Below are 55,467 nucleotides of genomic sequence, written 5' to 3'. Positions count from 1 at the left end.
TATTTCATTCTCTCAATGAGAACAAAGAGGGAACATTCTGCGATTGGGGAGTCAAGCAACCCGGCCGTGTACCGGCGGCTTCTGCCCGGAGAAAGTCGGGCTTGTCGCGTACGGGCGCTCTTGGTGGATCCGTTGCGATCTGCTGCGCTCCCTGGCTGGTGCGCCAGCATTCCGCGCATTCGCGTGGCGCCCACGCCCACGCGCTAGTGATGGCTGGAGCCATCGTAGGGCGCCTCCCGAATGCTCTTCAGTTCGGTCGCGACGATATCCGGTGAGGCGCTGCTCTCGGTCTTGAAGGCCCGCCGCAGCCAGCCATTGGCGTCGATCAGAACCTGCGCGGGCGGCGGCCCGCCGCCGGTCAGTTCCGCGAGCGCGGCGGCCAGGGGCTCCGGGTCCTCGACCGGACAGCGGGCGACCGCGCCGTCAGCCTGGACCTGCGCGGTCGTGCCCTCGATCCACAGGCGCAGAACCCGGCCGTTGCCCGGTGCCAGGATGCCGCCCTCCGGGCAGCCGGCGACGAAACCCGGCATGCGGGCGGCCCCGGCAAAGCGCATCTCGGAGCGGTCATATATGCGTGCGCCGGCGCGCAGCCGGATGAAATCGATCAAGGCCCAGATCTCGGCATCGCCGAGGCCGGTCGCCGCCGGCATCGGCCCGACGCCGTGGCGGATCGACCAGAACAGCTCCCCGCCCGGGCGGCCCGCGATCAGCGGCGCCGAGAGGTCCGGAGGCCAGACCGCGTGGGCGACCGCGACCGGCCCGCGGCCGCGTGCGTCGAGGCCATGGCAGCTCGCGCAGTCGCGCTGGAACAGCGCGCGACTGGCCGCTATCGAGCGCGCGGAATAGCCGGTCGGTGAGAGCTGAAAGCTTGTCGGCACCGCGGCGACGACATAGGGGCGCCATGGCGGCACCTGGACATAGACCAGCGCTGCGGCTCCAGCCGCGAGCGCCGGCCAGCGCAGCTTGCGCAGCACGACGGCTAGGATGAAGAGCGCGGCCGTGATGGCGATCGGGCCGAGCAGGCGCAGGAGCCCGTCGCGCAGATAGGCATCGTCCCACAGGCCCGGAATAGGTCGCAGCGGCAAGGGCCAATCCGGCTGTTCGTGGATACCCGGCGGCTGGCTTGCGAGCGCGGCGGCAGCCGCGACCATGGCAAGCCCGACCCCCGCCTCAAGGGCGAGAGAGCGACGCAACCCGCGTATCGACCCGCCGGCCTCCGCCTGCGGTACGAAACGGAAGCGGTTGGCGCTCGCGATCCCGAGCAGAACCGCGAACAGGACGAGCTTGAGCAAGGCGAGCCGCCCGTAGTTCGTGCCGAGCGTCGCCGCCAGCGTGCCGAGAAGCGCCTGCACCTGCATCAGCGAGGTGAGGGCGAGCGTCAGCACGCAGGCGAGGCCGAGTGGCGTGAAGCGGCGTGCGATGGCAGCCGCCTGCGAGGGCAGGAGAAAACACGTCGCGAGCAGCGGCAGCAGCGCGCCGAGCCAGAGCCCGGCAGCCACGACATGCAGGCCAAGGGCGATCGTGACCCAGCCCTCAGTCGCTGCGCCATGGCCGAGCCCGCCTTGCAGGAAGGCGGCGGCAGCGAGAAGGGGCAGGGCGAGCCAGCGGCCGCGTCCCTCGCTGTGCAGCATCCACAGCGAGACGACCAGCAGGGCGAGGCGCAGCAGCAAGGTCCCGCCGAAGAGGGTCTGGAGGATGGCGAGCGCCGCCTCCCGGCTCGCGACGGCGTTCCCCAGCATGGCGCTGCCCTGGAACCAGAGCCAGGCGCCGCCGCTGACAAGGGACAGCACGACGCCGGCCCGGCTGAACCGGGCCAGCCTTCGCAGCAACGAGGTAGCCTCGGGCGCGGCGCCCAGTCGTCCCCACGCCAGCAGGCGAAAGGCTTCGGTGCCGAGGCTGGACAGCAAGGCGGCGAGATGGAGCCAGCGGATCGCCGGCAGTGCCGCCTCGATGAAGGCAGTCACATCAGGGCCTGACGGTGAACCGGTACTGCCCGGCGACGCGATGGGTATCGACGGAGGTCGCCGCCCATTCGACCGTGTACGGGCCCGGCGCCGTCGCCTTCAGGCGGATTTTCAACGCCTTGCCGTCGCCCGCCACGGCTTCCGCCGGCGCGAGCTGGACCTCGTGGCCCTGCGCGTCGCGCACGGTGATGCTGCTGAGCTTGATCTCGAGGGCCTCGGTGAAGCCGAGCACGATCTCGGCCGGGGCGGCGACCGTCGCGCCCTCGGCCGGCGAGGCGGTCCTGAGATGGGCATGGGCGAAGGCTGGCGAGGCGGCGAAGGTCGAGGCCGCAAGAGAGAGGGCGAGCGTGAGCCCGGTGACGCGAGACATGAACAGGGTCCTGTGATGGAGAGAGGGAACGTCGAGGTCGATATCGTCGAGCACCGGCAGCGGCCGGCCTTCGAGATCGAAGGCATGCGAGACACCGGCGATCGCGAGATCGGCTCCCCGCGCGGTCGGCGCGGTGCGATCGGCAGCGAACGTGAGCGAAGCGGCTACCATTTCACCACGTCCTTCTGCCAGCCGAGCAGCCGGTCACGCGCGGCGAAGAGCAGCGTGATCAGGCTCGAGAAAATCAGCGCCATGACGATCAGCGCGCCATACATGTTGGCATAGGCGGCCCAGCCCTGGGCCCATTGCAGGTAGTAGCCGAGGCCCGATTTGACGCCCATCATCTCGGCCGCCACCAGCACCGAGAAGGAGGCGCCCAGCCCCATGAACAGGCCGACGAAGACATGCGGCAGGGCGGCCGGGATCGCGACCTTGAAGATCAGGAACGAGCGGCGGGCGCCGAGCGTGCGGGCGACGTCGTAATAGGCCTTGTCGACGCTGGCGACGCCGGACCAGGTCAGCACCGTGACCGGGAACCAGGTGGCGAGCGCGATCAGGAAGATCGCCGCCGAAAAGCTCGAGGGAAAGAAGAAGAAGGACATCGGCAAGAGCGCGGTCGACGGGATCGGCCCGAGGAAGCGCAGCACGGGGTGGACCCAATAGCCGAGCCCGCGCGACCAGCCGATCGCGACGCCGGTGACGAAGCCGGAGAGCGTGCCGAACGCGAAGCCGAGCGCGAGCAGCCGCAGCGAATGCAGCACGCTTTCGCCCAGACGCGGCCAGTCCTCGGCATAGACCTCGACCAGCGCGGAGGGCGGCGCGAAGAAGGGCACCGGAAGCAGGCCGAGCTTGGCCGTCAGCAGGTCCCAGATTCCGACGAAGAGCGCGAGCACGACGAGCCAGGGCGCGGCCCGGCCGAGCCGCGCGCCGAGCGGCGGCCAGACGGCGCCGATCGTCGTGGCGATCGCCAGCAGGACCGCCCATGCGACGAGGCCGAGATTGGTCTGGTCGACATAGAGCGGTTCGGCGAAGCCGACCTTCCTGTTCGCGAGCAGGGTGACGGACGCGGCGACCGCGGTCCAGGCCAGCGTGGCAAGGGCGCCCCGTGTCAGCGCCCAGCCATCGACCTGCAGGGGCGGCCGGTCGAAGGCTGCCGCGGAGCCTGTCTGTTCAAACGGCGACATTGGGCACGATCTTCTGCGCGAAGGCCTTGGCGTCGGTGCTCTTGCGGATCACGTTGACGAGCTTCAGCTGTTCGGTGAACAGGGCGACGTCGTCGCGCAGCGCCGCTCCGGTGGAGTGGTGGTCGTGGGTGTGGCTGCGCAGGATCGCGGCCACCGTCTCGGGCGTCACCTTCGCCGGGACGAAGGGGGCGAAGATCTCGGCCGTCTTATCGGGGTTGGCCGCGGTCCAGGCCTGGGCCTCGACGATGGCGCGGGAGACCGCAGCTGCGACCTGGGGCTGGTCGCGGATCAGGGCGCCGCGCAGGCCGAGCACGCAGCAGGTCGACTTGGCGTATTGGCCCTCGAGATTGGTGGCGAGTTCGACGAGCTTGTCGCGCTCGCGGATGAGATAGAGATGCGGGTCGTCGCCGGCCAGCGCCTGGACCTCGCCCTTTTTCAGCGCTTCGCCGAACAGGTCCTGCGGGTACTGCACCCAGCTGACATCCTTCTCCGGATCGAGGCCGATCTCGGCGAGACGGATGGCGAAGAAGTTGCGTACCGGGCTCGCCGGGTCGGTGACGGCGACGGATTTGCCCTTCAGGTCCTTCAGGCTGCCGATGCCGGCATTCTCGGCGACGAGCAGTCGCATGCAGCCGCCATGGGTGCCGACGGTCAGGCCGACATCGAAACCTTGTTCGAGGGGCTTCAGCCAGCGTAGCGCCATGCCGATGCCGCCATCGGCATGGCCGGTGGCGATCGCCTGGAGCAGCGCATCTGTCGGCCCGCTGAAATTCACCGGCTCGACCGCGATGTTGTATTTCTCGAACAGGCCCTGCTTCAGAGCGACCGAGATCGGCGACTGGCAGACGGCCGTCTGGCCCCAGGCGAGCTTGATCGTCTGGCGCTGCGCCAGCGGTGCGGCCTGGGCGAAGGCGTGATGCCCGGCGAGACCGGCGAGCGGCGCGGCGGCGAGTGCGGCGGCTCCGCGCAGGAGCGCGCGGCGGGTGGGCTGGCTGGTGAAAAGGCTCATGTTTGCTCCTTTGCCGCTGCGGTGAGCGGCCACGTGCAGGGGAGTGAGAAGATCAGGCGGCGGCGCGGCTGGCCGGGATGCGTTCGACGGTTCCACGCACCTCCGTGCCGCGTCGGAGCAGGTTCAGGATCGGGCAGAAGCGTTCGACTGCGGCGTTGAGGGCGTCCAGATCGGTCGCATCGGTGGTCAGCCGCACCGTGTAGGAGAGGTCGTGGGGGTAAACTGGCACCGTCTCGAAACCGGGCGTGCCGGCGCGGGGATCGAGCTGGCCCTGCACCTCGACGGAAACATCCCGCAGATCGATCTGCTGGTCGGCCGCCTGGATCAGGTAGGTGTGCGTCAGGCAGCTGGACAGCGCGCCGAGCAGCAGCTCCGGCGAGCTAGGGCCGAGATCATAGCCCGCAAAATCCGGCGGGCTGTCGCTGACGACCTGGAAGTCGCGGATCTGGATGCGGCGGACGCCGCTGCGCCCTTCGGCCGTGGCCCGGGCTTGCAGGCGCTGCGGTCGGGCCTCCGGCGTGCGGGCATGAGCCTTGCGGCGCAACACGGCGTCGCGCTTCTGGGCGAGATATTCGGTGAGGTCGGACATGGTTGGCGGCTCGCGGATGGGAGAGGGCTAGGGAGGGGGGCTTGCCTCGATTTCGCGCGTTCGCCCGGCCGCTGCGCCGCTGGAGAACGGCGCATCGGAGACATCACGAAATCCAGGGGGGAGGTCGTCCGGGCAGCGGCAAGACCGCGTCCCGCTTCAAGGGCCGATGCATCGGGAGACCGCTGTCGCGGTTCTGTCCGCGGCAGCGACGAGCGCCCGCCTAAAATTCCGAAATCATAGCCTTCGACGGCAAGGGGGCTGCCGGCCGATCGTTGTCAGTTCAAGCGGGAAGGGCATTCGCGTCTCCAAAGCAAGAGAGGAGCCCACGAGCGATCGTGGTGCTTTTAGCGTTGTTGACGCGGCGCAAGCTACTCCAGCAAATCCCGCGGTGAAGACGTTAGGATTACTCTTCACGTTCAAGATTATTGCTCAGATGATTATTTGTATCAATGAAACAAACTGTGCGTTTTGATTGCGGAAAGGCGATGATTTGTTCCTGTTCGGGGCTGTGGCGACGAAAATCAGGTTCCTCAAATCCCGCCGCCCCGAATCCTAGTAGGCTGCAGCGGCGACCGGGAGCGAGGGCGGGCTCGCCGTTTCCGTCTGCGCGACGGTGGGGCCGAGCTTGGGCGGGCTGAGATAGCGTTCGCCGCTATCGGCAACGATGGCGACGATCGTCTTGCCGGCGTTTTCGGGGCGCCGGCCGAGTGTGGCGGCGGCAAACAGCACCGCTCCCGACGACGTGCCCGCCAGGATGCCTTCCTCCTGTGCCAGCGCCCGGGCGAACGCGCGGGCCTGCGCCGTGTCGGTCACGATGGCCTCGTCGACGACGGCAGCGTCAAAATTCTCGGGCAGGTACGCGACCTCGACATCGGTCACCTTATGGACGCCCTCGATGCTGTCGGGGTAGGGCGTCTCCGCCGAGGGGATCGAGGCCGCGCCGGGCTCGACGACGACGACCTTCACGCCGGGCTTCTGCGCCTTCAGGAAGCGGCCGGTACCGGAGATCGTGCCGCCGGTACCGACCGCGGCCACGAAGATGTCGACCTCGCCCTTGGTCTCGCGCCAGATCTCCGGCCCGGTGGTTTCGAAGTGAACGCGAGGGTTTGCCGGGTTTCCCCGTTGGTTGGTGTAATACGCATCGGGATTCTCGCGGCGGACGCGGTCGATGATCGCGTGGATAGCGCCGGTTTCCAGGAATACGCTGTTGTCGATCAGGACGGTTTCGGCGCCATATTGGTGAAGCAGCCTGATCTTGTCCTCGCTGATCGTGTTGCGAAGGTAGAATTTCGAGCGGTAGCCGCGCGCCGCTGCCAAGGCGGCGAGGCCGATGCCGGTGTTGCCGCTGGTGAGATCGACGATGAGCTGTCCGGGCTTCAGCGCCCCCTTCTCCTCGGCCTCGCGAATGATGCCCCAGGCCGTGCGGTCTTTGATGCTGCCGGCCGGGTTCAGATACTCGATCTTCGCGAAGACGCGGGAGGCGATCTCCAGCCTTTCGGCCAAGCGGCGCAGCTCCAGCAGCGGCGTGTTGCCGACCAGCGCTGCAAAGTGGTCGTTCTGCGTTCCCATGATGCTCTCACTCCCAGGAGAGGTGGCGCATGCCACCGAAGACCGGCGGGGTGGCCGGTCGCCTATGTTCGGCAGCCGCTTGCCCCTCATTGGCAGGCGCTGCGGCGTGCAGCGTCATGCTGCCGGCGAGACTGCGTCTGCGCCGCTCAAGCCGCTGCTACCTGTGTCGTCGCCGCGCGATGAGCCGCCAGCCTGGCCGCAATCTTCGCCTCCTGCTCGGCCTTGACGATGGCGACGCGGGCCGTCGCGTCGTCGAGCGATGCGGCCGGGGGATAGATCGCTGTGCTGCCGGCGGTGCCGGCCTTCGCCCCGATATGTTTTTCAAAGGGCAGGGAGCGATAGAGCGTCGGGTCGACTGTCGTGTCGAAGAGCGGCCGATAGCCGAGCGACAGATACAGGCCCGTCGCTTCCGGCTGCCGGAACCCGGTGGTGAGATAGGCCCGGGTGTAGCCGATCTCGGCCGCCGCCTCTTCGAGCGCGAGCACGATCTGCCGTGCCAGCCCCTGCCGCCGCAGATCGTCCCGCGTCCAGATGCGCTTGAGCTCGGCTGTCTCGTCGTCATGGCTCATGAAGGCGCCGCCCGCGATGGTCTCGTCGCCGCGCCGCAGGAGCAGGAAATCTCCCAAAGGCGGGGCGAAGGCCTCTGGGGGGTAGCGCAGGATCTCGGTGCGCGCGCCGCCTGGCCTGCTATTGGCCCCGTATCGGCCGTCGTACTCGGCAACAAGCCCTTCGATCAAAACCTCTGCTTTCCCATCGAAGGGAGAAGATCGCACGATCAAGTCAGTCATGGCACGGTTCCGGAATTTGTCGTTGAGCGGGAATAAGCGCCCATGGCATTCGTATCCGAACCGGTTGCGCAATCAATACTGTCAGTACAATAAGTATATTTGGCTATGCTGAGGGTTATTTGGAGATCTATAGTTCCACAGTCGGCGGGCGAGACGGAAGGAATTTATCCGCCTCGCGATCAGTGCGCCTCGGAGCCAGCAGCTCAGTTCGTGAACGCAGCGAGCCGGGGGAGGTCGAGGCCAAAGCGCTCGCGCAGGCTGGCTTCCTCGTAATGTCGGCGGAACAATCCCCGTTCCTGCAGGACCGGGATCACCAGATCGACGAAATCGTCGAGCCCGTCGGGCATCGAAGCCGGGATCAGGTTGAAGCCGTCTGCAGCGCCCTGCTCGAACCATGATTGCAGGTCGTCGGCGATCGTCCGGGGCGAGCCGATGATGATGCGATGGCCATGGGAGGCGATGGCGAGCGCTGCGAGTTCGCGTAGCGTGTAGTTCTCGGCGCGCGCCTTGTTCAGGAGCAGGCGCACCCGGCTCTCGCCATGGATGCGTTCGCCCGGCTCCGGCACGGGCCCGTCGAGCGGATGGCCGGACAGGTCATAACCCCAGCGCCCCGACAGCTGCCGGATGCCGGCGGCGATGTCGGTATGCTCCTGCATCGCCGCGAATTTCTCGCGCGCCTCGGCATCGGTCCGCCCGACGATCGGCATGATTCCGGGTAGGATCGGGAGGCTGGGTGCCTTGCGTCCGGCGGCTTTCGCTGCCTCGCTCAGCGCCTCGCGATAGACGTGGGAGTCGGCGATCGTGTCCTGCGCCGTGAAGGCGAGATCCGCCTCGGCGGCCGCGAGCCCGATGCCGTCGCGCGAGGAGCCGGCCTGGATGATGACGGGGTGGCCCTGTGGCGGCCGCGAGATGTTGAGCGGCCCGCGGACGGAAAAATGCGCGCCCTTATGCGCAAGCAGGCGCACCCGCTGCGTATCGAGGAACGTGCCGGATTTCCGGTCCATGATGAGGGCATCATTGGCCCAGCTGTCCCAGAGGCCGCGTACGACCTGCACGAACTCCCCTGCGCGCTCATAGCGGGCGGCGTGATCGGGCAGGGCAGTGAGGCTGAAATTCTCGGCCGCCCGGTCCGATTGGGTGGTGACGACGTTCCAGCCGGCGCGGCCATGGCTGATATGGTCGAGCGATGCGAGCTGCCGCGCCACGTTGTAAGGCTCAGCGAAGCTGGTCGAAATCGTGCCGACGAGGCCGATCTTCGAGGTCGCAACCGCCAGCGCCGAGAGAAGGGTCAGGGGCTCGAGCCCACCGGCCTTGCCCTGCGCACCGGGCTCCGGGCCAGCCAGGTTGTCCGCCACGAAGAACATGTCGAACAGTCCTTCCTCGGCCTTGCGGGCGATCCGGATCGCCCAGTCGATATCCTCTGGATGGCCCTGCGCGGTGTCTTGCCGCCACGCCGCCGGATGCCGGCCGATCGGCTGGTGGAACAGGCCGAGATGGAGCCTGCGGGGCTTGCGTGCGTTCTGGGCGACGATGGTCATGGAATTCTCTGGCAAAGTGAATAGAGGGGGCTGCGCTCAATCGAGGCGCGGATCGAGATGATCGCGCAGCCAGTCGCCGAGCAGGATGACGCCGAGCACGGTCAGCGTGATCGCGATGCCGGGGAAGGTCGCAACCCACCAGCTGGTCGCCAGGTACTGGCGTCCCTCGCTCAGCATCTGCCCCCAGGAGATCTCGGGCGGCTGGATGCCGAAGCCGAGGAAGCTGAGGGAGGATTCCGCCAGGATGACGGTGCCGACATTCATGGTCGAGACGACCACGAAGGAGGACAGGATATTGGGCAGGATGTGCCGCAGGATCAGGCCGAGCGGGCGCGCGCCGATCGACCGCGCCGCCGCGACATAGTCCATTTCCTTCACGCTGAGCACATCGGCCCTGACGATCCGCGCGCAGCCGACCCAATTGGTCGCGGCGATGACGACGACGAGCGGGACGAGCCCGGTTCCCGCGACGAGGGCGACGACAAGCATGAACAGCATCGTCGGGATCGCCAGCATCGCGTCGATCACGCGCATGACCAGCGCATCGACCCTGCCGCCCGCCATGCCCGCGAGCAGGCCGAGCGAAAGGCCGATCAGGCTGGAGAGGGCGACGGCGGCAAGGCCGACCGTCAGCGAGGTGCGCGCCCCGAAGATGATGCGGCTGAGCAGGTCCCGCCCCTGGCTGTCGGTACCCAGCAGATGTCGCGGATTGCCGCCCTCGAGCCAGGCCGGCGGGAGCAGCTTCAGCGAAAGGTTCCGCCGCAGCGGGTCGAGCGGCGCGAGATGGTCGGCGAGCAGCGCGGTGACGGCGATCGCGGCGACGATGGCAAGGCCGGCGAGGCCCGCCTTGTTCGACAGAAGCGAGCGCAGCACGCGCGGCAGGCGCGGGATACGGGGAAGCGGGAGGGATATCTGCATCGTTTTCATCTCGGGTCGATCAATGCCGCAGGCGGGGATCGATCAGCCGGTAGAGGGCGTCCGTCGTCAGGTTGATCGTCAGAGCCATGATGGTGATGACGAACACGGCGATCTGGATGACCGCCATGTCCTTGGTGTAGACCGCCTGCACGACGAGCTGGCCGAGACCCGGCCAGGAGAACACCGTCTCCGTGACCAGAGCCCCGCCAAGCAGCGCGATGGCATGGAGGGAGGTCATGGTCAGGGCCGGGATCAGCGCATTGCGCAGGCCATGGCGGAGGATGATGAGGATCTCCGGCACGCCCTTGGCCCGGGCGGTCCGGATATAGTCCTGGCCCATGACCTCCAGCAGGCTGGACCGGATCAGTTTGGTCAGCTCGGCGGCAAAGCCGGTGCCCAGCGTCAGCGCCGGCAGGATCAGATGCGCGAAGCTGCCGCTGCCGGAGACCGGAACCAGCCGGAGCCAGACGCCGAAGACGAGGATCAGCATGATGCCGACCCAGAAATTCGGCATCGCCTTGCCGAGGATCGTCACGGCGGAGATCGCGAAATCCGGCATGCTGTTGCGCTTGAGCGCAGCGAAGATGCCGGTCGGCAGGGCGATGAGGATCGCGACGACGAGGCCGCCCGCCGTCAGCGTCAGGGTTGCCGGAATGCGTTCGAGCACGACCGGCAGGGCATCGGTGCCGTAGCGATAGGAGACGCCGAAATCCCCGGTCAGGATATTGCCCATGTAGCGGAGATATTGGACATACCAGGGCCGATCGAGCCCCCACGCCGCGACCAGCGTGAGGCGATCGTCTTCGCTTGCATCCTCCGGGATCAGCAGCGCCGAAGGATCGCCTGTCAGATAGACCAGCACGAAGACGATCAGCGAGACGATGTAGAGCACCGGCACGAATTGCAGCAGCGCCTTGAGGGGAGAGCGTCCGCTCATGGGCGCGAGACGTCCTCGGCCGCGATCATTTCGTCGAAGCGCCCGGTATAGATGATGCGATCGCTGACGCCGTAGATCGATTGCGGGAAGAGCAGGCCGATGCGGACGCGCTGTTCGGCGACGATCTGCTGGCCCTGCTGCGAGATGGCGATGCGGTCGGCCTCGCTCTTCGCCTGGCGAACGGAGGCGGCGAGCTTCTCGAAACTCTCGTCCGACCAGTCGTAGTGACGCTTGAAATTGTCGACGAAGAGGGTCGAGGCGTCGGTGTAGGAGCCCATGCCCCAGAGATAGAGCTCGCCAAAACCGTCGCCGACGACCTTGTTATTGTAGACGGTCCAGTCGAGCACCTCGACCTGTGCGCGGAAGCCGGCATCCTCGAGATAGCCGGCGACCGCCTCGACGATCTCGCGATCCTTCACATAGCGGCCGCTCGGCGTGCTGATCTTGATGGGGGGACGCTTGCGGTCGCTGTAGCCCGCCTCGCGCAGCAGCGCCTTCGCGCGTTCCGGATCGAAGCGGATGTCGCGGCTCAGCTCCGGGGCGAAGCCCGGGATCGCCGGCGGGAAGAAGCCGCGCGTCGCCCCGCCATGCCCTTCCAGCACCTGCTGCACGATGGCATTGCGGTCGATGGCGAGGTCGATCGCCTCGCGGACGCGCGGATCGCCCGTGACGCGGTCCTTGCCGGTGCGGACATGCAAAGCGAGGTTGCGCGCGATGTCGAAGGTGATGGCGCGCGTGCCCTTGTTGTCATTCAGGCGCGCGATGTCTTCCGGCGGAACGTTCACGGCGATATCGACGCCGCCGGTCAGGAGCTCGGCCACGCGCGTCGTGGTTTCCGGAATCGAGCGGATGAGGACGCCATCCCATTTCGGCGTGCCGCCCCACCAGCGCGGGTTCTTCGCCAGGACGACGCGGTCGGATTTGACCCATTGCTTGAAGACATAGGGCCCGGTGCCGACCGGCTGCTTGAAGAACTCGTCCTTGCCCGCCTTCTCGAACGCCGCCTTGGGCAGGATGCCGGCGCCGTTGCCGACGAAGGCGTGCAGCAGCAGCGTATCGGGCCCGTCGGTTTCGATCCGCAGGGTCGTGTCGTCGGGGGCTTCGACCGCTTTGATCCGGCGGAACTTGCCGGAACTGATCAGCTTCTTGTCCTGCTGCGACCGCTCGATTGTGAACTTGACGTCCTGCGCGGTGAATTTGTCGCCGTTGTGCCAGTAGACGTCGTCGCGCAGCTTCACCGTCCAATGGATATTGTCATCGCTGCTCCAGGAGATGGCGAGACGCGGGGTGAAGCGCAGTTGTCCCTGGCTGAAATCCTTGTTGACCAGGTAATCGTAGATGTTCACCAGCGCCGACTCGGTGCTGTTATTGCCGTGATTGGCCGGGTCGAGCGAAAGGATGTCGTTTCCTTGCGCGATGGTCAGCGTCTCGGCTGCGGCTGATTTCTGAGGACCTGCAAAGATCAACGCTGCCGACATGGCCAGGACCGGCCAGCGGATCAAAGCGAACAGACTCATGGAAGCAACGCCTTTGCCTTCGAGAACATTGGGATTGGCGCCAAATTAGCGTGCGCTATCCGGAAAAGGTCTTCAAATGCACGGCGATATCGACAGAGATCCTCTCCGATTATCGGATGGCGCAGAAGTTTTGTTGTCGGCACGGTGTCCTGCGCGCTGCCGGGACGCGCGGAGAATCCAACGACCGAATCCAGGCAAGCGAGGCTGCGGTCGACAGGTTTGAAGCGGCGCGGATGCGCTCGGCCGGGAGGGGGACCCGGCTATAATCTGCACCTGAAGCTCATGCTCGTCAGCCGCTGCGGATGGTCGCGCTGGGGCAGGCGCTCAAACTCCGCAGATGTGAAAGCGGCCGGGTTCCGACCGGCCTTCGTTCCGCGGGGCGTCAGCGCTTCCGTGCCACGAGGAACGGCCGGGCATCCCGGCCGCGCGAGGCGTGGTGCTCGCGCCCGATCATCTCGAACCCCGCGGCCGCGATCTCGCGTTCGAGCTCGTCCGTGCTGAGAAAGCTGACTGAGGGCGCCTTGCCGAGGCGCTGCATCAGGGTTGGAGATGAAGATCCCGCCCGGCTTCAGCAGCCGATGGACGCCGGCCAGGGCCGCCTCCCGCGCCGTGATCAGATGCAGCACATTGAACCCCAGCGCGACGTCGAATGTCGCGTCAGGCTCCGAGATCGCAGCCGGCGTCGCGACCTCGAACGCGACATTGCCGCAAGCTGCGGCCTCGGCCTTGCCCCGGGCGATCGCGATCATCTCGCTGGAGATATCCGTCGCCACGATGCGCCCGACATGAGGCGCGAGCCTCAGCGCCGTGGTGCCGGTGCCGCAGCCGAATTCGAGGACCGTATCGCTGCCCCCAAGATAATGCCGCGTGCGCTCCAGCGTGCGCTCGTAGCCTGCCATGTCCGCGATCGGACCGGCGGCGTATTTCCGCGCGGCCCGGTCCCAAAAGCGCGTGTCATTCGCAATCTGTGCCATGGCCGCCCCCCCAATGCCGCTCTCTAGCACGGGATCAGGCCGTCTGGCCTGTCGCCTGTCGGCACGATCGTATCGTCGGTCACTCCGCCGCCAGCGAAGGATGGCGGCGGCGCAGTTCCGGATGCTCCGAAAAGGGCTGCAACGGCGTCATCCAGCGCCGAAGCGTGTCGGCGGCATCGAGTTTCGCGACGAAGGGGTCATTGCCATGGACCGTCCAGTCGATCGTCGCGCCGAGCTCCAGCAGCCCCCAGGCGCCCGCTGGCTGCGGCATGGTGGTGAAGCTCTCGGTCAGCGATTGCAGCGTCAGATGCGGGATGCCGTCGACGATCGTCAGCGTGTTCCAGTGGACATGCCCGGCGAGGCAGAGGACCGGAACCCGGGCCTGACGCAGCACGGCGCGTGCGCGCTCGGCACCGGGATAGGTCGAGAATTCGGGATTGCGCTCGAAATAGTAGTTGCCGGTCTGGGCGTGGCCGGAAAGCGGGACATGGCTCATGATCGCGAGCGGGCGATCGGCGGCGTTGACCGTCGCGGCGAGCCAGAGCAGGTCGGCCTCGGTCAGGATGAAGCCGCCCGGGCGGTGGATCCGTGAATCCGCCGCCCAGAGCACGAGGCGCCAATCGCCCAGATCGATGGTCCGATGGCCGAGCGGCTGGCGCAGGATGGCCTCGTTCTCGGCGACGCTCAGGTGATCGCGGTCATGATTGCCGCAGAGATGGAAGCGCGGCGCGGCGATGGCAGAAAATGCATCCGCCACCTCCTGCTCCAGTCGCAGGTCGGTCGCATGGTCGCGGTCCGAGATGCGGTCGCCGAGATCGATGACGGCATCGGGCTTCGCGTCCTCAACGAAGCGGCGGAACTCGGCCATGAGCGGCAGGGCCTGGCTGCCCATCTTGGTGAAGCTGTTCTCACCGTGATGGATATCGGCGACGATTGCGAGGCGAAGGGAGGCGGGGCGAAGAGGCTTGGCCATGGCTGGGCTCACGATGCGAAGGACGAGGGCGAAAACGGAGGGGCCGGCCCGGGCCGACCCCTCCCGGTTGGTTCAGCGGGCGGCGAGCGTCACGCGGCCGGCACGGAAGTCGAGGACATAGGGGATGTGCCCGGGCAGGGGCCGCCAGGCGAGCGAGCGCTTCATGCCGTATGACTCGTAGGGCTGATAGAGTGGCAGCACCGGCGGGTCGTTCTTGATCGCCTGCATCAGATCGGCATAGGCCTTCTTGCGCTCGCCGAGGTCGGTCGAGAAGCGGAAGCGCTCCCACAGCGCGATATAGGCGTCGTCAGCCTTGAAGCGACCTTCCGAGGCGGAATTGCCGGTCGGAGCCCACATGATGCCGAAGGCGCCCGCGGGATCCGGGAAATACATCGGGTTCGACCAGGCGCGCGCCATCATGGTCGGATCGGAGCCGGTCCATTGCTCGGTGACGTTGAGCTGGGTCTTGACGCCGATGGCGGCCCACATCTCCTGGATCGCCTGCGCGGCGAGCAGGCCATTGGTGTAGTAGGCGGCCTGAACGTCGTAGCGGATCGGGGTGCCGTCATAGCCGGCTTCCTTGAGCAGGGCCTTGGCCTTGGCCGGATCGTACTCGAAGGTGGCGAGCTCGGGCATGTAGAGCTGGCCGAACTGCTGGAAGCTATGGCTCGTCGGCACCTTCGCCTTGCCGAACCAGAGCGCCTCGTTCAGCGTCTTGCGGTCGATGGCGTAGGAGAGCGCCTGGCGCAGCTTCGGATGGGCCATCTTCGGGTTCTGCGTATTGAAGATGACGACGTGAAAGAGCGGCGTCTGCATGCCCTCGACCTTGAGCTTCGCGTCCGAGGCGATCGGCTCGAGCTGGTCCGGCGGGACATTGGTGATCAGGTCGACCTCGGCATTCTTCAAGGCCGTCAACCGGCCCGAGAGTTCCGGGATGCGTTGCACCGTGACCTTCTGGAACGGCGCCTTCTCGCCCCAGAAGCCGTCGAAGCGCTCATAGACGAGGCGCTGGTTCGGCACGAATTCGGTGATCTTGTAGGGGCCGGTGCCGACGGGCTTCAGCGCGAAGGCCTCGAAATCGGCCGGCTCGGCGACGTTCGGATCGCCCGTCAGGGCCATGATGTATTTCTTAGGTACGATCATGCCCTGCTGCACATTGAGCAGGGTGTCGAACAGCGGTTCGGGCTTCGTCGCGGTGATCCGCACGGTCTCGGCATCGACCGCCTCGACCTTGGCCATGTTGGGCAGCGTGTCGCGCTTGCGCACGCTATAGGGCGCAAAACTCGCGTTGATGATGCGGTCGAAGGAGAAGACCACATCCTCGACCGTCATCGGAGCGCCGTTGTGGAAGGTCACGCCCTGGCGGATCTTGAGTTCGATCTCGGTCGGAGAAACCTGCTTCCAGCTCGTGGCGATGCCCGGCTGCCAGACGCTCTCGGCGCGGGTGGCGTCCTTGCCGATCAGCGGGTCGAAGGCGTTGAAATAGAACTGCGAGCCGACATTGGAGAAATCGCGGCCGGGATCGAGCCAGGGCGCCATGTTCTGCACGCCGACCTTGAGCTCCTGGGCGCGAGCAAGCCCGGTCAGGGCGGTTGTCGCGAGCGCGGCGGCGAGCGCGGTCTTCAGCAAGGTCTTGAGCATCAGTTCAGCCCTTTCGGTTGGAGCGAAGGTGGTTCGGCAGGCAAGGTGGAGGCGGCGCGTCAGCGTTCGCGCAGGCGCACGTCGAAATGGTCGCGCAGGAAATCGCCGAGCAGCATGGCGGCGAGGCTCACGAGCACGATCGCCGCAGCCGGCACCACCACGATCCAGGGTGCGGAGGCCATGTAGTCGCGCCCCTGGCCGACCATGGAGCCGAGCGTGGCAGTGGGGGGCTGGACGCCGAGCCCGAGGAAGGAGAGGGCGGATTCCAGCAGGATCAGGTTCGAGAAGTTCAGGCTCGCCATCACCACGACCGGCGAGACGATATTGGGGATCATGTGGACGGTCGCGATGTGCCAGCGGGTCGCTCCGGCGGCTCGGGCCGCCTCGATGAAGGGCAGTTCCCGCAGGCCGAGGACCTGGGCGCGCACAAGCCTGGTGAAATGGGCCCAATAGGCGATGCCCAGCACGCCGATCAGCACCGCGACATCGGTTCCCGCCAGCGCAACCACGAGCAGCGCGACGAGCGTGAAGGGCAGTGACAGCTTGATGTCGACGAGCCCCATGACCAGCGCATCGACCCGGCCTCCGAGTTGCCCGGCGACGAGCCCGAGCGCGACGCCGATGACGAGCCCGATCAGCGTTCCAAACAGCGCGAGCGCCAGCGTCAGCCTGAGGCCGTACAGACAGCGCGAGAGCAGATCGCGGCCGAGTTGATCGGTGCCGAGCCAATGCGCCGGATTGGCGCGCTCGAAACCGAGCGGGGGCCGCAGCCGCGCCAGCAGTTTCTGCTGGTCGGGGTCGAAGGGCGCAAGCACGGGCGCGAGCACCGCCAGGAGGACGAGCACGAGCGCCAGAAGCGCGGCCGCGACGACCAGGGCGTTCATGCCGGCCGGACGCGCGAAGCGCCGGCGCGGCTTGTGCTGCGGGGCAAGCACGATCTTGGCACCTGCAATTTTGGCGTCGAGGGTATCGGTCATGACCGCTCAGGCTCCAGCCAGGCGCACGCGCGGATCGACCAGCGCATAGGCGAGATCGACCAGTAGGTTGACGACGATGACGGCGGAGGCGACGACGAGGACGCCGAATTGCAGGACGGGATAGTCGCGGCGCAGCGTCGCTCCGACCAGCAGGTCGCCGACGCCGTTCCAGGCGAAGACGGTCTCGACCACCACCGCTCCCGAGACGAGCGTGGTGATTTGCAGGCCGAGCACCGTGATGACCGGGATCAACGCGTTGCGCAGGCCGTGATGGAGAATGATGCTGCTCTCGGCGAGCCCCTTGGCCCGGGCCGTGCGCATATAGTCCTGCGAGAGGACGTCGAGCATGGCGTTGCGAGTGTAGCGGACCAGCGCCGCGACGAAATAGGCCGAGAGCGCGACCGTCGGCATGACGTAATGCGCGAGTGTGGCCGAGCCGGCGCTGGGCAGCCAGTGCAGCGTGTAGGAGAAGACCAGCAGCAGCAGGATGGCGAGCACGAAATTCGGGATGGCGTAGCAGAAAAAGGCCGTGAAGAGCACGGCGCTGCCGCGCCCCTGGCCGCGCCAGACGGCAGCCAGGATACCGGCCGGCACGCCGATGCAGATCGTCAGCGCCAGGGTCGCGACCAGGAGCGAGGCGCTCTGCCAGAGCCGTTCGGTGAAGATCGTCGCGACCGGCCGGCGCTCCATCAATCCCAGGCCGAAATCGCCTGAAAGAAGCGAGCGCCAGAACAGCCAGTACTGCTCGGCGACGGAACGATCGAGCCCCCAATAGGCAATCATCTCGCGGCGCGAGGCGGCATCCAGCCCTTCCGGCATCAGGAAGTCGATCGGGTTGCCCGTCAGGCGCGTGGCGAGGAAGACGACCGAGGCGATCACCCAAAGCGTGATGCCCATGCGCAGCAGCCGGCCTACGAGGAATTCAAGCATGTCTTCCTCCTGCCTGGAGCCGCCGGACGTCGCCCTGCATGCCCGGCCTCAGTCGTGGCCCGTGCTGCGACGGGCTCGTTCTTGGCCGCGCTTCACGACAGGATGATGAAATAATCTCATTCGATATTGAATTTGACACTGAGTTTATCTCAGTTCATGGACGAGCCTCACTTGCTGACAGGGTTTGGATTCGCGCGATGGGGTCGTTTCACGGCATTCAGGGGTGTCTCGTCGATCTCGACGGCACCCTGGTGCGCGGCCGGCAGATGCTTCCCGGCGCCAATGCCTTTCTCGAAAGCCTGGACGGCCGTTTCGTCATCGTCTCCAACGATGCCGAGCATACGCCGCTCGAATTGTCGCGTGCCCTGAAGCGTCTTGGCCTGGTCATCGCGCCGCGCCGGATCGTTCTTGCCGGCTCGACCGCGCTCGACGAAATCGCGCGCCGGCAGCCCCGAGCCCGCATCTCCATGATGGCCAGCAAGAGCCTGATGATCCATGCCCGCGACCGCGGCCTTGTCCCGGTGCAGGAGCGGCCGGACATCGTCTTTCTCGGACGCGACCGGCATTTTTCCTATGAACGCCTGATGCTTGCAGCCAATGCGGTACGCAGCGGCGCCGAGCTCGTCGCTGCCAATCCCGATCTCGTCCATCCCGGCCCGGATGGCGCGGTGGTGCCGGAGACCGGCGCATTGCTGGCGGCGCTGCTCGCCTGCACTGGCCCCGTGCCGTACCGCATCATCGGCAAGCCGGAACCCGCCTTGTTCGAGGCCGGCCTGGCGCTGCTCGGGCTGTCCAGGAATGCGGTGCTGATGGTTGGGGACAACCCGGCGACCGATGGTGAGGGCGCACGGCGCCTTGGCCTGCGCTATTTCGAGCTTCGCGACGGGGTCTTCCCCGCCATCGCGGCGAATGCGCCTTGTCGTGACCCGGCCGGCATGCTGGCCTTCCCGGCATGACGGCGTCGAATCGCAATCCCGGATCGGCCGAGGCCGCCCCCGGCGAACCAGGCACCGAAAGGCGCAAGGGCACCGGCACGCCCGGTCTCGAGGGGGCACTCGAACGCCTGCAGGCGCTGCGCGCCAACCTGCCGCCCAAAGCTGCCCGCATCGCCGATTTCTTCATGACCCATGCCGCCGAGGTGGTGCATATGTCGGTCACCGAAGTGGCCGAGCGCACCGGCGCGAGCGAGGGCAGCGTCATCTCGCTCTGCCAGCAGCTCGGCGCGCGGGGCTTCCAGCAGGTCAAGATCGCGCTGGCGCGCGATCTGGTGCAACCGGTTCAGTTCATCCACGAGGATCTGGCCCGTTCCGACGACACCGGTGCGGTGATCGAAAAGATCTTCCGCAGCGATCTCCAGGCCCTGCACGACACGATGAAGGTGCTCGACACCACGGCGATGGAGGCCGCGGTCGCCGCGATCCTGAAGGCGCGCCGCGTCGAGCTCTACGGCATCGGCAGCGCGGCCCCGATCGCCGAGGATGCCAATTACCGCCTGCTGCGCATCGGCATCGAGGCGAAGGTCGTGGTCGATTCCCATGTCCAGGCGATCAGCGCCTCGTTGACCGGGCCTGACGTGGCGGTGATCACCATCTCCCATTCCGGCAGCACGCTCGAGACGGTTGCAGCCACGAAACTTGCCAAGGAAGCCGGCGCGACGACGATCTGCATCACCAATTTCGGCAAGTCGCCGCTGCTCGCCCATGCCGATATCGTGCTGCACACGATGGCGCGCGAAACGCAGTTCCGCACCGAGGCGATGACTAGCCGGATCGCACAACTTGCCATCATCGACGCGCTGATCGCCTGTGTATCGCTCGCCGATTACGACAAGGCCCTGGCGACGATCGGCAAGACCTTCGACGTCCTGTCGAGCAAGCGCTTCTGAGCCGGGGGCAGGGGAACCTCATCCCACGGGCGGACCTATCGCGTTTGCCGCGACAGCCTGCCCTCATAGGGCACACCCAGCCCTTGCGGTTGAAGCTGCAATGTTGTGCTGGATGTCCAGACTTCGAAGCAGTCCTCGCCCCGCGCTGATTGCCAGCAGAGCGCGTCGCCCTTGGCGAACCAGCGGAGATCCTGCCGGCGGCTCATCGCATATTCCGTGAGGTTGCCGCCGGGCTGGAAGCTGTAACGCCAGTGCACGCCGTCACTGAATTCCTTCCCCGACATCAAGCGATCGATCGCTGTGCCGTGAATGCGCCTGAAGCCTTTCAGCTCGGGGCGATGCTGCGCCCATGTCGTCGAGATCTGTCCGGCTGCTGCCAGTGCGAACAGGGGGAGGGCCCATCTTCTCATGCGCATCAAGATCTCCGGTGGCGCGTGAGCCGCCGGCCGCCAGCAGCCCTGGCTCCAAACGCCAGGACCGCGTCGGCTGCGAACAGGTGCGTGGCCGGCCGCTAGATCGATCCCGTGACGAATCCAAAGAGGACCCCAAGGACGGAGCATGCCGCCAGCACCCCGATCATGCCGACCTTGAAGCGAAACACCGCCAACAGCGCGCCAATTGTCAGGATCAGAGACGGGATGTTGACGGAGCTGAGCTCAGGCACGTCGACTGTCACGCCAAACCTATGAACCTCGCGCAGCTCTGAAAACAGCACGTGGAGCGCAAACCAGATCGCGAGATTGAGAATGACGCCGACGACAGCCGCGGTGATCGCCGACAAGGCGGCGGACAGGGCTTTGTTGCTGCGCATCGTCTCCATGAAGGGCGCGCCGAGGAAGATCCAGAGAAAGCAGGGGACGAAGGTCACCCAGGTGGTGAGCAGGCCCCCGAGCGTGCCGGCAAGGAGGGGATGAAGCGAACCCGGTGCCCGATAGGCCCCCATGAAGCCCACAAACTGGGTGACCATGATCAGCGGACCGGGAGTCGTCTCGGCCATGCCGAGCCCGTCCAACATTTCGCCTGGCTTCAGCCAGCCAAAGTGCTCGACTGCCTGCTGCGCGACATAGGCGAGCACTGCGTAGGCGCCGCCGAATGTCACCATCGCCATCTTGGAAAAGAAGACCGCAATGTCAGCGAAGACATTGCCTGGCCCCAATAGGGCCAGCAGCCCGAGAACCGGCAGAATCCACAGAAGCAGACCAACCCCGGCGACCTTCAGCGACCAGCTGAGTGGCGGGCGAGCGTGAGCCGGAACCTCGTCGCCGAGCGCCGTATCGGCATCCGCGACCTGCGTGCCGCCGAGCCTGCCGTGCCCGTTGCCCGTCAGGAACGCTGTGAAGCCTGCGCGTCCGCCGATATAGCCAATCAGCCCTGCGGCCAGAATGACCAGTGGAAACGGCGCTTGAAAGAAGAAGAGCGCGACAAAGGCCGCGGCGGCGAGCCCGATCAGGACGTTGTTCTTGAGCGCGCGTCGCCCGATCCGGGAGACCGCCTCGAGCACGATGGCGAGGACCGCCGCCTTCAGGCCGAAGAAAAGCGCCTGGACCGCTCCGACATTGCCGAAGATCGCGTAGATCCAGCTCAGCGCCATGATGGCGATCGCACCCGGCAACACGAACAGGATTCCGGCGACCAGCCCGCCCTTGGTCTTGTGCAGGAGCCAGCCGATATAGATCGCCAATTGCTGCGCCTCGGGGCCGGGCAGCAGCGTGCAATAGTTGAGCGCATGCAGGAACCGGGTCTCGCCGATCCAGCGCTTCTCCTCGACAAGGATCCGGTGCATCACCGCGATCTGCCCGGCCGGGCCGCCAAAACTCAAGGCGGCCACACGCACCCAGACCCGCACCGCGTCCCCGAAGGAAATGCCATGATCCGGCCGGTCGCTCTTCGAGGCCGGCGTCGCGACATAGCTGTCCAGATTGGCCATGGCCCGGTCCTTCCGATCATCCGCGCTTGGAGCGGAAATACTGGTAGAGGTTGTCGAAGACGGCAGCGCCCTGCGCGATCCGCTCCTCATCGCCCGCGTTCGCCATGGCGACGCCGGCGATCAGGCTGGATATGCCTGTCGTTTCCTCGCGGCCGAACTTGCTGTCCTTGAGATCGATATCGTGGACGATCTCGGCGATGGCCTGCAGTGCCGGATCGCCTATGCCGGCACGGATCAGCAGCACTTCGAAGCTGCAGCGATCGCCCTCATGGGTGATCTCGCCTTCGAACATGTCAAAGCGCAGCTCGCCCGGTTTTGGGGCATAGCCCTTGCCCGCCACGAAGCGGATGACGGCATCGGGGTCGATGAAGCGGCGGATCAGCCAACTGCAGGCGATGCGATCGACATACACGTCGCGGCGCGTCGCCCAGGTTCGCCCCTTGAGCTCGGCGATCGGGTCTGCCCCCTTTGGTGGGTGCTTGCTCATGATCTTCTCCTCCGTGACCCGGGCTTCGAGCTCGGCGAGCAATCCTTCGACGGCAAGGCGGCCGGTGGCACCGAAGAAGTCGATCGATACGAGTTCGGTGAGGCGCTTGCGCATGCGGCCGAGCTGCGTGCGAGCGTCCGCGCGCTTCTCCGCACTCGCTTCGGTGTCGAGGCCAGCGCTGAGATCGCGGGCGTCCTTGGCGATGTCCGCGTAGTCGCTGTCACGCGCAGCATCGAACAAGGCTCTGACCTGTGCGTCCGACAGGCCATCGATGAGGCGCGCCTCGCACACCATCGCTTCGCCGCCGCCGTCGATGATCTCCTTCAAGAGCCACTCGAAATCCTCCTGCGTCTCGGCATCGGCCGGCAGCGCATAGACTGTGCTCTTGACCGCAACCGCACCGATACCTTGCAGCCGCCGCCAGATTTTCACCCGAAAATAGGCTGGCTTGGTCGGCAGTTGATGGATCAGAAGCAGCCAGCGCTGCTCTGTCCCGGTTTCGTCGCCGCTCATGAATTCACCGTCAGCGCAGCTCCTGGGCTCTGCCGGACGCTCGGGTTGGAGCTGATCGATAATCGCGCAGCAACGAGGCGGGCAATTTCAGCCGGTGCCTGGTCCGGGATGGCGAAGACGGAGCTCACATTGATCTCGCACAGCACATAGCTGTCTTCTCCCGACGCCGTGCGCGGTCCATAGAGGAAGTCGGCATCCCAGATGATCGGCAAGGAACCGGGCTCGATACCGAGCACCGCCATCATCTGCGGCGTCCAGTCAGCTTCCATCCTGATCCTCAGCGTCTGAAACGGCTCTGCCGAGGCGGGATGCATGATCCGGGGACCTGGCTGTGCCGCTTCTGAGTCCGCTCCTTCGGGCGGTGGTGGGATCAGCGCCTTGATGAACTGGTGGCCGAAGCCCACGACCTTGTCGCCACCCATGTAGCAACGGATCATGCCGTCCGGCAGCCGGGGCTGGAACGGCTGATCCACGATGCAGCTATCGGGCGCGAAATAGGCCTCGCAACGCGCCATGAAGTCCTCCAACGGGAGTTCTTCCGGCACGCTGCCGCGTCGCGCATGCAACACCCGAACCGCCGCCGCTCCACCGGGAAGCGGATCGATCCGTTCGACCTTCCACACACCCTGGCCCCCGTTGCCGCGATTCTGCTTCAGCACCCGCGGACCGGCCGTTTGCAGCTGCTCAGGGAATGCCTCGCGAAACGCCGCGTAGGATCCGTAGAGATGGGTGTCGGTGCCCCATCCGAGATGCTTCGTGCGATGCAGGACCTGCTTCACACCCATTTTGAGAATGACGTCGGGATGCGCACTCACCCAGGGGCCGCGTGTTGCGACGTCGCGCAGTATCGGGTCGAGCACTGCGCGTGTCCTCCCGTCATGGATCGGATCGACCCAAACGAGCACGCCGTCCACCCTCAGGAGTTGATCGCGGACCTCGTCCGCGAACTCCTCATCGAAGACCGCCGGTTCCGCGTGAATGCCAATCGCGGCGAGTTCCTCGAACACGCGATGAAAGCGGTTGTTCTGGGGTGTCGCCGCGCGTCGCCCCTCGCGGTCACCGCGCCAGACCACTGCCACTCCAGGCATCGCCATTTTCCCTCTCGTTTCCTCCGGGGCACACGTCCTCTGGGGACGCTTCAAGCTTGTCCGCGCTTGGCCGCGACCGCTCCGATGCCTTCTGCTGACGCCGGGTTTCCTCGGGAAACGGCCGCCGGCAGATGAATCAGGCCAACCAGCAATGCTCTGCCCCAGACTCCTCATCATTCATGAGCGTACCGTATCATCGAAATTGTCAAGTGCAACAGTTGTATCAATTTTCATACAGGCGTAGCCTTCGGCCTCTCACGGACGCGCCGTGCTGCCGAACGAGGACGCCATGCCGCATCACATCATGCCGCTGCCATTCAAGCCGCCCCGGCTCGAAGGCCTGTCCGAGCGCCTGCTCGCGAGCCACTATGAGAACAACTATGGCGGCGCGGTTCGCCGCCTGAATGCGATCGAGAGCCGGCTTGATGCGCTCGATTGGGGCGCAGCGCCGGTCTTCGACATCAATGGGTTGAAGCGGGAGGAGTTGGTCGCCGCCAACTCGGCGATCCTGCACGAGATCTATTTCGACGGACTCGGAGGTTCGGGCGATGCCGGCGGTGGTCTTGCCACTGCGCTGGAACGCGACTTCGGAAGCGTCAGCGCGTGGCGGGCCCAGTTCACGGCCTGCGCCAAGGCACAGGCCGGCGGCTCGGGCTGGACTCTGCTCACCTGGTCGGAACGCCATGATCGGCTGACGATCCAATGGGCGGCTGACCACACGAACTGTCTTGCCGGCGGCGTGCCCATCCTGGCGCTCGACATGTACGAGCACGCCTATCACCTCGATTTCGGCGCGAGGGCCGGCGCCTATGTCGACGCATTCATGAAGAACATCCATTGGGAGCGGGTCGCTGCCCGTCATGGGCGCATCGTCGCCCAACAGGGGGGCTGGGCGAGGCCGGTCTCAACCAACGCTCATGCCGTCGCTCCGGAAGATCTGCGGGGCCGCATCGCCCGCGGCGACGATCTTGTCGTGCTCGACGTCTGCCTCGCCGAGGATCTGGCGAAGCGCAGCGACATGGTGCCAGGCGCTCTGATCCGGGCACCAGAGGCGATTGCCGACTGGGCCGACGAGCTGCCGAAGGACAAGCCGGTGGTCGTCTATTGCGTCTACGGGTTCCAGGTCAGTGGCGACGCCGTCGCCGAACTGCGACGGCGCGGCATCGACGCCAGCACTCTCTCCGGTGGCATCGCCGCATGGCACGCCATTGGCGCGCCCACCGTTGCTCTCACGCTCAACCAGAAGGAGATGAGGTCATGAAATGGGTCACTCGCGAACGCCCCGTCATCGACCGGATTGCCTGCCCCTGGCTGATCGCCCGCTTCATCGACAAGGAGTCAGAATTCTTGTTCGTGGCTCCCGATCAAGTGAAGAGCGTGGCCGCCCAGACGGGCGCAACGCCCTATGATGTGCCGGGTGTGGAATACACGCATGTCGGCGACGGGTGCAGCTTCGACACCTTCGTCTTGAAGCACGGCCTCGATCGCGATCCGGCCATCGTGACGATAGCCGCGATCGTGCGCGGCGCGGATACCGATCGGCACGATCTCACCCCTCAATCCGCGGGGTTGCTGGCGATCTCCATGGGATTACGGGACGTGACGCCCGACGACCATGAAGTGCTCAAGCACGGCTTCGTCATCTATGACGCGCTCTATGCCTGGGCTTYGCGTCGGAAGGCGGAAACGCATAGTTGGCCGCCGCCGATGAAGCCGACGGCAGCATAGCGCGCGCAAGGGGGGTATTGGGAAGGAGCCCTCCCATGAGGTCCTATCGCAGTCTGGTGCTCGCCATTCCGCTCGCGATGGCATCGGCTCAAGGCTCGGCGGAAACGATCACCTTCGGATCCCTGCCGCCGGGACCCTTGCCTGCGCAGTTCACATCGGCCCGGACGGGGGGAGGAGCGACCGGCACTTGGGCGGTCGTGATGGACGCTTCCGCCGAGGGCGACCGAGCTCTGGCGCAACTCAGCCAGGACAAGACGGACTATCGTTTCCCACTCGCCATCTACATGCCCGTTGTCCTTGGGGATGTCGAAGTCGCGATCCGTTTCCGGGCTATATCCGGTGCGGTCGATCGGGCGGCCGGCATCGCAGTCCGGCTCCGCGATGCCGATAACTACTATGTCGCCCGTGCGAACGCCCTGGAGCACAATGTGCGCTTCTACCGGGTCTGGAATGGCCGGCGCGAGGAGTTGCGCGGTGCGACGGTCAAGGTCTCGTCTTCGAACTGGCACAGCCTGACCCTGCATGCCGAGGGCAACCGCTTCCAGGTTTCGTTCGATGGAAAGCAACTGATCGACATTCGCGACGGTTCGATCAGTGCGCCGGGGCGCGTTGCGCTTTGGACAAAGGCCGACAGCGTGACGCATTTCGATCGGCTCGAGATCAAGCCCATCTTGCCTGGGGCCAAGCCATGAGCGTCGTGGCTCCCCGACTGTCGGCGACGGCATAGGTCATGGCAATGCGGGGTCCGCAGGCGCCGCCAGGCATAGCGGCAGGGCTGCCGGACCAAGGCTCCATAACCATGTTGGTTTAGAGATAGTCTAAATAAATCAAAGACTAAGCCGCTTGCGAGCTGCGTCTCCCTGTGGAAGAAGCGCCGGTGCTGGTTGTCCGATGCGCCGGGGTGAGTTGAATCCATGACGGAAAATCCGTTCCACGAGGCGACGCTGGTCGCGCGCCGCTACCTGACGCCTGGCATGATCAGGCTGACCTTTTCCGGCGGCGGCCTGACGCGCTTTCGCTCGACCGGGATCCCGGATGAATATATCCGCCTGTTCTTCCCCGATCCCGGCACCGGCGAACTCGTCCTGCCGACGATCGATGCCGAGGGGCGCTGGGTCTTCCCGGAAGAGCGCCAGCGCGTCCGCTATTCCACCTATACTGTCCGGAGCTTCGATAGCGCGCGCTGCGAACTCGAGATCGACCTCGTGGTTCATGATGGCGGCAAGGCCAGCGACTGGGCTCGCGATGCCGAGATCGGCGAGCGGATCGTGATCAACAATCCGCGCGGGCTCTATGCCCGGCCGGACGCGCTGGACCGGCAGATCCTGATCGCGGATGCCACCGGCCTGCCGGCGGTCGCGCGGATTCTCGAACAGACGCCGGAGCATGTCGCGAGCCGGGTCTTCATCGAGGTGGCGGATGAAACCCACGAGCAGCCCTTGCCGGACCATCCCCTGGCGACAACGACCTGGTTCCATTGTCCCGATGGCGACACGGATCGCAGCCGCCTCACCGACCTGCTGGCCTCGGAGCCGCTCGACGACGGACGGACCTATCTCTGGGCTGCGGCCGAGAAAACCGTCGTCAGGACATTGCGCGCCCAGTCCGAGGAGCTGAAACAATCGGGCGCCGAGCGCCAGAAGATCGTGGCCTATTGGGCGCGCTGAGCAGCGGCTGGAGCAGTGGATTGCGGTTTTCGGGAGGGCCGATGATCCAGCATTGAAGCGGGCCTTGCGGTGCCGGGACGATCGAGCGCTCGCGATGATCTCGTGAGCGGTGGGCGGACGCCAGCCCTGTCCGATGAGTATCGGGTCGATTGGGAGGTGACGCCGGCCCGATGACGCGCTCGACCGGCCAATCTCTTTGCCGCGAGGAGTCCGTTTACGAGGAACCTCCAGCTCTCCCGGCGGTTCTCCGGCGAGAAGCAACAGGAGGTCGTCATGCGTGATGGACGCGGAAACAAGCTGTCGCCGGAAGAACAACAGAAAGTGAAGTCGATCCAGGGCGCGCCGGACAAGGATTCCCTGAACAAAGTCTCGATCAATCCAGAGGTCAGGGATACGGGGTCTGCCGACAAACCGGATCCTAAGCCGGGCGAGAAGACTGCCATTGGCGGCGCCGAATAGATGCGCTCCTTCTTCTGTGTCGCATGCCACTCCGATGCGACGCGCGAGGAAGCCGCAACGCATCGGCCGCGACCGTAGCGCTGCTGAATGACGGCCGCAGTCGCCTGGGAGTAGAGATAGGGGGTGCCCGGCGCCTCCTATGCCCGCCGCGGCGCTTTCGATCGGATAGCGCAACGGGAGTGGCGGCCGTGAAGAGACAGATCATCCGTGTCGAGCCGCTCGCGAGCTATCTTGAAAGGTACAAGGCGCCGACATCGACGGTCACCAGGCACGGCGATACGATCTATGTATCCGGCGCGCCGCCATTCGATCCGGAGACAGGCGAGATCTATACGGGCGGGATCGAGCGCCAGACGGAAGCTCTGCGTCGAGAAGGCGGGCTCCTCCCTCGACGACGTCCTGAAGGTCAATGTCTACGTCACCTCGGTCGAGATGTTCCCCGCGGTCAACGAGGTCTATCGCCGCTTCTTCCCCGGGGATCCGCCAGCCCGCATCTTCATCAACGTCMCGGCCTGGAATGGCGGCTTCGATATCGAGATGGATTGCATCGCCGCCGTGTGATGCGAGGAGCGCGGTCCCAGGAGCGGGGTCCCAGGAGAAGCCGATGTTCTCTGTGATCTTCGAAGTGCATCCGGCGCCGGAGCAATGGGATGCCTATCTCGGCGTGGCCAGATCGCTGCGGCCCGAACTGGAGGCGGTGGACGGGTTCGTCGACAATATCCGCTATCGCAGCATGACCCGCGAGGGCTGGCTGCTCTCGCTCTCGGGCTGGCGTGACGAGAAGGCAGTGGTCCGCTGGCGCACGACGATGCGCCACCACTTCGCGCAGGAGAAGGGTCGGTCCGGCATCTTCCTCGACTACCACCTGCGTGTCGGCGAGATCACGCGGGACACGCAGATCCCGGAAGGCCAGACGCTTCGGCAGCAGCGCCTCGACGAGACGCAAGCCGGCGAGGGGACGACCGTTACGCTGGTGACGGGCCCCAGGCCGGGGAATTGCGGCGAGGGGGCCGGCGCGGCCGAGTGCGCGGCGTCTCTCGGCCTGCTCCCGCAAGCCGATGGCCTGCTGTCATGGGATGTGTTCGACGCGGTGCTGACGCCGGGAGACCTGATCCTGCTGCTGTCCTGGCGCGACGAGGTGGCGGCGAAGCGCTTTGAGGACCAGGCATTGCGCGGAGCACAGAGGCTGCGCCATGTGCGTGTCGTGCGCGACTACGGCATGTTCGACAGGCGCGAGGCCCCGCAATACTATCCCGAGGTCGATGCTCGGCAGCGTGGCGGATAGGACGCCGCGCCATGTCGCGACTTCGGCTGCTCGCAGCCACGGCACGGCAGGCTGCGTCCCCCGGCGGATGGCGCCTCGGCGCCCGGGGTCAGAGCAGCCCCTTCAGGCGGCAGAGGCCAAGGGCTGCGATGCTCATCGCGTCCTTGATCCGGCCATCCCCTACCATGGCGATGACGGCTTCAAGGGCAAAGGCCTGGCTGATCAGCCCCTGCTCCTCGGGATCGAGCTTCGTTTCCGTCGCCTGCAGATCGCGCGCGATGAAGATGTGGCAGCCTTGCGTCGAATAGCCGTAACACTCGAAGAGATGCCCGACATAGTGCATCTCCCTGGCCAGGAGGCCGGTCTCCTCCTCGAGTTCGCCGCGCGCCAGATCGAGAGGATCGGCCGTGGCGACGCCCTCCCAGGAGCCTTGCGGGAATTCCCAGAACCGGCCCTTCACCGGGTATCGGTACTGTTCGACAAGGCAGAGCGAGCCATCGGCATTGACGGGGATGACCAGTGCGAAGTCGCTCTTCTCGACGACGCCATAGATGCCCGTGGAGCCGTCGCTGCGTTGGATCTTGTCTTCCCTGACGGTCATCCACCGGTTCTGGTAGACAACGCGGGTTGAAAGCGCCGTGATCTCGCAAACCGGGCTCTCCATTTCGATCTCCTCCGACATACCCGCCACTGCCTCATCCCCACGCGCCAGCCTCAGCGACGCCATCTCCCTATATCCCTGCCGCGACAGCCAGTCGCGAAATCGCCTGATCAGGCACGCCCCGCCTCCTGGCTGGGTTCAAGATGGGGTTGCATCGCCAGGCGCCTCTTGTTGCGGCCTCGCAGTTCCGGTCTTCATCAGGCTTTCCGCATAGGAGCGGATATCCGGTGGCCAGGCCCGGTTCTGCTCGGCAAAGCGCGCGTGATCCCCGGCGAACAGGGCGCGCGTCGCCTCCTCGAAACCCGGAAGGTCGCCGGCCATTGCCGCGATGAAGCTGTAGGTCGCCGTCTGCGCGGCGCGGGCTTCGCTTCGGCCGCCATCGCCGCGTCTCGCGTCGTCCACAAGCCTGCGCAAGGCCTGCGACGCGCCGCCGGGCTGCATCGCCAGCCAGTCCCAGTGCCGGGGGCAGTAATGTCACCTCCCGGGCGACGACGCCGAGTTTCGGCCGGCCGCGGCCCCGCTCCGGCGTCCCGTCGCTCGCCTCGGACCGGGGGACCGCTCGCGCGGCGCGATCCGCCGCCTCGGCGCGCTCAGCCAGGCGCGCCACGATCTCCGCGGTTTCGCCGCGCAGATTGAGGCCGACCACGGCGCCGGTCGCATCGTCGAAGGTGAGAAAGGCCGAAGCGGGATCGGCTTCCATCGCCGCCTTCACGGCCAGCGCGACATCGATCAGCGGGCCAGCGGCGATGCGGCTCGTTCCCTGGAAGGCGGTGCAGGACTTGGACAGAAAATCACTGATGACGGGCTCTCTGATGATGAGTTTATATTACCCGGGTAAATATCTTGATGAAAATATAATCCGGGTATAAATTGTGCCGATGGCCAGGCGATAGCCGGAGAGCTGGCGCAACGGGGAGAGTGGGTCGTGAAATCTGAGGAGCGGAAAGCAGCCGTCGCGGCCTATAAGCTGCGCAAGGCGGTTCCCGGCATCTATGTCGTGGCCTGCGCGACAACCGGCCAGCAATGGGCGGGCAGCGCGCCAGATCTCGCCACGATCTGGAACCGCCTGTCGTTAACGCTTCGCCAGGGCGCCAACACGCATCGCTCCCTCCAGGCGGCATGGCGGGAGCACGGCGCCGACAGCTTCACCTTCGAGATCGTCGAGCGGGTGGATATCGAGAAACTTGTCTCCGGCCTGGATCGTGTTCTGAAGGATCGGCTGGGCCATTGGTCCGAGACGCTTCAGGCCGAGCCAATCTGAAAGCGATCCGCGCTGCGCCCCGGACGATCGGTTCGGCGTCTGGGGCCTCAGCTCGCGAGCTTGGCCAGCGGAATTCGCAGGGAAAGGGAAAGCCCATCGTCTTTCCACTCTCGCGAAATCACCCCGCTCATGCCCCTCAGCAGTGCCTTTTMAAGCGTTGCTCCGAAGCCCTCGTGCAACCCGGATCTGGCCTGGGGAGAGGCTCCGCACTCGTCCCATTTCACATGGAGAAGGCCGTCGGTGGCGCTGATATCGATGGTCAATCGCCCCCCAGGGGTGGACAGGGCGCCATATTTCGCGGCGTTCGTCGTCAACTCGTGCAGCAATAGGGCCAGCGACGACAATACATTACCGGAGAGCTCCACGTCGGCACCGGTCACCGTGATGCGCGAGTCCTGACTGTGCTCGTGAGGCGCCAGGATCGCCCGCGTCAGGGCGAGAACCGTCGTCCCGGCTTCGCAGACGCCATTCTGGCTCAGGTCGGGCAGGGTGAGGTCGTGGGCACGACCGAGCGCCTGCAGTCGCGATGTCAGATCGGCGGCGAGCTCCTGGACGTTCCTGGACGATCTCGCACTGAGGGAGATCAGTCCTGCCGTCAGGCTGAAGAGATTCTTGATGCGGTGATTGACCTCGCGCAGAAGCACGTCCTGCTGCGCCCGCGCATGCTCATGCAGGCTGATATCCTGCGTCAGGGTGAGCAGGAACGCGTCCTTGCGATGCCCGGCCTCTTCTAGGGCCTTGGCCTGCGCCGCCAGTTCGTCTCGCTGTACCGCGATCTGTTGCCGCTGCCGGTACAGTTCGAAGAAGACCTCGGCCTTGCTGCGCAGGATGTCGGGCTCGATCGGTTTTTGGATGAAATCGACCGCGCCGGCCTCGTAGCCGCGAAAGCGGCGGCGACCATCGGCGGTGCCGGCGGTGACGAAGATGATCGGGATGCGTCGGGTTCGCTCGTTGCCGCGCATCAGTTCGGCCAGTTCGAAACCATTCAGGCCCGGCATCTGGACGTCCACGAGTGCCAACGCGACGTCGTTCTCGAGCAGCAGTTCAAGCGCCTCGTCGCCCGACCGCGCCTTCAGCAGCACGAGGCCTTCGCGCCGCAAAAGGCCTTCCAGGGAGACGAGGTTGTCCTCGAGGTCGTCGACCAGCAGGAATGAGACAGGACCCATGATCGAACTCAAATCTCCTGTAAATGCGCCGCGATGGCGTCGAGTGTCATGATGTGTGCGCTGGGGCAGGCTGCGATGGCCGCTTCGGGCATCGCAGCTGCAAAGGCGCCGGTCGGGTTTTGAACGAGCGCGGTGCCGCCCGCTTTGACAATGGCCTGCATCCCGTTCGCACCATCCTGATTGGCGCCAGTCAGTACGATGGCGATCAGGGCAGGGCCGTAGGCATCGGCCGCGCTTTCGAACAGGACATCGATCGAGGGGCGCGAAAACAGCACGGGTTCGTCGCTGGACAGCGACAGGCACCGATCCATCTCGACCAGGAGATGGTAGTCGGGCGGGGCGAAATAGATCGTGCCGGCCGCGATCGGTTCCTTGTCTTCGGCCTCGCGAACAGGAATCCGGCACTTGGCGTCGAACAGCTCGGCCAGCATGCTGCGCCGGTTCGGCGGCACATGGACGACCACGATCACCGGCAATCGAAATCCGGCAGGCAGCGCGGGAAGGATCACGGACAGCGCCTCCAGCGCCCCTGCGGAGGCGCCGATCACCACGGCCTCGGCTCGGTCCGCGCTCATTCGCCGCGCCTCTGATAGATCTTGTCCTCGCGTACGAAATCCGTGAAGGCCCCCGCATGCTCGGAGAAGCGCAGGCTCTCCTTGGCGCCGAGCCCGAGGAAGCCCTTTCGTGCGAGCGAGTCCTTGAACAGGCCCAGCGCCCGGTCCTGGAAGGTGCGATCGAAATAGATCAGGACGTTACGGCACGAGATCAGCTGCATCTCGGCGAAGACCGCGTCCGTCACCAGGCTATGGTCGGAAAACACGACATTGCGGCGCAGACTCTTGTCGAACGAAACCCTGCCATAGGCGGCATGATAATAGTCGGACAGGGATGATTTTCCCCCGGACTGGCGATGATTTTCAGTGAACAGCGGCACCCGCTCCATGGCGAAGACGCCAGCCTCGGCCGAACGGAGCGCCTCCTGGTTGATGTCGGTGGCATAGAACAGCGTGCGGTCCTCCAGGCCTTCTTCCCGGAACAGGATGACCAGGGAATAGAGCTCCTCGCCGCCGCTGCAGCCGGCGATCCAGACCTTGAGCGAGGGATAGGTCCGCAGATGCGGCACGACCTTTTCCCGGATCGCGCGAAAATAGGTCGGATCGCGGAACATCTCGCTGACCTGAACCGTCAGGTATCCGAGAAGCCGCGGCAGAACGGCCGCGTCATGCAGCAGGCTCTCCTGCAACGCCGAAAAACTGGCGAAGCCGAGCTGGTCCCGCGCCTGCTTGAGGCGGCGCTTGATCGAAGCCATCGCGTAATTGCGGAAATCATAATGATACCGCGAGTATAGCGCCTCGAGGAGAAGTCGTATCTCAATCGCTTCGATCGCCTCGGATGCGAGCGCCTCCTTCATCGCGGCATCCAGACCCGCACGAGCGACAGGAGCTTTTCGACATCCAGGGGCTTGGCCATGTAGTCATTGGCCCCTGCCTCGATGCAGCGCTGCTGATCGTCGGGCATGGCCTTTGCCGTCAGCGCGATGACCGGCAGCTTGACCAGGTCCGGGTTCCTGCGGATCTCGCGCGTGGCGGTGAGCCCGTCCATGACCGGCATCATCACGTCCATGAGGACGAGCTCGATCCTGGGGCCGGATTGCTTCTCGGATCGTTCGAGCGCCTCCAGGGCCTCGCGGCCGTTGCGGGCGATCTCGACGATCGCCCCCCGGGGTTCGAGGATGTTGGTCAGCGCATAGACGTTGCGCACGTCGTCCTCGACGACAAGGATGCGCCGCCCCTCGAGCAGGGCATCCCTGCTTCGCGCCTTGCGGATCATCTTCTGCTGCTCGGCCGGCAGTTGGGAGACCACCTGGTGAAGGAAGAGGCTGACCTCGTCGAGCAGGCGCTCGGGCGATTTCGCACCCTTGATGATGATCGATTTCGAGTAGCGGCGGAGCCGCTGCTCGTCATCCGCCGAGAGGTCCCGGCCGGTATAGACGATGACCGGTGGAAAGGCGTAGGCGCTCTCCTGGCTCAGCGTCTCCAGCAGCGAATAGCCGGACGCATCGGGCAGCGACAGGTCGAGCACCATGCAATCGAATGTCTCTTCCTTGAGGAGCTTGAGGCATTCGGCTGCGGTCCCTGCGGTCACGGTCTCGACATCATGGGAGGTCAGCAGCTTTGCGACCGCCTCGCGTTGCACCAGGTCGTCCTCGACGATGAGGACGCGATGCACCCGCGGGGACAGCTTGTTCTCTAGCTTCTCGAAAACCTCGACCAGCTGCTCGCGCTTGACCGGCTTGAGCACATATCCGACCGCGCCCAGCGCGAGCGCGGTTTCGGCGTGATCTCCAGCCGAGACGATGTGAATCGGAATATGGCGGGTCTGGACGTCGCTCTTGAGCCGGTCCAGCACGGAAAGGCCGGACTGGTCGGGCAGGCCGACATCGAGGATGATTGCGCTCGGCATGAACTCCCGGGCCAGCCCCAGGGCCTCCGCGGCGGTTCCCGCGACCAGCGAACGGAATCCCATTTCGCGCGTGAGATCGCGCAGGATGGCGGCGAAGGAATCGTCGTCCTCGATCACGAGCAGGACGCGCTTGGCATCGGATGGCGCGTCGCGGTCGTCCTCCACCTTGTGCCTGCGTGGCTGCACCGCGGCCCGGGGCGCCTCCGCATTCACGAGCGTGGGCACGGCGCGAATGGTTTCGCGCGCCACCCGGGGGCCGACCTTCGCCGGGTCATAGATTTCGGGAATGGTGATGGTGAAGGTGCTTCCCTGTCCCTCGCGGCTCTTGAGCGTGATCGAGCCGCCGAGCAGGTGGGCGAGCTGTCGCGAGATCGAAAGGCCGAGGCCGGTGCCCCCATATTTGCGGCTGATGGTGCCATCGGCCTGATGAAACGCTTCGAAGACGCTGCGCTGCTGCTCCTCGGCGATGCCGATGCCGGTGTCCGATACGGAGAGGGCGATCTGCCCTTCGCCGGCCCGCTGGATCGAGACGCGGACCTGTCCGCGTTCCGTGAACTTGAAGGCGTTGGACAGGAGATTTTTCAGAACCTGTTCCAGCCGTTGCGGATCGGTTTCGATGCTCGCGGGGCAGTCCGCCGCCACGTCGACCAGAAAATCCAGCGTCTTGCCCTGGGCGACGGGCTGAAACAGCTGCCGAAGATTGCCGGTCAACCGCTCCAGGGAAACGGTTTCGGGCCTGATCTCCACATGGCCGGCCTCGATCTTCGAAAGATCGAGGATGTCGTTGATCAGGTTCAGCAGGTCATTGCCGGAGGACTGGATCGTCTGGGCATATTTGACCTGCTCCTCGCTCAGGTTCTCGTCGGGATTATCCGCCAGGAGCTTGGCCAGGATCAGCGATGAATTGAGCGGCGTGCGCAGCTCGTGCGACATGTTGGCAAGAAAGTCCGACTTGTAGCGGCTCGCCTGCTCCACCTCCCGCGCCTTGACCTGCATGGCCGCATTGACCTGTTCCAGATCGTCGCGCTGCGTCTCCAGCTGCTGGGTCTGCTCCTCCAGCTGCGAATTGGTCTGTTCGAGCTCGGCCTGCTGCTGCTCAAGCCGCATCTGCGACTCCTTGAGCGCCCGGCCTTGCTCCTCCAGTTCCTCGTTCGAGACGCGCAATTCCTCGCTCTGGGTCTGCAATTCCTCCGATTGGCGCTGCGTCTCCTCGAGCAGGTCCTGGAGCTCGCCGCGATACTTGGCCGAACGGACTGCGATCGCCACCGCGTTGGAGGCGAACTGCAGCAGCTTCATGACTCCGTCGTCGACCGGGCGCAGGAACCCAAGCTCGATCACGGCATTGACGGTTCCGTCGACGGTGGCGGGCAGGATGACGAGATGTTTCGGCTTGTCCTGTCCCAGGGCGGAGCCGAAGGCGAGGTAGCCGTCGGGAACCTCGCCGATCAGCATGGGCCGCTTCTCGCTCGCCGCCTGGCCCAGCAAGCCTTCCCTCAGCTTGAACTGCGTGACAATCGGGGCGTCCTCGGGAATGCCATAGGTCGCTGCGCGCCGGAAAACCGTGCGATCGACGACGAAGAGCGCTCCTGCGACTGCGCCGAGATACTGCGCCAGAAATGCGAGAATGCTGTTTCCGAGCTGCTCGGCCTGCGGATCGCCCATCATGGCGGCGGCCAGGCCGACCTGGCCTGATTGAAGCCACTCCTCCTGCCTGCGGGCGAGCGTTGCCCTGCGGACCAGAAAGCCGATGGTCAGCGTCAGGAGTAACCCGAGCAGCCCTGAAAGGAGGCCGCTCACCAGCGCGGTCTTCTGGGCGTCGGCCATTTCAACGAGGCGCTTCGCGCGCGTTTCTCCCTCTTCCTGGGAGATCGCGGCAATCTGCGAGCGGATGGCGTCCATGGCCAGTTTTCCGCGGTCCGAGCTGACGACGGCCATCGCGGCGTCGATCCCTTGGACTCGCCGCAGCTCGATCGTTTCCTTGAGTTCTGCGAGTTTGCTGCCGACCTGTCGTCTCAGCGCAGCGATCCGCGGGCCCTGTGACGGATTTTCGCGGGTTCGCTCCGAGATCTCGTCGAGCTGGGCTGGAATCGCCGATACGGCGGCATTGTAGGGGGCGAGATAGCGTTCATCGCCTGTCAGGAGGAAGCCGCGCTGGCCTGTTTCGGCGTCTTGCGCCTGGGACATCAATCGCTCGAGCGCGACGATGACCTGATGGGTCTGAATGACCCGTTCGCTCCCGTTGCGCAGGGCCTGCAGATTGAGAAAGGCTACGATTCCGCTGATCAGGAAAAATGCGATCGCGCCGGCAAGGCCGAGCGCGACGACAGGCTCGAGGCCCAAAGTTCGCCTGGAGGCCCCGGGCAGGTGGCTTCGTTTCATTTATGCTCTCATCAGCCAGCAAGACCTGGCTGACCGCCATAGCGGAGCCGCCCGGTTGTCTCCATCCCGACACGATTTCGGTGGCCGCGACATATGCGGTCGCTGCCTGTGCGCGTTGTCGTCTTCCATCTCCATGCGGTTGGCTATCCCGCCCCCTGGAAAGTTGGCCTCAAAACTGGATTGCGGTTTTCGGTGCAAAGCCGGCCCTAACCCAGACGTCGCATCATCCGACCGGATACGAACCCGGTCCGGTGATCTACGCAGCAGCGCGCAACGCTGCCTCGATCTGGCTTGGCCGGAATGGCTTGGCGATGAAGCGCGCGCGCTCGGGCAATGCGCCTCGACCCGGCATCACTTGTCCGGACACCACGATGATCTCGACCGGCGGCCAGCGGTCCCTGACCGCATGTGCAAGCCGGACGCCATTCATCGAGCCGGGCATCTCGATATCGGTGATCATGATCTCGATCGCCGGATTGGCTTCGATCTGGCTGATGGCCTCGTCGGCATTTGCGGCCTCGATCGCTTCGAAGCCGGCATCCTCGACGGTATCGACGGTATCCATACGAATGAAAGTGTCATCTTCGACGACGAGAACGCATTTTCTCACGACTGGGCTCCGGCTGTTCCCAGCCACAACGCATCGGGCGCGGCTTTGTTCGCCGCGCCTTGCGATTTTTTTTCAGCCTCTCTGCGTGACTTTGAGATCGTCTCGCGGGAGGGGCTCATGGATCGGCCCCGCCCCTTGCCGGAGCGGGCCTCGGTCCAGCGGAGTCTGGGGTGTCAGGCTTCGCGACTCCGCGGAGGGTCAGTCGATCACCTGAATGATGCGGCGCGTGCGCGGCTCGACCACGACGGCGCGCTCGTTCACCACGGTGTAGCGATAGCCCGGCGCGCCATATTCGGCCGGAACCTCGCGATAGACGATGCCCTCATCCGGCAGGATCGTTCCCACCACGACCGGGCGGCCATAGCTATAGGACGGCAGGCGCTGCTCGATCACATAGGTCCGGAAGCGCGGCGAGTCGTCGATCATCGTGCCGCCGGCAGGATCGCGCCTCAGCGGAACCTCGACCGTCCCGACGCCGAGCGCCGGATCGCGGGTCGTGCCGCCGGCCGGGTCGGGAATGACCGGCCCGCTGCTCTGGGCGAAAACGGAGGCGGGCAGTACGGCGAGCGCCGCAGCGAATGCAAGTGTCTTCATCATCTGTTGGTCTCCCTGACAGTGGGGGCTTGCTGAACCAACGAGGCTGCGGCGCTGAGGTTCCGGCAAAATCGGGCCGATCCTTGGGCTGCAGGTCGCGGCTGGGCCATGCCGGCCGCGGCCCGAGCGGCACTCATGGCGCAACATCCGCTGCATCTGCTCCACTCACATGGAATCGACGCCGGGTCCGAAGCGGACGGAGCGCCGTACGGCGCAGCCTGGCCTCAGAAGCCGACCCTGAGCTGCGCGGAACCACCGAGGCGGTTGCTGCCCGCGGAAAGTTCGCTGTCGAGGTTGAGGCCGAGCGTGATGCGCTCGCTGAGCCTGGCGTTGAGGCCGGCGGCGACGAGCGCGCTGTTGCGATCGGCTTGCGCGCCCGTCGCGCTGAAGGCCGCGCCCGGAAAACCCGCCAGGCTCGCGGTCAGGTCGGCATCGCGCTGAAAGTAATGCGCCCAGACCGCCCGGACATAGCCGGTGACGGGAACCCCATTGAGGATCGTGTCGGCGTCGAGCTGCAGGCCGAGTTCGCTGCGGCTCGTGACGTCGTTGCGCCTGGCCAAAGCCAGCGCGCCGGCAGTGGCGCCGGCCCAGTTGCTCTCGAGCACGGCCGGACTCTGCGCCCGCGTCGCCTGGAGGGCGGCCAGCGGCGAGAAGCCAAAGCCGGTCCAGTTCAGCACGGTTGCGCTCGCCTGCAGGCGCCCGCTCCAGGCTGTGGTGTCATAGGACGAGGACAGGCTCGAGCCGAGTGCCGGAATGCCGCGGCTGATATCATTGTCGAGCCGGGCATAGCTCGCCGCGGCGCCGAGCCTGACCGGCCCGAGCTGGGTGACGCCGTAGAGGCCGGCCTGGACCACATCTGCATCGATCTTCCCGAGCACACCGCGCAGCGAGGCGCGCGCCGTGCCGGCGGAGACGGCGAAGCCTGCGACCGTGCCGGGCATCAGCCGGAGATCGACCCCCGTCGCGAGATGTGCGTCGTCGATCTTGCGTCGGCTCGAGCCCACCGCCGCGTTGCCGCCGGTCCGACCATAGGAACCGAAGCCCGCGCCCCAGACCGAATAGGACCGGGCATCAAGCCGTGACGGCCCGGCCGGTTGATCCGCGCCCTTGCGCACCAGGGCGGAGAAGGCGGCCGTTMCGGGGCCCGATCCGCCTGCCTGGTTCAATCTCCCTGCCGCCCAGGGATCGAGCATCGTGCGCAGGAACTGATCCGACGCGACCTCGGCCAGCGCCGGCGCGGCTGTATGGATCTCGCCCGAGAGCTGGTTGACCGCAGCCGGGATCGCCGCCGCCGGCAGGTTGTAGATGCCGAACAGCGACGAGGGATCGCCGCCGCCCGCCACCGCGCCGTCGATCGCCGAGGCGATCGCATAGGCATTGGCCGGAGCCGTGACCCCGAGCTGCGGTGCCGGGTTCACGATCGGTGCCAGCGGCTTCGGCGTCAGGGTCAGCCGGACGTCGTTGGCGGTATAGCTCACGCCCGTGGTGATGCCGTCGCCAAAGCTGCCGGTCATGTCGACCGGGCTGAACTGGCCGCCGAGCCCGCCCGCAGCCGAAAGCAGCGTATAGGGGCTGTTGAAGTGATGGGCGCCTCCGAGTGGCACGATCCGCAGCGTGCCGGCGAGCGAGGCCGTGCCGGTGACGTCGATCCGGTCCGAGACCGCGCCCTGGATCTCGGCAATGTAGGTCGAGCCGGCTCCAAGCGTCAGGTTGCCATTGATCCTCAGCACGCCCGGCGAATTACCGGGCGACAGCGTGCCGTTCACGACCGTTGACGGCAGAGTTCCAGAACCGCCAAGCGTGGCGCCGGCGGCGACCGTCACTCCGGACGAGCTCGCAATCGAGCCGTTCACAATGAGCGTGCCTGAGGTGGCCGAGGTCGCGCCGGCGTAGGTATTGGTGCCCGAAAGCGTCAGCGTTCCCGTTCCGAGCTTGGTCAGGCCGCCTGCGCCCGAGATCACGCCGTCAAAGGTCGAGTTGCTGTCGCCGGATCCCACGCTCAGGCTCCCTGCGCCCAGCGTCACCAGGCCCGCGCCTGCAAGCGTGCCGATCGACTGGTTGAAGCCATGGAGGTCAAGCGTCGCGGCCGACGCCACAGTGATCTGCGAGGACGCGCCGAAGATGCCCGATGCGCCCGCCTGCAAAGTGCCGGCCTGGATCGACCAAGACTGGCTGCCCGATCCTGAGAGTATCCAGGTGCTCGTGCCGCGCTTTTCGAAATCGGTGAAGCCGCGAAACTGAGCGCCCGCGCCGATCAAGGAGACATCGAAGCTGCCATTGCTCGAGCCGCCCAGCGCGAGCACATTGCCGGCGACGCCGCCGGCCAAGACGTTGCCCGTCACAGTCGCGCCAGCCTGCAGCTCGACCCGGTTGTTCGCACCCGTCAGCTGGATCGCATCGGAGCGCCTCAAGCCGTCGCCGGAGAGCCCGCCCGCCACGGCCGCGCCCGCTCCAAGCGTCAGGCTGAGCCCGGAACCGACGATGCCGACGCCGCCAGCGCCGCCGATGACGGGGCCGCTGCTACCCGTACCGCCGGCTCCGCCGTTGCCGCCGACCACCGACGCATTGATCATGGCATGGCCACCGGTCAGGAACTGCAGCCCCACCCCGCCTGCGCCGCCGTGCCCACCAATAGGACCGTTGTATCCGGTAGCCGAGCCACCGGCTCCACCCGAGCCGCCGGTTGCTGCGGCATGGAGGACGAAGCTTCCGCTGTTCAGGAACACCAGGCCGATACCGCCGGAGCCACCATTGCCGCCATGGCCGTACATATAGGTGATATCGTTGTGAGCTGATCCCCCCGTGCCGCCATTGCCGCCCGTCGTCGCGGCATTGATCGTGCCGGTCGCGGCGCCAAGCACTGCACCGAAACCGCCCGCGCCGCCGCCGCCGCCATCGTTCCCACCGTTGGGGGAATAGCCAGCACCACCAGCGCCGCCGTCGCCACCGGAAACCGCATTGAAGGGCAAGCTCGCCCCCGCATCGAGAAAACCGTGCGCCCCGCCACCGCCGCCGCCGCCATTGGCCCCGTTGCGTCCCGCTTGTCCCGATGCTCCTGCGCCCACGCCGCCGGCTCCGCCGGACCCTGGCACACCGTCGCCCGCTCCACCGTTGCCGCCGCTCCAGCCTGCCCCGCCGCCACCTGCGCCGGCGCCGGAATCGCCTCCGTTCCCGCCTCGTCCGCTATAGCTGTCCCCGCCGCCTGGGCTTCTGTTCATACCTCCGCCCTGGCCCCCGTCGGCCCGGGCCAGTGGGATCGACAGGGCGGCCGAAAACGCCACGGCAATTGCGAACTGCGGTCCGACACGGGCCGTGGTCCGGGACAAGGCACGCTGCAAATGGTCGATCACTCTGTCCGCCAATCATGAGGTTCTCGTGCGATCCCGGAAGCCCGCGGCTTGCCGCCAATGCCGTCGCCGAAAGCCGGGACTGTATGGATGGCGAGGCCTCGGAGAAATACGGCGGATGCCGTATTTCGGCGCCGCGCGAGGGCGATCGTTTGCCGACCATGCGCGAGGCTTGCGCTGACGAAGCCGGTCGAGGCGGCGCATCGGCCGCCTCCCAGGTCGCGGCAGCAGCGCCGAAGAGATGAAATACGGCATCTGCCGTATTGAACGCCGCCTGCGGAGACGCGACAGTGCGGGGCCCGATCCTTCGCCAGGCGGGTTTCTGGTCCCGCCCGAGGTCGCCCTTGTCCGTTAAAGCCGTTCTGTTGCCGCCTTGCTGCTGACGAGGCCGCGGCTACGCAGCCGTCACAGCCCGCGCGGCGACGGCCGGGCTATGCCCGCTAGGGCAGGCGGGCAGGGAACTTGGGGACCGCGGCAGCGTTGGCGGCGGTGCGGTGCCGCGTCAACCGACAGGCAGGCCGACGCGCACCGCATAGGCTGCAAGTTCCGTAGCGCTGTGCAGATCGAGCTTGCGCATGAGGTTCTCCCGGTGCTTGCGGGCAGTGTGGGGGCTGATGCCAAAACGTGCGGCGACGGCGCGGGTCGTGGCGCCACCGGCGATCAGGACCAGCAATTCACTTTCCCGCCGCGTCAGCGCAACAGATGTGGTCGCATCGAACGGGATGCCGCCCGGTGTGCCCGCCCCTTGTTGGAGCGTGGCGTCACGCAGCGGGAGGCTGACATAGGGATGGCCCCGTTGCAGGGCGGCGAGGGCGTTGAACAGCTCGTCGAGATCGCTGCCCTTCACGACATAGCCGTCGGCCCCCGCCGCCAGCGCCGCCTGGGCCATCTGCGGATCGGTGTTCGCCGTCAGGATCAGGATCTTCAGGCGCGGATAGGCCTGGCGCAGCTCGCCGATGGAGCGCAGGCCCGTCAGCCCGGGCATGCCCAGGTCGAGCACGAGAAGCTCGGCCGGCCTGTCCTTCAGCAATGCGGCAAGACTTGCGCCGTCCGCGGCCTCGCCCACGACGGTACGGTCCTGCTGCGTCGCGATCAGAAGCTTCAGCCCTTCGCGGATCAGGACATGGTCGTCGGCCAGAATGATGCGGCAGGCGGTTTCTTCGGCTGGAGCGGCCGGCGTCCTGGACGTGTGGCGAGGAATCATGATGCGTGACTATTCCTTGGGCGCGCGTCACTGGCTACGGGCCCTGCGGCATCACCCCTGCGCGGTGAGCGCTTGCCGGCGCAGGAAGGAGCAATCATGCGGGTCCCGGCGCTGACGCCTGACACCAGCACCAATCTGCGTGCGGCTCTGGTCGAACTCCTCTATCGCCAGTCCGGCTCTATCCTGCTCGCCAATCTCGTGATCCCCTGGCCCGTCGCCTATGTGATGCGCGAGGTGGTGCCGGTCGGCCTGCTGATCGGCTGGATCGGCGCGACCTATCTCCTCACCGGAGCCCGCCTGCTGCTGTCGCGGCGCTATTTCGCCCGGATTGACGGCGAGGCCGAGGCGACGAACTGGGCCCGACGTTTCACGGTCCTGTCGATCCTGTCGAGCCTGCTCTGGGGAGCGCTCGGCTGGTTCGGTTTCGAACCGACGCAGCCGCATCTGATCGCCTTCGTCTGCATCGTGCTGACCGGCTTGTCGGGTGGAGCGGTGCCGTCCCTCTCGGCCTATCCGCCGGCCTATATCGGCCTGCTGATCGCCATGCACCTGCCTTTCGCCCTGCGCTGTCTCATGCAGGAAGGGTCGATCTATTCGGTCTATGCCCTGTTCCAGCTCTGCCTGATCGGCGCCTATCTCTTTTGCTGCCGGGTCACCTACCGTACCCTGAAGGAGACGGTCGCCCTGCGCTTCGAGAATCTGGCGCTGGTGCGCGGGCTCGAGCGCGAGCGGGACCGCGCCACGGCGGCCGACAAGGCCAAGACGCGTTTCCTCGCGGCGGCGAGCCACGACCTGCGACAGCCGGTCCACGCGCTCGCGTTGTTTGCAGCGACGCTCGGAACGCTCGCCCGGCGCGGCGCTGTCGGAAGCCATGAAGCCAGTGGGATCGCCGACAAGCTGGACGCGGCCATCGGCTCGCTCGGCGGGCTGCTGAACGGCCTCATCGACGTTTCGCAACTCGATGCCGGCCTCGTTCCGGTGCGACGGCAGCCGGTTCATCTCGGCAGGATGCTGGCGGACCTGCAGGAGGTCTTCGCACCCCAGGCGCGCCAGCGCGGCATCGATCTGCGCGCGGTACCGGGCGATGCCTGGGGCGATAGCGATCCGGAACTGCTCAGGCGCATCCTCGGCAATCTCCTGTCGAACGCGCTCCGCCACGCCCCCGACAGCCGCGTGCTGATCGGCAGTCGCCGTCGCGGGGAGGCGATCGAGATTCTCGTGGTCGATACCGGGCCGGGCATTCCCCAGGAGCAGCATCAGGCCGTGTTCGAGGAGTTCACCCAGCTCGGCAATCCGGAACGCGACCGCGAGCAGGGACTTGGCCTCGGTCTCGCCATCGTTCGGCGCCTGGGGGCATTGCTCGAGCATCCCATCGGGTTGCGCTCCACAGCCGGCAAGGGCTCGACATTCTCCGTGCGGATTCCGCGGATCGATCCGCCGGCCTCGGGGCTGGCGCCGGCGCGGGCGCAGGCCTTCCCGCCCGGTCTTCGCATCATGGTCCTGGACGATGATCCTCAGGTGCTTGACGCCAATGTCAGCCTGTTGACGGCCTGGGGCCACGAGGCCATCGCCGGGACGGACGTCGAGGAGCTTTGCCGGCGCCATGCCAAGGTGGGCGCAGGCAGGGTGGACCTGATCATCGCGGATTATCGGCTCAAGGCCGGGCTGACCGGCAGCGAGGCCGTCGAACGCCTGGCGGAAAAACTGGGATATCGTGCCCGGGCGCTGATCGTCACCGGCGACACTATGCCGGAGCGGCTGCGGGAGCTGAACGCGACCGGATACCGCGTGCTGCACAAGCCCGTCGCGCCGGACGCCCTGCAGGCGGCGATCCGGCAATCCGGCTCCGGCCACGCGGCCGACTGAAGGCTCTCACCCTGGCCGCAATCGCAACCGGCAGGGCCGAGCCTTTCAATGCGCGGCCGCTGCGCCGCCGCCTGGGCCCTTCCTGGCGAACAGGACCACGATCGCGGCGAGGACCAGCATGATGCCGATGATGGCGAGGCTGTCGCCGAGCACCAGGGCCTGGCGCTTCGCGGTCTTGCCGCGCGCGATGACCGCCTGGCCGATGATGTTGGAGTGGAACTGCTCGCGCCTGATGATGATCGTGCCAAGCACGGCGGCACCGACCGCGCCACCGAGATTGTCCAGCGCGGCCTCGACTCGGCCATGCCCAACAGTTCACTGAACTTGTGCATCGCAATAAAAACGGTTGCACTGCAATATGTTGTCCGGGGTCGTCGTTGCTTGACATGTTTAGTGATTGAGAGTTCACTAAACAAATCGCTGAACTTGGACGGCTCGTTCCGAGGCGGCGTGAGGAAACATCCCGCGTCGGCTGTGCCCTTCGCGGTCGCGCAGGTTCGCCCGTCACCCCAATGACGGCTGGTGACGGCACGCCAAGGGAGGGAAGCACATGACACAATTCAGGACATGGATGCTGGCCGCGACCATTGCCGGGAGCGCGGCACTTGCTGCCCCCGGGGCCCAGGCACAGGGCAAGTCGCTGACGCTCTGCTGGGCGGCCTGGGATCCGGCCAATGCGCTGGTCGAACTCTCCAAGGACTTCACCGCCAAGACCAATATCGCGATGAAGTTCGAGTTCGTGCCCTGGCCGAATTTCGCCGACCGCATGCTCAACGAGCTCAATTCCAAGGGCAAGCTCTGTGACCTGATCATCGGTGACTCGCAGTGGATCGGTGGCTCCGCCGAGAACAAGCACTATGTGAAGCTGAACGATTTCTTCGCCAAGGAAGGCATCAAGATCGACGACTTCATGCCGGCGACAGTCACCGGCTATGCCGAATGGCCGAAGAACACGCCAAACTACTGGGCGTTGCCGGCTATGGGCGATGCGCTCGGCTGGACCTACCGCAAGGACTGGTTCTCCAGGCCCGAGTTGCAGGCCGAATTCAAGGCGAAGTACAACCGCGAGCTCGCGGCGCCGAAGTCCCAGACCGAGCTGAAGCAGATCGCCGAGTTCTTCCAGGGCCGCGACATCGACGGCAAGAAGGTCTATGGCGCGGCCATCTTCACCGAGCGTGGCTCGGAAGGCATCACGATGGGCGTCGCCAACGCGCTCTATCCGTTCGGCTTCAAATATGAGGACCCGAAGAAGCCCTACGCCATGGCCGGCTTCGTCAACTCCGAGGACGCCGTGAAGGGCCTGGAGTTCTACAAGTCCCTGTACAAGTGCTGCACCCCGCCGGGCTACTCCAACGCCTATATGCAGGAGGGTCTGGACGCTTTCAAATCCGGGCAGGCGGCCTTGCAGATGAACTGGTTCGCCTTCTTCCCCGGCCTGTACAAGGATCCGAATGTCGGCGGCGACAAGATCGGCTTCTTCGTCAATCCGCCTGAGAAGGAGAAGGGCTCGCAGCTCGGCGGGCAGGGCCTCTCGGTCGTCGCCTACTCGCCGAACCAGGCCGAGGCGCTGTCCTATGTCAAATGGTTCGCCTCGCTCGATGTGCAGAAGAAGTGGTGGGAGCTCGGCGGCTATACCTGCCACAAGGGCGTGCTGAACGATCCCGGCTTCGCCAAATCTGCGCCCTTCGCGGCCGATTTCCTCGTCGCCATGGGCCAGGTCGTCGATTTCTGGGCCGAGCCCTCCTACGCGCAGCTGATGCRGGCGGAGCAGGCGCGCATCCACGACTATGTCGTGGCGGAGAAGGGCACAGCCAAACAGGCGCTCGACCTGCTGATCCAGGATTGGACCAAGGTCTTCAAGGAAGACGGCAAGTTCTGACGCAAGCGGGGCTTTCCCCCCAGCCGAACCGGGGCTGCGCCTCTCACAGGCGGCGCAGCCAGTTCCCGACCTTGCCTTTGAACGGTGCTGAGTCATGAATGCGAGCGACGTCACCGGCATCAGGAGCGCGGCAGCGATGCGCGCAGCCTATCCCCCGATCGCCCACCGGGTCCGGGGCCTCAGCGACAGGGCGATCGCCTGGATCTTCATCGCGCCGACGATGATCCTCCTGCTCGTGATCAACCTGTTTCCGCTGATCTGGACGATCCAGCTCTCCTTCACCAATTACCGCGCCAATCGCCCCAATGCGCCGCTGCGCAATGTCGGGATCGAGCACTACCAGACGATCCTGTCGGATCCCGAAATCTGGCAGCGCATGCAGGCGACGGCGCATTTCGTGTTCTGGACGATCCTGCTGCAGATGGTCATCGGCTTCGCGCTGGCCTATCTGATCGACCGCAAGTTCCGCGGCCATGGCTTCTGGACCACGCTGATCCTGATCCCGATGATGCTCTCGCCGGCGGTGGTCGGCAATTTCTGGACCTTCCTGTACCAGCCGCAGATCGGCCTGTTCAATTACGTGGTCTCGTTCTTCTCCGGCATTCCGCCGTCCTCCTTCCAGATGCTCGGCGATGTGACCCTGAGTCCCTGGGCGATCATCATCGTCGATACCTGGATGTGGACGCCCTACGTGATGCTGATCTGCCTCGCAGGCCTGCGCTCGATCCCGGACTACATCTACGAGGCAGCGGAGGTCGACCGGGCCAGCAACTGGCGGCAATTCATCTCGATCACGCTGCCGATGTGCCTGCCCTTCATCATGCTGGCCGTACTCTTCCGCGGTATCGAGAACTTCAAGATGTTCGACATGGTCAATCTTCTGACCTCCGGCGGACCGGGCTCGACCACTGAACTCGCCTCGATCACGCTGAAGCGCGCCGCCTTCGAGGCCTGGCGCACCGGCTATTCCTCCGCCTTCGCAATTATCCTGTTCGTCGCCGTGTTCGGGCTGGCGAACATCTATGTGAAGGCGCTGAACAAGGTGAAGGCACGATGAGCGGCGCTCTCTCCACGGCCCATTCCGTCGTCGCGCCGAGTGGTCGCGTCAAGCTCCTTGCCGGCACCATCGTCGCCCTCTATGCGCTGGTGGCGATCGTGCCGCTGCTCTGGATCGGTCTGACCAGCATCAAGACGCCGCCCGATTCGATCTCCTACCCACCCAAGGTCGTGCCCTTCCTGCATTTCGAGCCTTCGATCGAAGGCTATTGCAACCTGTTCAACACGCGCTCGCGCCAGACGGCGGACTACCTTGCCTCGCTCCCGCCTGCGAATTCCGCCTGCGAGGAGATCACCCGTTCGCGCAGCATGGTGGTCGTCGGCCCGTCGAACTACGTGCCGCGCTTCGTCAATTCGCTGATCATCGCCTTCGGCTCGACGCTGCTCTCGGTCGGCCTGGGTACCTGCGCGGCCTATGCCTTCTCGCGTTTCAAGGTGCCGCTGAAGGACGACCTGCTGTTCTTCATCCTGTCGACACGGATGATGCCGCCGATCGCCGTCGCGATCCCGATCTTCCTGATGTATCGCGAACTCGGCCTTTCCGACACGCGGCTGGGAATGATCCTGCTCTACACCTCGGTCAATGTCTCGCTGGCCGTCTGGCTGCTCAAGGGCTTCATCGACGAGATCCCGCGCGAATACGAGGAAGCGGCGATGATCGACGGCTATACGCGGCTGCAGGCCTTCCGCAAGGTCGTGCTGCCTCAGGCCACGACCGGCATCGTCGCGACCGCGATCTTCTGCCTGATCTTCGCCTGGAACGAATATGCCTTCGCCGTTCTGCTTACCTCGGGCACGGCGCAGACCGCGCCGCCCTTTATCCCGATCATCATCGGGGAGGGCGGGCAGGATTGGCCGGCCGTGGCGGCCGGAACGACGCTGTTCCTGATACCGATCCTGGTTTTCACCGTGCTGCTGCGCAAGCACCTCCTGCGCGGCATCACCTTCGGGGCGGTGCGCAAATGAACCTGCAAATGAACCGGCATCTGAGCCATCCCCGGGAGCGCGAAGGCGCGGCCGCGTCGCGCTGGCCGAAGGCGCTGCGACGCGGCCCGATGGAAACACTGGCGACGGTGCTGATCTCGGCCGGCGTGCTGATGCTGCTGCAGCCCTTCTCGCTTGCGCTCTACGGCTATTCCTTCGTCACGACCCTGATCGGCGTCGTCATGTTCACCTTCGTCACCAAGTTCCCGGAGTGAGCCATGGCCGAGATCCGGGTCGATAATCTGGTGAAACGGTTCGGCGCCTTCATGGCGGTGCGCGATACCAGCTTCACGGTCGAGGATGGCGATTTCTTCTGCCTGCTGGGTCCGTCGGGCTGCGGCAAGACCACGACATTGCGGATGGTTGCGGGGTTGGAACTGCCATCCTCCGGCAGCATCCAGCTCGACGGCGAGGACGTCACCTTCAAGCGGGCGCGCGAACGCGACATCGCCATGGTGTTCCAGCTCTTTGCGCTCTACCCGCATATGAACGTGCGCAAGAACATCAGTTTTCCGCTGGTCTCGATGGGCGTGCCCAGGGACGAGACGAGACGGCGCGTCGAGGAAGCGGCGCGCGTGCTGCGCATCGAGCATCTGCTCGACAAATCGATATCCGGCCTTTCCGGCGGCGACCGGCAGCGGGTCGCGCTCGGCCGCGCCATTGTGCGCGAGCCGAAGGCCTTCATGATGGACGAGCCATTGGGCGCGCTCGACGCCGAGTTCCGCCATCTGATGTGCGGCGAGCTGCGCGCCCTACACGACCGGCTGAAGGCGACGACGGTTTACGTCACCCACGACCAGCTCGAGGCCATGTCGATGGCCGACAAGATCGCGGTGATGAATGATGGCGTGATCGAGCAGCTCGGCTCGCCGCAGGAGATCTATGACCGGCCGAACTCGATGTTCGTCGGGGATTTCATCGGCTCGCCAGCGATGAACTTCGTTCGTTTCGACGGCGCAGCGATTGCGGGCTCGACCTCGGTCAGCATCGATGCCGCCTCCGTGACCTTGCCGGAACTGCGCGAGAGCCACGCGCCCGGGCCGCTGGCGCTGGGGGTGCGGCCGGAGCAGATCGTCATCGGCGATCCCGGCCGGCAAGGCAGCGCCCTTCCGGGCGAGATCTTCGGCACCGAATATCTCGGCACGACCCAGATCGTGACGGTCGCCACCCCGCGCGGCAAGCTCAAGGCGCGCTTGCCCGCCCATATGCCGGTTGTCGCCGGCGACCGCGTCAGTCTCTCGTTCAGGCCGGAGCGGCTGTCGCTGTTCGATGCGGCGACGGGGAAGGCGATTCGCTCCGCCTTGCATGAGGCCGGCACGACGAGGCGCACCCATGGCTGAAGTCACGCTGACGCAGGTCTCGAAGCGGTTCGGCGCGGTGCAGGCCGCGAGCGACCTGTCGCTTACCATCGCCGATGGCGAGTTCGTGGTGCTGCTGGGGCCGACAGGCGCTGGCAAGACGACAGTCTTGCGCCTCGTCGCCGGGCTGGAAACCCCGGATGACGGCCGGATCTTCATCGGCGGCGTCGACGTCACCGCGCTGCCGCCGGCGGCGCGCGACGTCACTTTCGTGTTCCAGCAATATTCGCTCTATCCGCATCTGAGCGTCTTCGACAATCTCGCGTTCCCCTTGCGTTCGCCGACACGGCGCACGCCGGAGGACGAGATCCGGCGCGCGGTCGGCCATGTCGCAAAGCTGCTCAGGATCGAGGACAAGCTGCAGAACCGCGCGACACAACTCTCCGGCGGCCAGATGCAGCGCGTCGCGATCGGCCGCGCTCTGGTGCGCAGCCCGTCCATCTACCTGATGGACGAGCCGCTCTCCTCGCTCGATGCCAAGCTGCGCGCGGAATTGCGCATCGAGCTGAAGCATATCCAGCAGGACCTGGGCGCGACCATCCTCTACGTCACCCATGACCAGACCGAAGCGATGACGCTGGCTTCGCGGATCGGCGTGATCAACCAGGGCCGCCTCGTGCAGATCGGCACGCCGCGCAGCATCTATGAGGACCCGGCCGACATCTATGTCGCCACCCGGCTCGGCAGCCCCGGCATCAACCTGCTGCCGCGCGCACTCTTTCCCAATCTGGAGGCGCCGGCGAGCACGACCACGATCGGCGTGCGCACCGAGCATCTCGCCATCGCCAAGGCGGGCAACGGCGCGGTAACGGGCAAGGTCAACTGGATCGAGCGGCTCGGCGACCAGAACCACCTGCATATCGCGGTGAACCAGCAGCAGATCGTCAGTCTGGTCGATCCCGATGAAGGACTGGATGTCAGCGACGAGGTCAGCGTGAGCCTGCTCAGGCCGCTGTTCTTCGATGCCGACGGCCAGAGGGTGAGGTGAACCATGGATGGCGCGCTGAAGAAGAGGCTGATCGAGGCCATGACCGGGGCGATCGTCGGCCATGCCGATGAATTGACGGCGCTCGATCAGGCTATTGGCGACGGTGACCACGGCCTGAACATGAAGCGCGGTTTCGAGGCCGTGCTGGCGGACATGGATCCGATCGCGGCAAAGCCCTTGCCCGACGCCCTGAAGGCTATCGGCACGACATTGGTGATGAAGGTCGGCGGCGCCTCGGGGCCTCTCTACGGCACATTGTTCATGGCGCTGGGCAAGGAGCTGCCGTCAGAGCCGACGGTTGCGGATCTGGCGCGAGCGCTGGCCGCGGCTATCGAGGCCGTGAAGGCACGCGGCAAGTCCGATTTCGGCCAGAAGACCATGCTCGACGTGCTGGCGCCGCTCCAGGTCGCCCTCGCTCAGGGCGGCGCCGATCTCACGAAGCGCCTTCCCGAGGTCGTGAAGGACGCGGCCGAGGCGACGGTTCCGCTCAGGGCCATTCGCGGACGCGCCTCGTTTCTGGGCGAGCGTTCGGTCGGCCATATGGACCCCGGGGCACGCTCATCGGCGCTGCTCGCCACCGCAATCTGCAATGCCATCGGAGCCTGAAATCATGCCAGCCAGCAAGAATGTCGGCATCGTCATCGTGTCGCACTCGGCCAAGGTCGCCGAAGGCGCCGCCGACATGGTCCGCCAGATGGTCGGCGACAATGTCCCGCTCGCCGCGGCCGGGGGCAATGCCGAAGGCGGCCTCGGCACCGATGTCGCCGCCATCATGGCTGCGATCGACAAGGCATGGTCGGAGGCGGGCGTCGCCATCCTGGTCGATCTTGGCGGGGCCGAGACCAATAGCGAGATGGCGGTGGAAATGATGCCGGAGGAGCGGCGCGAGCGCATCGTCATCTGTAATGCCCCCATTGTGGAAGGCGCCGTGATGGCCGCGACCGAAGCGTCCGGCGGCTCGCCGCTGGCGGTCGTGCAGGCGACCGCCGAGGAATTGATGTCGGCATGAACGAGATGTCGGCCAATGCCAGCCAGAGGCAAGGTAGCGAGAGGAATGAAGGGATGCAGGAGGTGACGGCCAGCGCCCTGCTCACCAACAAGATCGGGCTTCATGCCCGGCCCTCGGTGAAGCTTACCCAGACCGCCAAGCGCTTCGGCTCCCGTATCGAGGTGGCCACCAGCGCGGCCGGCCCGTGGACCGATGCCAAGAGCCCGGTGAAGATCATGCGCGTCAAGGCGGCCAAGGGTGAAGTGCTGCATTTCAAGGCCAGCGGCGACGATGCGTCCGCGGCGCTGGCCGCGCTCGTCGATATCGTCGCACGCAAGTTCGACGAGGAGTGAGGCGTGATGGAACGCCGCCTTTCCGGCCTCGCCGCATCGACCGGGATCGCCTTCGGCCCGGCGGTGATCTTTCGCGCCGTCGGCGAGATGCAGCGCAAGACGGGGCCGGTCGCAAGCGAGCGACAGGCCCTGGCGGATGCGGTTGCCGCCTCCCTCCAGGCGGTCACGGGTTTGGCTGCCAGCCTTCACGGCGAGGCCGCCGATATCGTGGGCTTCCAGGTGGCGCTGCTTGAGGACGATGCCCTGACCGAGGGGGCCTTTGCCGCAATCGAGAGTGGTGTGCCGGCCGACGCGGCCTGGCGCCAGGCGCTGGCGGACGAGATCGCAGGCTATGAGGCGGCCGACGACGCCTATTTCCGCGCCCGCGCCGCAGATCTGGCAGATATCCGGGACCGGGTTCTGCGCCAGCTTTTCGGCTTGCCCGAGCTGACGGATGCGCCGCCCGGCGCCGTCATCCTGGCTCAGGACCTGCCGCCCTCCGCCTTCCTCGGCATCGATTGGTCGCAAGGTGGCGGCATCGTGCTCGGGGCCGGCAGCCCGACCAGCCATGTCGCCATGCTGGCGCGCGGGCGTGGCGTGCCGATGGTGGTCGGCATCGGCTCCGACTGGGAGGCGGTCTCCGGCACGGTCGTCGTCGACGGCATGGCGGGCCTCGTCCTGACCGGACCGTCGCGTGCGAGCATCGACGCGGCGCGGCAGCGGGCAGACGAACTCGGCCAAGTGCGGACCCAGGCGGAAACCCGCAAGCGCGAGCCTGCGCTGACCCGCGACGGGACCCCGATTACCGTGATGGTCAATGTCGCGGGGATGGCCGATGTCGCCGGCTTCCCGGCCGAGGCCTGCGACGGCATCGGCCTGACCCGCACGGAGTTTCTGGTCGAGCAGGCGTTGCAGGATGAGGCGCGCCAGTTCGAGGCCTATGCCGGGTTGCTGCACTGGGCGGCCGGCCGGCCGGTGACGATCCGCACGCTCGATGCCGGTGGCGACAAGCCCATCGCCGGCTACACGCTCGATGGCGAGACCAATCCCTTTCTCGGCCTGCGCGGCATCAGGCTGTCGCTGCGCCATCCCGGAACTTTTCGCGTCCAGTTGCGCGCATTGGCCCGGGCGGCGAGCCTCGGCCCGCTCAAGATCATGCTGCCCATGGTGACGGCAGCGCGGGAACTGGAGGAGGCGAGGGGGCTGCTGGACGGCGTTCTCTCGGAACTTGCGGCCGACGGCGTGCCGCATGGCGCGCCCGCACTCGGCATCATGGTCGAGATTCCCGCGGCCGCCGTGGCGGTCGCGAGCTTCGACGCCGCGTTTTTCTCGATCGGCTCGAACGATCTGACGCAATACGCGACTGCTGCCGCGCGCGATGGGGCGGAGGTCGCGGCCTATGCCGATGTCCTGCATCCCGGCGTGCTTGCGATGATCGCGCATGTCGCGCGCCATGGTGCGGAGCAGGGTCGGGAGGTCAGCCTCTGCGGCGACGCGGGAGGCGATCCGCGCGCCATCGCCGCCTTGCTGCGGGCCGGCGTCCGGGCGGTATCGGTCTCTCCCGGGCAGCTGGCGCTGGCAAAGGAAGCGATCCGCGCGGTCGATCTCTCGCAGCCAGGGGCGGACGCATGACAGGCTTGGAAACCCTTGCCAGCGTGCCTTCGCCCTTGGCCGAGTACAAGGCGATCCTGCGCGCGGTCATCGAGAACCGTCCTTCCGGCACACGGCAGCGACTGGCGGAAGCCCTCGGCAAGAACCGCAGCTTCATCTCGCAGATCGTCAACCCGGCCTATGTCACGCCCGTGCCGGTCCAGCATCTGGAGACGATCTTCCATGTCTGCCATTTCGCGCCCTCGGAACGCGAGGCCTTCCTGAATGCTTACCGGGCCGCCCATCCCGGGCGTCTCGAGGTGGTCGACACCGCCCGGCCGATGCGCCGGCTCGTGGTCGAATTGCCGGATTTCGGCAGCGCCGACCTGAATGCCCGGGCCGACCATATCGTGCTGGGGGTCGCGCGCGGCCTGGTCTCGCTGATTCCGGTCGCGGCCGATGACGACGAAGCCGAGATGCGGGGGGAGAGCCCATGAAGAAGCTGATCAACGCGGTCGACAGCATCCTGTCGGAGAGCCTCCAGGGACTTGCCGCCATCCACGGCGATATCCTCATGCTTGGCGAAGAGGAGAAGTTCGTTCGGCGCAAGGCACTGATGCCGGGCAAGGTCGCGCTGATCTCGGGCGGGGGCTCGGGCCATGAACCCCTGCATGCCGGCTTCGTCGGCACCGGCATGCTCGATGCCGCCTGCCCGGGCCAGGTCTTCACCTCTCCGACGCCAGACCAGATGCTTGCGGCCGTCAACGCCGTCGCCACCTCGGCGGGCTCGCTCTTCATCGTCAAGAACTATGAAGGCGACGTGATGAATTTCGAGATGGCCGCCGAGATGGCCGAGACCCCGGTTGCGACGGTCATCACCGATGACGACGTTGCGGTCCCGGCCTCGATCTATTCCACCGGCCGGCGTGGCGTCGCCGGCACGCTGATCGTCGAGAAGATGGTCGGCGCGGCCGCCGAGCAGGGCCGTGATCTGAACGCGCTGAAGTCGCTCGGCGACGAGGTCAACCGGCGCACCCGCTCGATGGGCGTGGCGCTGACCTCCTGCACCGTGCCCGCAGCCGGCAAGCCGACCTTCACACTCGCCGAGGACGAGATGGAGATGGGCGTCGGCATCCACGGCGAACCGGGCCGGCGGCGCGTGAAGCTGGCAACCGCGGATGCCATCGCCGACGAGATGATGGGCGCGATCCTCGACGATCTCTCCCTGAAGAACGGCACGCCCTGCCTGCTGCTCGTCAACGGCTTCGGCGGGACTCCTGCCATGGAGCTCTATCTGATGGCCAATGCTGCAAGGCGCGTCATGGCGGGGCGCGGTCTCTCGATCGCGCGCGGGTTGGTAGGCTCTTACGTCACCTCATTGGACATGGCGGGCTGTTCGCTGACGGTGACGGCGCTGGACGACAGCCTGATCCAGCTCTGGGACGCGCCCGTCCATACGGCCGCGCTCCGCTGGGGGTAGGCGCCGCACCGTTCCGCATGCCGGCCATCGCTGGGAGGCCCGATGTCCGGTTGCGGCGCACGGCCCGGCAGTCTGCCCAACCCCGCGCGGATCAGATCTGGATGCCGTCCGGCAATCCGCCCAGTTCCTTGAGCGTGATCGGCCGGCCCTGCTTGACGCTGGCCATCGCGGCCGCGCCGCACAGCATCGACATGGCGCCGGCCAGTGCCCCGGCGCGCTGCCCGAGCGGGTCCTTGAGGCCGGGGCGCAACAGCATGTCGCGCAGGCGGTCGTCGCCACCGAAATGGCCGCCGCTGGCATGCGGCACGCGGATGCGCTCGGCCTTGCCGAAATTCCGCATCAGCATGATCTCGTCGTGGTCGGGC

The 55,467-nt window shown here is 66.0% G+C and carries 53 protein-coding genes and 3 pseudogenes (2 of these 56 only partly in view); 23 read left to right on the top strand and 33 right to left on the bottom strand.

Going from position 1 to position 55,467, the window contains the following annotated elements; all coding sequences use genetic code 11:
* The 17 genes from AC1DGP_RS20195 to AC1DGP_RS20115 all read right to left on the bottom strand — a co-directional run.
* Position 1, bottom strand: partial view of a hypothetical protein gene (locus AC1DGP_RS20195; protein ID WP_476770698.1) — a 1-nt sliver only. It extends 194 nt beyond the left edge of the window; only 1 of the gene's 195 nt is visible here; the start codon is cut by the window's left edge — 1 of its three bases falls inside, at position 1; the stop codon falls past the left edge of the window.
* Positions 2-203: 202 nt separating this feature from the next.
* On the bottom strand, positions 204-1,964 hold the full coding sequence (locus AC1DGP_RS20190; protein ID WP_476832460.1) for a CopD family protein: 1,761 nt from the start codon (positions 1,962-1,964) through the stop codon (positions 204-206).
* A gap of 1 nt (position 1,965) precedes the next feature.
* Positions 1,966-2,505 carry a copper homeostasis periplasmic binding protein CopC gene (gene copC / locus AC1DGP_RS20185; protein WP_476832459.1) on the bottom strand — a complete coding sequence of 180 codons (540 nt, stop codon included), beginning with the start codon at positions 2,503-2,505 and terminating at the stop codon, positions 1,966-1,968.
* Complete coding sequence (locus tag AC1DGP_RS20180; RefSeq protein WP_476770702.1) at positions 2,499-3,518, bottom strand: ABC transporter permease; 1,020 nt, start codon at positions 3,516-3,518, stop codon at positions 2,499-2,501. The genes copC and AC1DGP_RS20180 overlap by 7 nt, the downstream gene beginning before the upstream one ends.
* Entirely contained in the window at positions 3,505-4,527 is a 1,023-nt protein-coding gene (locus AC1DGP_RS20175) for an ABC transporter substrate-binding protein (RefSeq protein ID WP_476770703.1), read from the bottom strand. Before AC1DGP_RS20175 ends, AC1DGP_RS20180 begins: the two co-directional genes overlap by 14 nt.
* A 52-nt stretch (positions 4,528-4,579) precedes the next feature.
* On the bottom strand, positions 4,580-5,116 hold the full coding sequence (locus AC1DGP_RS20170) for an OsmC family protein (RefSeq protein ID WP_476832458.1): 537 nt from the start codon (positions 5,114-5,116) through the stop codon (positions 4,580-4,582).
* 552 nt (positions 5,117-5,668) lie between these two features.
* Positions 5,669-6,685, bottom strand: coding sequence for a PLP-dependent cysteine synthase family protein (locus tag AC1DGP_RS20165; RefSeq protein WP_476832457.1), 1,017 nt, complete (start codon positions 6,683-6,685; stop codon positions 5,669-5,671).
* A gap of 146 nt (positions 6,686-6,831) precedes the next feature.
* Positions 6,832-7,473, bottom strand: a complete 642-nt coding sequence (locus AC1DGP_RS20160; RefSeq protein ID WP_476832456.1) for a GNAT family N-acetyltransferase — start codon at positions 7,471-7,473, stop codon at positions 6,832-6,834.
* Between the two features lie 203 nt (positions 7,474-7,676).
* Positions 7,677-9,011, bottom strand: a complete 1,335-nt coding sequence (locus tag AC1DGP_RS20155) for an LLM class flavin-dependent oxidoreductase (RefSeq protein WP_476832455.1) — start codon at positions 9,009-9,011, stop codon at positions 7,677-7,679.
* Positions 9,012-9,047: 36 nt separating this feature from the next.
* Positions 9,048-9,929, bottom strand: coding sequence for an ABC transporter permease (locus tag AC1DGP_RS20150; RefSeq protein ID WP_441491111.1), 882 nt, complete (start codon positions 9,927-9,929; stop codon positions 9,048-9,050).
* 19 nt (positions 9,930-9,948) lie between these two features.
* A complete protein-coding gene (locus tag AC1DGP_RS20145) occupies positions 9,949-10,866 on the bottom strand; it encodes an ABC transporter permease (RefSeq protein WP_441491112.1) in 918 nt (305 codons plus the stop codon).
* Positions 10,863-12,383 (bottom strand): ABC transporter substrate-binding protein, encoded by a 1,521-nt coding sequence (locus AC1DGP_RS20140; RefSeq protein ID WP_476769760.1) that lies wholly within the window; start codon positions 12,381-12,383, stop codon positions 10,863-10,865. Before AC1DGP_RS20140 ends, AC1DGP_RS20145 begins: the two co-directional genes overlap by 4 nt.
* A 260-nt stretch (positions 12,384-12,643) precedes the next feature.
* On the bottom strand, positions 12,644-13,357 hold the full coding sequence (locus AC1DGP_RS20135) for a class I SAM-dependent methyltransferase (protein WP_476832454.1): 714 nt from the start codon (positions 13,355-13,357) through the stop codon (positions 12,644-12,646).
* 79 nt (positions 13,358-13,436) lie between these two features.
* The gene (locus AC1DGP_RS20130) at positions 13,437-14,330 is read right to left on the bottom strand and encodes a metallophosphoesterase family protein (RefSeq protein ID WP_476832453.1); all 894 of its coding nucleotides are present in this window, start codon (positions 14,328-14,330) and stop codon (positions 13,437-13,439) included.
* A 72-nt stretch (positions 14,331-14,402) separates the two neighbouring features.
* Positions 14,403-15,971 carry an ABC transporter substrate-binding protein gene (locus AC1DGP_RS20125; RefSeq protein WP_476769763.1) on the bottom strand — a complete coding sequence of 523 codons (1,569 nt, stop codon included), beginning with the start codon at positions 15,969-15,971 and terminating at the stop codon, positions 14,403-14,405.
* A 59-nt stretch (positions 15,972-16,030) separates the two neighbouring features.
* Complete coding sequence (locus AC1DGP_RS20120; RefSeq protein ID WP_441491117.1) at positions 16,031-16,948, bottom strand: ABC transporter permease; 918 nt, start codon at positions 16,946-16,948, stop codon at positions 16,031-16,033.
* 6 nt (positions 16,949-16,954) lie between these two features.
* The gene (locus tag AC1DGP_RS20115) at positions 16,955-17,878 is read right to left on the bottom strand and encodes an ABC transporter permease (protein ID WP_476769764.1); all 924 of its coding nucleotides are present in this window, start codon (positions 17,876-17,878) and stop codon (positions 16,955-16,957) included.
* Between the two features lie 197 nt (positions 17,879-18,075).
* Between AC1DGP_RS20115 and AC1DGP_RS20110 the strand changes: the two genes are divergently transcribed.
* Both AC1DGP_RS20110 and AC1DGP_RS20105 read left to right on the top strand, forming a co-directional pair.
* On the top strand, positions 18,076-18,834 hold the full coding sequence (locus tag AC1DGP_RS20110; RefSeq protein WP_476769765.1) for an HAD-IIA family hydrolase: 759 nt from the start codon (positions 18,076-18,078) through the stop codon (positions 18,832-18,834).
* Positions 18,831-19,763, top strand: a complete 933-nt coding sequence (locus tag AC1DGP_RS20105) for a MurR/RpiR family transcriptional regulator (RefSeq protein ID WP_441506700.1) — start codon at positions 18,831-18,833, stop codon at positions 19,761-19,763. The genes AC1DGP_RS20110 and AC1DGP_RS20105 overlap by 4 nt, the downstream gene beginning before the upstream one ends.
* Before the next feature lie 35 nt (positions 19,764-19,798).
* On the opposite strand, the gene AC1DGP_RS20100 is transcribed toward AC1DGP_RS20105, so the two are convergent.
* The 4 genes from AC1DGP_RS20100 to AC1DGP_RS20085 all read right to left on the bottom strand — a co-directional run bounded on the left by AC1DGP_RS20100 (position 19,799) and on the right by AC1DGP_RS20085 (position 23,784).
* On the bottom strand, positions 19,799-20,179 hold the full coding sequence (locus tag AC1DGP_RS20100; protein ID WP_476769766.1) for a hypothetical protein: 381 nt from the start codon (positions 20,177-20,179) through the stop codon (positions 19,799-19,801).
* Between the two features lie 95 nt (positions 20,180-20,274).
* Complete coding sequence (chrA, locus tag AC1DGP_RS20095) at positions 20,275-21,690, bottom strand: chromate efflux transporter (protein WP_476832452.1); 1,416 nt, start codon at positions 21,688-21,690, stop codon at positions 20,275-20,277.
* Between the two features lie 16 nt (positions 21,691-21,706).
* Positions 21,707-22,690 carry a chromate resistance protein ChrB domain-containing protein gene (locus AC1DGP_RS20090; protein ID WP_476832451.1) on the bottom strand — a complete coding sequence of 328 codons (984 nt, stop codon included), beginning with the start codon at positions 22,688-22,690 and terminating at the stop codon, positions 21,707-21,709.
* Positions 22,687-23,784, bottom strand: a complete 1,098-nt coding sequence (locus tag AC1DGP_RS20085; protein ID WP_476832450.1) for a Cj0069 family protein — start codon at positions 23,782-23,784, stop codon at positions 22,687-22,689. Before AC1DGP_RS20085 ends, AC1DGP_RS20090 begins: the two co-directional genes overlap by 4 nt.
* A gap of 283 nt (positions 23,785-24,067) precedes the next feature.
* On the opposite strand from AC1DGP_RS20085, the gene AC1DGP_RS20080 reads away from it, so the two are divergent.
* From AC1DGP_RS20080 to AC1DGP_RS20050, 7 genes and pseudogenes are all read left to right on the top strand, one after another.
* Entirely contained in the window at positions 24,068-25,039 is a 972-nt protein-coding gene (locus tag AC1DGP_RS20080; RefSeq protein WP_441491125.1) for a Fe-Mn family superoxide dismutase, read from the top strand.
* On the top strand, positions 25,036-25,506 hold the full coding sequence (locus tag AC1DGP_RS20075; RefSeq protein ID WP_476832449.1) for a chromate resistance protein ChrB domain-containing protein: 471 nt from the start codon (positions 25,036-25,038) through the stop codon (positions 25,504-25,506). The genes AC1DGP_RS20080 and AC1DGP_RS20075 overlap by 4 nt, the downstream gene beginning before the upstream one ends.
* A gap of 35 nt (positions 25,507-25,541) precedes the next feature.
* A complete protein-coding gene (locus tag AC1DGP_RS20070; RefSeq protein WP_476832448.1) occupies positions 25,542-26,198 on the top strand; it encodes a hypothetical protein in 657 nt (218 codons plus the stop codon).
* Positions 26,199-26,420: 222 nt separating this feature from the next.
* Positions 26,421-27,173 carry a siderophore-interacting protein gene (locus tag AC1DGP_RS20065; protein WP_476769855.1) on the top strand — a complete coding sequence of 251 codons (753 nt, stop codon included), beginning with the start codon at positions 26,421-26,423 and terminating at the stop codon, positions 27,171-27,173.
* Positions 27,174-27,446: 273 nt separating this feature from the next.
* Positions 27,447-27,632: a hypothetical protein gene (locus tag AC1DGP_RS20060; protein ID WP_441491129.1), complete on the top strand. Its 186-nt coding sequence runs from the start codon at positions 27,447-27,449 to the stop codon at positions 27,630-27,632.
* A gap of 188 nt (positions 27,633-27,820) precedes the next feature.
* Positions 27,821-28,193 (top strand): annotated as a pseudogene (locus AC1DGP_RS20055) (RidA family protein).
* Between the two features lie 43 nt (positions 28,194-28,236).
* The gene (locus tag AC1DGP_RS20050) at positions 28,237-28,917 is read left to right on the top strand and encodes an antibiotic biosynthesis monooxygenase family protein (RefSeq protein WP_476832447.1); all 681 of its coding nucleotides are present in this window, start codon (positions 28,237-28,239) and stop codon (positions 28,915-28,917) included.
* Between the two features lie 88 nt (positions 28,918-29,005).
* Here AC1DGP_RS20050 and AC1DGP_RS20045 read toward each other — a convergent pair whose 3' ends face one another.
* Positions 29,006-29,623: an NUDIX domain-containing protein gene (locus AC1DGP_RS20045; protein WP_441506711.1), complete on the bottom strand. Its 618-nt coding sequence runs from the start codon at positions 29,621-29,623 to the stop codon at positions 29,006-29,008.
* A 72-nt stretch (positions 29,624-29,695) separates the two neighbouring features.
* Positions 29,696-30,356: pseudogene (locus AC1DGP_RS20040) on the bottom strand (DUF2239 family protein).
* Positions 30,357-30,482: 126 nt separating this feature from the next.
* On the opposite strand from AC1DGP_RS20040, the gene AC1DGP_RS20035 reads away from it, so the two are divergent.
* Complete coding sequence (locus AC1DGP_RS20035; RefSeq protein ID WP_476769853.1) at positions 30,483-30,818, top strand: GIY-YIG nuclease family protein; 336 nt, start codon at positions 30,483-30,485, stop codon at positions 30,816-30,818.
* A gap of 47 nt (positions 30,819-30,865) precedes the next feature.
* Here AC1DGP_RS20035 and AC1DGP_RS20030 read toward each other — a convergent pair whose 3' ends face one another.
* The 8 genes from AC1DGP_RS20030 to AC1DGP_RS19995 all read right to left on the bottom strand — a co-directional run bounded on the left by AC1DGP_RS20030 (position 30,866) and on the right by AC1DGP_RS19995 (position 42,581).
* Complete coding sequence (locus AC1DGP_RS20030) at positions 30,866-31,984, bottom strand: response regulator (RefSeq protein ID WP_476832446.1); 1,119 nt, start codon at positions 31,982-31,984, stop codon at positions 30,866-30,868.
* Between the two features lie 8 nt (positions 31,985-31,992).
* The gene (locus AC1DGP_RS20025) at positions 31,993-32,559 is read right to left on the bottom strand and encodes a chemotaxis protein CheB (protein ID WP_441506714.1); all 567 of its coding nucleotides are present in this window, start codon (positions 32,557-32,559) and stop codon (positions 31,993-31,995) included.
* Entirely contained in the window at positions 32,556-33,395 is an 840-nt protein-coding gene (locus AC1DGP_RS20020) for a CheR family methyltransferase (RefSeq protein ID WP_441506715.1), read from the bottom strand. Before AC1DGP_RS20020 ends, AC1DGP_RS20025 begins: the two co-directional genes overlap by 4 nt.
* Positions 33,392-36,826 (bottom strand): response regulator, encoded by a 3,435-nt coding sequence (locus AC1DGP_RS20015; RefSeq protein ID WP_476832445.1) that lies wholly within the window; start codon positions 36,824-36,826, stop codon positions 33,392-33,394. The genes AC1DGP_RS20020 and AC1DGP_RS20015 overlap by 4 nt, the downstream gene beginning before the upstream one ends.
* Positions 36,827-37,082: 256 nt before the next feature.
* Positions 37,083-37,436 carry a response regulator gene (locus AC1DGP_RS20010; RefSeq protein WP_441506717.1) on the bottom strand — a complete coding sequence of 118 codons (354 nt, stop codon included), beginning with the start codon at positions 37,434-37,436 and terminating at the stop codon, positions 37,083-37,085.
* A gap of 198 nt (positions 37,437-37,634) precedes the next feature.
* Positions 37,635-38,033 (bottom strand): DUF1236 domain-containing protein, encoded by a 399-nt coding sequence (locus AC1DGP_RS20005; RefSeq protein ID WP_441506718.1) that lies wholly within the window; start codon positions 38,031-38,033, stop codon positions 37,635-37,637.
* Positions 38,034-38,254: 221 nt separating this feature from the next.
* Positions 38,255-41,248 carry an autotransporter outer membrane beta-barrel domain-containing protein gene (locus AC1DGP_RS20000; RefSeq protein WP_476832444.1) on the bottom strand — a complete coding sequence of 998 codons (2,994 nt, stop codon included), beginning with the start codon at positions 41,246-41,248 and terminating at the stop codon, positions 38,255-38,257.
* Positions 41,249-41,879: 631 nt separating this feature from the next.
* A complete protein-coding gene (locus AC1DGP_RS19995) occupies positions 41,880-42,581 on the bottom strand; it encodes a response regulator (protein WP_476768856.1) in 702 nt (233 codons plus the stop codon).
* Positions 42,582-42,677: 96 nt separating this feature from the next.
* On the opposite strand from AC1DGP_RS19995, the gene AC1DGP_RS19990 reads away from it, so the two are divergent.
* The gene (locus tag AC1DGP_RS19990) at positions 42,678-44,447 is read left to right on the top strand and encodes a hybrid sensor histidine kinase/response regulator (protein WP_476832443.1); all 1,770 of its coding nucleotides are present in this window, start codon (positions 42,678-42,680) and stop codon (positions 44,445-44,447) included.
* Positions 44,448-44,492: 45 nt separating this feature from the next.
* On the opposite strand, the pseudogene AC1DGP_RS19985 reads toward AC1DGP_RS19990, so the two are convergent.
* Positions 44,493-44,732 (bottom strand): annotated as a pseudogene (locus AC1DGP_RS19985) (EmrB/QacA family drug resistance transporter); the annotation flags it as partial.
* Between the two features lie 286 nt (positions 44,733-45,018).
* On the opposite strand from AC1DGP_RS19985, the gene AC1DGP_RS19980 reads away from it, so the two are divergent.
* From AC1DGP_RS19980 to dhaK, 12 genes are all read left to right on the top strand, one after another.
* Positions 45,019-46,326, top strand: a complete 1,308-nt coding sequence (locus AC1DGP_RS19980) for an ABC transporter substrate-binding protein (RefSeq protein WP_476832463.1) — start codon at positions 45,019-45,021, stop codon at positions 46,324-46,326.
* 136 nt (positions 46,327-46,462) lie between these two features.
* The gene (locus AC1DGP_RS19975; RefSeq protein WP_441491361.1) at positions 46,463-47,383 is read left to right on the top strand and encodes a carbohydrate ABC transporter permease; all 921 of its coding nucleotides are present in this window, start codon (positions 46,463-46,465) and stop codon (positions 47,381-47,383) included.
* On the top strand, positions 47,380-48,348 hold the full coding sequence (locus AC1DGP_RS19970; protein ID WP_441491142.1) for a carbohydrate ABC transporter permease: 969 nt from the start codon (positions 47,380-47,382) through the stop codon (positions 48,346-48,348). The genes AC1DGP_RS19975 and AC1DGP_RS19970 overlap by 4 nt, the downstream gene beginning before the upstream one ends.
* An 8-nt stretch (positions 48,349-48,356) precedes the next feature.
* The gene (locus AC1DGP_RS19965) at positions 48,357-48,581 is read left to right on the top strand and encodes a hypothetical protein (protein ID WP_441491143.1); all 225 of its coding nucleotides are present in this window, start codon (positions 48,357-48,359) and stop codon (positions 48,579-48,581) included.
* A gap of 3 nt (positions 48,582-48,584) precedes the next feature.
* Positions 48,585-49,706 (top strand): ABC transporter ATP-binding protein, encoded by a 1,122-nt coding sequence (locus tag AC1DGP_RS19960; RefSeq protein WP_476768858.1) that lies wholly within the window; start codon positions 48,585-48,587, stop codon positions 49,704-49,706.
* The gene (locus tag AC1DGP_RS19955; protein WP_441506722.1) at positions 49,699-50,712 is read left to right on the top strand and encodes an ABC transporter ATP-binding protein; all 1,014 of its coding nucleotides are present in this window, start codon (positions 49,699-49,701) and stop codon (positions 50,710-50,712) included. The genes AC1DGP_RS19960 and AC1DGP_RS19955 overlap by 8 nt, the downstream gene beginning before the upstream one ends.
* Positions 50,713-50,715: 3 nt before the next feature.
* Positions 50,716-51,318, top strand: a complete 603-nt coding sequence (gene dhaL, locus AC1DGP_RS19950) for a dihydroxyacetone kinase subunit DhaL (protein WP_476768859.1) — start codon at positions 50,716-50,718, stop codon at positions 51,316-51,318.
* A 4-nt stretch (positions 51,319-51,322) separates the two neighbouring features.
* The gene (gene dhaM, locus AC1DGP_RS19945) at positions 51,323-51,721 is read left to right on the top strand and encodes a dihydroxyacetone kinase phosphoryl donor subunit DhaM (protein WP_113511725.1); all 399 of its coding nucleotides are present in this window, start codon (positions 51,323-51,325) and stop codon (positions 51,719-51,721) included.
* A gap of 53 nt (positions 51,722-51,774) precedes the next feature.
* Positions 51,775-52,053, top strand: coding sequence for an HPr family phosphocarrier protein (locus AC1DGP_RS19940; RefSeq protein ID WP_441491362.1), 279 nt, complete (start codon positions 51,775-51,777; stop codon positions 52,051-52,053).
* Positions 52,054-52,059: 6 nt separating this feature from the next.
* Positions 52,060-53,664, top strand: a complete 1,605-nt coding sequence (locus AC1DGP_RS19935; RefSeq protein WP_476832442.1) for a phosphoenolpyruvate--protein phosphotransferase — start codon at positions 52,060-52,062, stop codon at positions 53,662-53,664.
* Positions 53,661-54,119, top strand: coding sequence for a hypothetical protein (locus AC1DGP_RS19930; RefSeq protein ID WP_476768861.1), 459 nt, complete (start codon positions 53,661-53,663; stop codon positions 54,117-54,119). Before AC1DGP_RS19935 ends, AC1DGP_RS19930 begins: the two co-directional genes overlap by 4 nt.
* Positions 54,116-55,102 carry a dihydroxyacetone kinase subunit DhaK gene (gene dhaK / locus AC1DGP_RS19925; protein ID WP_476768862.1) on the top strand — a complete coding sequence of 329 codons (987 nt, stop codon included), beginning with the start codon at positions 54,116-54,118 and terminating at the stop codon, positions 55,100-55,102. Before AC1DGP_RS19930 ends, dhaK begins: the two co-directional genes overlap by 4 nt.
* 91 nt (positions 55,103-55,193) lie before the next feature.
* Here the strand turns inward: dhaK and AC1DGP_RS19920 are convergent, their stop codons facing one another.
* Positions 55,194-55,467, bottom strand: the 3' portion of a protein-coding gene (locus AC1DGP_RS19920) for a Gfo/Idh/MocA family protein (protein WP_476768863.1). The gene runs 995 nt beyond the window's last position; 274 of the gene's 1,269 nt are visible here — the last part of the coding sequence; its start codon lies beyond the right edge, outside the window — the gene reads right to left on this strand; it ends in the stop codon at positions 55,194-55,196.

The organism is Allobosea sp. 05T433, from assembly GCF_056396065.1.
This window is presented reverse-complemented; position numbering and strand designations above follow the sequence as displayed.

Coding starts and splice junctions, on each gene's coding strand:
- copC (WP_476832459.1), bottom strand. CDS start 2,505: ATGGTAGCCGCTTCGCTCACGTTCGCTGCCGATCGCACCGCGCCGACC.
- AC1DGP_RS20180 (WP_476770702.1), bottom strand. CDS start 3,518: ATGTCGCCGTTTGAACAGACAGGCTCCGCGGCAGCCTTCGACCGGCCG.
- AC1DGP_RS20175 (WP_476770703.1), bottom strand. CDS start 4,527: ATGAGCCTTTTCACCAGCCAGCCCACCCGCCGCGCGCTCCTGCGCGGA.
- AC1DGP_RS20170 (WP_476832458.1), bottom strand. CDS start 5,116: ATGTCCGACCTCACCGAATATCTCGCCCAGAAGCGCGACGCCGTGTTG.
- AC1DGP_RS20165 (WP_476832457.1), bottom strand. CDS start 6,685: ATGGGAACGCAGAACGACCACTTTGCAGCGCTGGTCGGCAACACGCCG.
- AC1DGP_RS20160 (WP_476832456.1), bottom strand. CDS start 7,473: ATGACTGACTTGATCGTGCGATCTTCTCCCTTCGATGGGAAAGCAGAG.
- AC1DGP_RS20155 (WP_476832455.1), bottom strand. CDS start 9,011: ATGACCATCGTCGCCCAGAACGCACGCAAGCCCCGCAGGCTCCATCTC.
- AC1DGP_RS20150 (WP_441491111.1), bottom strand. CDS start 9,929: ATGCAGATATCCCTCCCGCTTCCCCGTATCCCGCGCCTGCCGCGCGTG.
- AC1DGP_RS20145 (WP_441491112.1), bottom strand. CDS start 10,866: ATGAGCGGACGCTCTCCCCTCAAGGCGCTGCTGCAATTCGTGCCGGTG.
- AC1DGP_RS20140 (WP_476769760.1), bottom strand. CDS start 12,383: ATGAGTCTGTTCGCTTTGATCCGCTGGCCGGTCCTGGCCATGTCGGCA.
- AC1DGP_RS20135 (WP_476832454.1), bottom strand. CDS start 13,357: ATGGCACAGATTGCGAATGACACGCGCTTTTGGGACCGGGCCGCGCGG.
- AC1DGP_RS20130 (WP_476832453.1), bottom strand. CDS start 14,330: ATGGCCAAGCCTCTTCGCCCCGCCTCCCTTCGCCTCGCAATCGTCGCC.
- AC1DGP_RS20125 (WP_476769763.1), bottom strand. CDS start 15,971: ATGCTCAAGACCTTGCTGAAGACCGCGCTCGCCGCCGCGCTCGCGACA.
- AC1DGP_RS20120 (WP_441491117.1), bottom strand. CDS start 16,948: ATGACCGATACCCTCGACGCCAAAATTGCAGGTGCCAAGATCGTGCTT.
- AC1DGP_RS20115 (WP_476769764.1), bottom strand. CDS start 17,878: ATGCTTGAATTCCTCGTAGGCCGGCTGCTGCGCATGGGCATCACGCTT.
- AC1DGP_RS20110 (WP_476769765.1), top strand. CDS start 18,076: ATGGGGTCGTTTCACGGCATTCAGGGGTGTCTCGTCGATCTCGACGGC.
- AC1DGP_RS20105 (WP_441506700.1), top strand. CDS start 18,831: ATGACGGCGTCGAATCGCAATCCCGGATCGGCCGAGGCCGCCCCCGGC.
- AC1DGP_RS20100 (WP_476769766.1), bottom strand. CDS start 20,179: ATGCGCATGAGAAGATGGGCCCTCCCCCTGTTCGCACTGGCAGCAGCC.
- chrA (WP_476832452.1), bottom strand. CDS start 21,690: ATGGCCAATCTGGACAGCTATGTCGCGACGCCGGCCTCGAAGAGCGAC.
- AC1DGP_RS20090 (WP_476832451.1), bottom strand. CDS start 22,690: ATGAGCGGCGACGAAACCGGGACAGAGCAGCGCTGGCTGCTTCTGATC.
- AC1DGP_RS20085 (WP_476832450.1), bottom strand. CDS start 23,784: ATGGCGATGCCTGGAGTGGCAGTGGTCTGGCGCGGTGACCGCGAGGGG.
- AC1DGP_RS20080 (WP_441491125.1), top strand. CDS start 24,068: ATGCCGCATCACATCATGCCGCTGCCATTCAAGCCGCCCCGGCTCGAA.
- AC1DGP_RS20070 (WP_476832448.1), top strand. CDS start 25,542: ATGAGGTCCTATCGCAGTCTGGTGCTCGCCATTCCGCTCGCGATGGCA.
- AC1DGP_RS20065 (WP_476769855.1), top strand. CDS start 26,421: ATGACGGAAAATCCGTTCCACGAGGCGACGCTGGTCGCGCGCCGCTAC.
- AC1DGP_RS20060 (WP_441491129.1), top strand. CDS start 27,447: ATGCGTGATGGACGCGGAAACAAGCTGTCGCCGGAAGAACAACAGAAA.
- AC1DGP_RS20050 (WP_476832447.1), top strand. CDS start 28,237: ATGTTCTCTGTGATCTTCGAAGTGCATCCGGCGCCGGAGCAATGGGAT.
- AC1DGP_RS20045 (WP_441506711.1), bottom strand. CDS start 29,623: ATGGCGTCGCTGAGGCTGGCGCGTGGGGATGAGGCAGTGGCGGGTATG.
- AC1DGP_RS20025 (WP_441506714.1), bottom strand. CDS start 32,559: ATGAGCGCGGACCGAGCCGAGGCCGTGGTGATCGGCGCCTCCGCAGGG.
- AC1DGP_RS20020 (WP_441506715.1), bottom strand. CDS start 33,395: ATGAAGGAGGCGCTCGCATCCGAGGCGATCGAAGCGATTGAGATACGA.
- AC1DGP_RS20015 (WP_476832445.1), bottom strand. CDS start 36,826: ATGAAACGAAGCCACCTGCCCGGGGCCTCCAGGCGAACTTTGGGCCTC.
- AC1DGP_RS20005 (WP_441506718.1), bottom strand. CDS start 38,033: ATGATGAAGACACTTGCATTCGCTGCGGCGCTCGCCGTACTGCCCGCC.
- AC1DGP_RS19995 (WP_476768856.1), bottom strand. CDS start 42,581: ATGATTCCTCGCCACACGTCCAGGACGCCGGCCGCTCCAGCCGAAGAA.
- AC1DGP_RS19990 (WP_476832443.1), top strand. CDS start 42,678: ATGCGGGTCCCGGCGCTGACGCCTGACACCAGCACCAATCTGCGTGCG.
- AC1DGP_RS19975 (WP_441491361.1), top strand. CDS start 46,463: ATGCGCGCAGCCTATCCCCCGATCGCCCACCGGGTCCGGGGCCTCAGC.
- AC1DGP_RS19970 (WP_441491142.1), top strand. CDS start 47,380: ATGAGCGGCGCTCTCTCCACGGCCCATTCCGTCGTCGCGCCGAGTGGT.
- AC1DGP_RS19965 (WP_441491143.1), top strand. CDS start 48,357: ATGAACCGGCATCTGAGCCATCCCCGGGAGCGCGAAGGCGCGGCCGCG.
- AC1DGP_RS19960 (WP_476768858.1), top strand. CDS start 48,585: ATGGCCGAGATCCGGGTCGATAATCTGGTGAAACGGTTCGGCGCCTTC.
- AC1DGP_RS19955 (WP_441506722.1), top strand. CDS start 49,699: ATGGCTGAAGTCACGCTGACGCAGGTCTCGAAGCGGTTCGGCGCGGTG.
- dhaL (WP_476768859.1), top strand. CDS start 50,716: ATGGATGGCGCGCTGAAGAAGAGGCTGATCGAGGCCATGACCGGGGCG.
- dhaM (WP_113511725.1), top strand. CDS start 51,323: ATGCCAGCCAGCAAGAATGTCGGCATCGTCATCGTGTCGCACTCGGCC.
- AC1DGP_RS19940 (WP_441491362.1), top strand. CDS start 51,775: ATGCAGGAGGTGACGGCCAGCGCCCTGCTCACCAACAAGATCGGGCTT.
- AC1DGP_RS19935 (WP_476832442.1), top strand. CDS start 52,060: ATGGAACGCCGCCTTTCCGGCCTCGCCGCATCGACCGGGATCGCCTTC.
- AC1DGP_RS19930 (WP_476768861.1), top strand. CDS start 53,661: ATGACAGGCTTGGAAACCCTTGCCAGCGTGCCTTCGCCCTTGGCCGAG.
- dhaK (WP_476768862.1), top strand. CDS start 54,116: ATGAAGAAGCTGATCAACGCGGTCGACAGCATCCTGTCGGAGAGCCTC.